Raw genomic sequence first — 57,671 nt, forward strand, 5'->3', positions numbered from 1 at the left:
CGCTATCGCGAGCAGGCTCGCTCCCACAGTTGTTTTAGGATGGCCTCGGGATTTGCATACACCACAGAACCTTGTGGGAGCGGGCTTGCTCGCGAAGGCGTCGGGTCAGTAGCGGTGATGTTGACTGACCCACCGCTATCGCGAGCAAGCCCGCTCCCACAGTTGTTTTTGGGGTGGTCTCAAAATTTCACAGGTGTTTTGGGGCGGTCTCGGGATTTGCATCCCGCGGGAACCCGGTGCAATGCATTACTCCGCCAACAACACCGCCGCATCGAACCCGACCCGCAAGTTGCCCCAATGGCGACCATTGAAGAAGAACGGGACGTCGATCTCGGTCATGATTTCCCCGGTATCGCGCAGGTAGGTCTGGAGCAGGAAGCGCTGGGTGTTGCCCGCTGCGCGCAGGCCGATGGGGTCGTTGAAGATTCGCTTGTTGCGGCATACCGGCAGATCGACGGCGCGGTCACCGGTCGGTGGTTTGGATACCCAGCTGTTGTTCACCGGGCAATAACCCTTGGTGTCGACGATGAATGAGACCTTACCGCCCGGGGTGCTACGGGTGAGTTTGTCGCATTCTTCCTGGCAGACTTGGGCAAAACGCTCGGTGTAGCTGGTCATGTATTGCTTGGGATCGGTGCCGGGAATCAGTTGGTAGTTCTGGTCGAACAGGTTGAGGCCATTCTGCTGCAGCGCCTCCAGCTGGGCCTGCAGGCTGTCGCGGCACTGGCTGGCCCGGGTGATGGCGGCATCCAGCTTGCCATGGCCGAGCACAAACCGGCCCAACAATGCCTGGACCTTTTCAGCGACCCCGGACAGGTCACGGGTCGCTGTTGCCGAATGCTGCATGCGCTGGTCAATCGACTGGCTGTCGGCATGGATCTGCGTGACCCGTTCGTTGATGCCCGTGTTGGACTCGGCGAAAAGCTGGATATGGGACGCGATATCGGCCAACTTGCCATTGGTGGATTCGAAATCGCCGATCATGCTTTCGAAATGGCCCGAGGCACGCTCCACGACTTTCTGGGTTTCCCGGGCGCTGTGGCTGATCTGGTTGGTCTGCTCATGGGTGGAACTGACTTCCTCGAGCATGGCGTCGATGTTGCGCGAGATATCGTCGGTGGCCCGGCTGACATTCTGCGCCAGGGTGCGCACCTCATCGGCCACCACGGCAAAACCTCGGCCGCTTTCACCGGCCCGGGCGGCTTCGATGGCCGCGTTGAGGGCCAGCAGGTTGGTTTGGGCAGAGATCTGCTGGATCAGCCCAACGATGGACTTGATGCTCGAAGATCGTTGATTCAGGGCGCCTACCAGCGTGGCGAATTCACTAAGGCTGCTGGAGATTTCACTGATGTTGCCTGTCACTTCCAGCAGTTCGGCATAGGAGTCGCGGGCCATGCTCAAGTTCTGGGCGGTGGTGCTGGAAATGCCCTGGGTCTGGCGCGAGACTTCTTCGATGCGGCCCACCGCAGTGTTGCTCTGATCCATCACTTCCTTGGCGAAGCGGGCCTGGTGGGTAGCGCTGTCGCTGGAGTCGCTGATGTTTTTCAACGAACGCGCCGATTCGACCGCAATGTGCACGGTCAGCGCCTGGACGTTACTGATGATCTCTCGCTGCTTGGCCAGGAAGCGGTTGCAGGTGTCGGCCAGCACGCGGATTTCGTCGTGGGTCACCAAGGGCAGGTCTTTGGACAGGTCGCCTTCGCCGCTGACGATCTCCTCGAGGGCCTTGGTCATGGCCGTGACAGGGCGCACGATCAGGTGGCGAAAGTACCAGACCATGAAGCTGATCATGCACAGCGTCAGCAGCGCGCCGAAGAGCAGGGCATGGGTGAGACTGTCGAGCCGGCCCTCGACTTGCCCCAGTAGCGCGGGGTCCAGTTGCGCGGTGTGCAACTGCAGCACAATGTCGGCGCGGGCGCTGAGGGCCACCCAGTAAAGCAAGCCACTGACCACGACCAGCAGGAAAAGGCTCGAGAGCTTTTTGGTGAGCGTATCGAAAAACCGCATCTCGATAGACTCGTACAAGGCCTTTAGCGTCTGCATCCGTTGCTCCCGGGTAAAAAATACTTCGATGGCATACATTCGACCGCGAGCGCCAAAGCTTTAGCGCGATAGGGCGATTTGATATCACGGCGGCGCTCACAGCGGTTTTCAACCCGTCCTGCTGATGGCGGAATGGAGAAGTCAATATCCAGGGCGGTAGAGGTAGACGAAAGTCGTACTAGCGCTCTGCCCAGTGACTGCTACGGTTTGAGTGGAAAACAATAAAAACAACGGGAGTTGATTTTCATGTCCACTCAAAAACAACAGGCTGCGCGTGCCTACTGGACGGAAAACCTGCGCTGGATGCTGGCATTGCTGGCAATCTGGTTCTTGGTGTCGTTCGGCTTTGGCATATTGCTGGTTGACCAGCTCAACACCATCAGCTTCTTCGGTACGCCCCTGGGATTCTGGTTCGCCCAGCAGGGGTCCATCTACGTGTTTGTGCTCGAGATTTTCTTCTATGTCTGGAAGATGAATCAGCTCGATCGCAAATATGACGTCCACGAAGACTGAGGCCGACGAGCATGGATACCCAAACCCTGATCTACCTGTTCGTCGGCGCGTCCTTTGCACTCTATATCGGTATCGCCATCTGGACGCGCGCCGGCTCCACCAGTGAATACTACGTTGCCAGTAAAGGCGTGCACCCGGTACTCAATGGCATGGCCACCGGGGCCGACTGGATGTCGGCCGCCTCGTTCATCTCCATGGCCGGGATCATTGCCTTTGCCGGCTATGACGGCTCGGTCTACCTGATGGGCTGGACCGGCGGCTACGTGCTGCTGGCGATGTGTCTGGCGCCGTATCTGCGCAAGTTCGGCAAATTCACCGTGCCGGAGTTCGTCGGCGCGCGTTACTACTCGCAGACAGCGCGAGTGGTGGCGGTGATCTGCGTGATCTTCATTTCCTTCACGTATGTGGCGGGGCAGATGCGCGGCGTGGGCATCGTGTTCTCCCGTTACCTGGAAGTGGATATCAATACTGGCGTGATGATCGGTATGGCCATCGTGTTCTTCTATTCCGTGCTCGGCGGCATGAAGGGCATTACCTACACCCAGGTAGCGCAGTACTGCGTGATGATTTTTGCCTACATGATGCCGGCGATTTACATCTCGATGATGATCACCGGCAACCCGATCCCGCAACTGGGCTTCATCAGCGAAGTCACAGGCACCGGCCAGAGCGTGATCGAACGGCTCAACGGGCTGGGGACGGAGCTAGGCTTTACGGCTTATACCGATGGCACCAAATCGACCACCGACGTGTTTTTCATCACCATGGCGTTGATGGTCGGCACCGCGGGCCTGCCTCATGTGATCGTGCGGTTCTTCACCACGCCGACCGTGCGGGATGCGCGTAAATCGGCAGGTTACGCGTTGCTGTTCATCGCCATCCTCTACACCACCGCACCGGCTGTAGCGGCTTTCGCCCGTACCAACCTGCTGACCTCGATTCCCAATGTCAGCTATGCCACCGCGCCAGCCTGGTTCAAGACCTGGGAAAATTCGGGGCTGATCGCCTGGGCGGACAAGAACAACGACGGCATCATCCAGTATGGCCCGGGGGCAGCCCTGGTCGGCGCGCCGAGCTTCACGGGGGAACGCGGGGCGAACGAGCAGCGGCTGCTGAGCAACCAGGTTTCACCGGTGGCTAACGAGCTGTATGTCGATAACGACATCATGGTTCTGGCCAACCCGGAGATTGCCGGGTTGCCAGGCTGGGTTATCGCTCTGATTGCCGCCGGTGGCCTGGCGGCGGCGCTGTCGACGGCAGCGGGGTTGCTACTGGTGATTTCCACATCGGTCTCCCATGACCTGCTCAAAAGCAACATCATGCCCAGGATCACTGAAAAGCAAGAGTTGCTGGCCGCCCGGATCGCCGCTGGCGTGGCGGTGCTGATCGCCGGATTGTTCGGCATCTACCCGCCGGCATTCGTGGCCCAGGTGGTGGCCTTTGCCTTCGGCCTGGCAGCGTCCTCATTCTTCCCGGTCATCGTCATGGGGATCTTCTCCAAGCGCATGAATCGTGAGGGCGCGATCGCCGGGATGATTGTGGGGCTGACGTTTACATTCACCTACATCGTCTACTTCAAATTCATCAATCCGGCGATGAACACCGCCGATCACTGGTGGCTGGGCGTATCGCCGGAAGGCATCGGCACCCTGGGGATGCTCTTCAACTTTGCGGCCGCAGTGGTGGTGTCACGCTTTACCGCGCCGCCGCCGGAGCACATTCAGCACCTGGTGGAAGATATCCGGGTTCCAAGGGGGGCGGGTGCGGCCATCGATCATTGATGTGCGCTAAGCCCTGAAAAAGGGTGGGCAACGAACAAAGGCGCCGGAGTGATCCGGCGTCTTTTTTTTGGCGAGTCAAGCGGGAAAGCGTTAGAAATATTTACTGGGAATCATTCTCAAAGTATATTCTCTCTCATTAACATCCCTCTGTGAGTGCTGCGTCTTGAATCGTTCCACCCCTCTCGCTACCCGCAACGCCTTTTTCAAACGCGTGTTGCCAACGCTGTCCTGCTGTTTCATCGCAAGCCCTTTGTGGGCGCAGGGCACCCTCGAACTGCCGACCACGGACATCCAGGGCAGTCGCATCACTCAGGACGAAGGCTATACGGCGTCGCAAGCCAGCACGGCGAGCAAAAGCGATGTACCGATCAAGGAAGAGGCGCAGTCGATCAACGTGGTGACCCAGCAAACCCTGGCGGACTATCAGGTGCGTTCGTTGGGCGATGCGATGAAGTTTGTCAGCGGCGTCAGCCAGGGCAACACCCTGGGCGGCTCGCGGGATTCGCTGGTCAAGCGCGGCTTCGGCACCAACGATGACGGCTCGATCCTGCGCGATGGCGTGCGTTCGAACCTGGGGCGCAATTTCAGCGCCACCACCGAGCGGGTCGAAGTGCTCAAGGGCCCAGCCTCGATGTTGTACGGCGCGCTGGAGCCTGGCGGCCTGGTCAACGTCATCAGCAAGAAACCCGAATACACCCAGAGCACAACGCTGAGCGGCTCGGCCTACAGCGAAGGCGGCGGCACCATGGCCCTGGACACCACCGGGCCACTGGGCGATACCGGCCTGGCGTATCGGTTGGTTGCCGAGCGTGGGCATGAGGATTATTGGCGCAACTATGGCGTCAATGAGAGCACGCTGGTGGCGCCGTCCCTGGCCTGGACGGGCGAGCGAGCCTCATTGAACCTCAGTTATGAGTACAACGAATACTCCAATCCGTTTGACCGCGGCACGGTGTTCAGGAACGGGCATCCGGTGGACATCGACTACGACAAGCGTCTTGATGAACCGTGGGCCAAAAGCGTCGGTATTCGCGAGACGGCGACGGCGCGATTCGAGTATGAGCTGAGCGAGGCGTGGAAGACTCGCGTGATCTATGGCTGGAACAATGACCGGTATAGTCTTTCGATTGCGCAGCCCAACTCGTTAACGGGTAATAACCTGCGCCGGGCCGCTAACGGTGCTCACTACGACGATGAAACCCGTTACGCCAGTTGGGATTTCATCGGCAAGCAAGAGCTGTTTGGTCAGCGTCATGACCTGCTGGTTGGAGTCGATAATCAGGTGTCTGACCAGTTTCGTGGCAAGACTTACCGAAATACCGCTCAGGGTGGTTTCGACATCACTTCGCCGGTCTACGGCAACCTGCCAGAGCCTAGCCAGATCAGCGCAGCCCAAAGCGACCTGAGTAACCAGTTAACCTCCAGCTCCGTTTATCTCAAGGACAACTGGCACCTCGACGACCGCTGGATCCTGGTCTTGGGTGGCCGCTACCAGCATTACGATCAATACAGCGATCAAGGCCTGGGCAGCCGATATGTGGTCAACCGCGATGATAACGGCGACGCTTTCGTACCGTTCCTGGGGCTGGTCTACAAAGCCACCGATGCCCTGTCGCTTTACGGTAACTACAGTCGGTCGTTCAAGCCAAATGACGATGTGGACGATGCCGGCAACACCTTCGATCCGGAAGAGGGCCGCAGCTATGAAATCGGCGCCAAATACGACCCGCTACCGGGCCTGAACATCAACCTTGCGCTGTATGACATCGTGAAGAAGAACGTCGTAACGTCCTCCACGGTCAATGGCGTCACGTTGGCAGAAGCCGCCGGTAAGGTCGGCTCCCAGGGCCTGGAGCTCGACGTTACCGGTCGTTTGGCCGAGCGTTGGGATCTGATCGGCACCTATGCCTACACCCACACGGAAATCCTCGACGATCCGGATGACGAAGGCCACCGCCTGGCCAACGCCCCCAAACACACCGCAAGCCTATACCTGACCCACCACCTGAACGTGCCTGCCGAATTCGGCGCCTGGCACGCCGGCGCCGGTGCACGTTACGTCGGCGAGCGCGCCGCCAACAACGCCAACGATTTCTGGCTCAGCAGCTACACCGTGGCCGACGCCTTCCTGCGCTGGGAGTCACCGGTATTGGGGCACAAGACCTCGTTGCAGTTGAACGTGGACAACCTGTTCGATAAACACTACTACCCGTCTTCCACCGGCAGCCAACTGCAGGTCAATGTCGGCGAACCGCGCACCGCCCGCCTGAGTGCCAGCGTGACGTTCTGAGTACGCTGTCCTGAAATCAAAAATGCCCGGAACCTGAGTCCCGGGCATTTTTATTGGCGGCCAGCGGCTATGCCGGTGTGCGGCCAACGGGCACCTGCGCGATGTCACGTTTAGCACCCGCCCTCAACGCGTGGCGCAGCTTCAGCGCCGGTCGCTCAACGCAGTAATACGACAAGCCACTCAATGCCAGCGACAACACCAGCACCAGCGTAATCATCAAGACGCTGTACTCAACCGGCCAGAATGCCCGCAGCACGTACATCACCACAAAATGGTTGAGGAACACGCCATAGCTGATATTCCCCAGAAGCTCATCCATCCAGTGATGCTTGAGCCTGCTGAGCAAATGCACCGCCGGCAAACCCAATGCAATGCCCAGGGTCACTTCTGCGTTGAAGGGGCGGCGGGGAATGAACCCGACAACAATGGCCAGGAACATGAGCGCTGCCACGACCGTGGTGATGGACGCGACCCATAGTCCTTTGGCCTGGGCGTGGTACAGGTAGCTGCCGCACAGGAAGATGAACAACACGCCCGGCAGTAGACGGTAGCCATAGATGTCGGTGTTGACGTAGCCCAGCGAGGCGACCAGGAAAACCGTTACGGACACCGCGAACGCAATGCCTCGCGCCTTATAAAGGATCAGGAACGGGATCAGCAGGTAAAAGCACATCTCCAGCCCCAGAGACCAGCCCGGTGGCAGGATCTCGGGCACAGTGACGCCGAACATGTAGAAACCTAGCGGCACGATGGGCAGGCTGGTGGCGATGTTTTCGATTGTCAGCGCCGCCGCCTGTGGGGAGCCCGGCAGCAGAAAATGAATCACCATGCAGGAGAGAACGAAATACAGAAGGAACTGCGGGTAAAGTCTCAGCAGGCGGTCAAGATAGAACAGACCGATTTTCCCTGGGACGTTGTAGCTCCTGTCGATCAAGGGCGTCATCACAAAACCGCTGATAATCAGAAACGACACCACGGCAACAACGCCGGGGTTGAACCCCATGAACATCACGCCCATGTGCGAAATCGCCACGAGCATGGCCAGCAGCAACCGATAACCCCCCAAGCCTCTCATCCTTAGTCAGAGTTGATTCTTTGCGCGGTAACTTATGTGGCTTTGTGGCCGGTGAACAGAGGATTGCGCGGTGGCGACGGGGGAGTGGGGGAAATTGGCAGATATGACATCGTTGTCTCAGTCAGACCGCCATCGCGAGCAGGCTTGCTCCCCCTTTGGAAGCGAACCTGCTCGCAATGACGGTGGAACTAACCACAGGAATCCAAGGACTTGTACCACCGAAACGGGGAGGCAGCGGTTTGGCGCCTTGAATCATCCAGGCGCCAGGGCAAACTCAACGACGCTTGCCAAATACCGTTTTCGGCGACTTGCCAAAGAACCGGGTGAATGCGGCGCTGAAATTATTCGGGAATTTGTAGCCAACCTTGTAAGCCGCCTGCGCGACTTGGCAACCGCTTTCAAGCAGCGTGTAGGCCTTGCGCATGCGGATCTCGTGAAGCATCCGGTGTGGCGTGGAGTTGAAGCGGTAGTGCAGGCCTTCCTTGAGCTTGAATTCGTTGAGCCCGACTGCGGCGCACAGGTAGGGAATGGTCAGCGGCTGGTCCATTTGCTCGATCATGATGTCCCGTGCCTGGTCGAGTTTTTCGATGTCGCTGGCACTGAATTGCGGGTTCTGAATGCAAGTGGGCGGGCTCAGCAGTTTCAACTGCTCGGACAGCAGGCAGAGGGTGTGGATGTGCATGTCCAGCGCGCCGGTCGCACCCTGGTTGAGATAACGCGCCAAGGCGGTGGCGTGGCTGGCACTGGTGGCTGAGGTTTTCTGAAAGGCCAGTTGGCGCACATTGCCGTTGCCCAGTAACTGGCGGGTGCGCTGCTCACCGATGTATCGGTTGAGCATGCCTTCACCGATCAGCAGCCTGAGCTGGGATACGGTCGTGCCGGCTTCGTAGCAGCGCTCGCCGAGGCTCAGTTGAAACGACGTGATGGTGGTGTAGCCGGCTCGGAACGACACCGCCGAACCGTCGGCGCCCTTGTACCCGGAGTCGCCTTGCATGCCGAACGTGATGACCAGCATATGGCGATTGTGCGGGCTGACGGTTTCTTCGATCAGATTACGCGTGGGGCGGTAGCGCGAGCGCACCACCATCAGGTCGTTATCGACGAAATAGCGCTCGGAATAGCACTCCCCCAGTTCCCCCGGCAGTTGCTGGCGCGTCCAGCCACAGGTGTCGTTGCTGATCAGTCGCGAGTGCGTTGGCGCAACTCGATACGACTGGGAAATCTTCTGTAGGGCCGCCACTTTTATTGTCCTCCTTGGTTGACTCTGGCTTGCATATGGATTGATCCAGATTCCATATGAACTAGATGATAACTATTCGCATTAATCAATACCATGTTTGCATCTCAACTGCCATCGCAAGAACGCGGCAGTCGCTGATTCATTGATGGGGAGTGCGATGGGCAAGCCTGTATTGAAAGCCTGCGGTTACACGTTGTGCGTCGGTTGCTGCCTGGGCGCAGCCGTGAACGTCGCGGCGCAAACCGAGCTGGCTCCGGTCACGGTGACGGCGAACAAAATCGAACAGCTCCAGGAAACGGTTCCAGCCAGTCTGTCGGTGCTGACGGGTGAAGACCTGCGCAAGGGCGGCATCCATGACCTGGAAGACCTGGCGCGAGCCACTCCCGGCATTACCTTCCAGCCCTTTGGTCAGTCGGGCACGAACCTGCCGGTGGTGCGCGGCCTGACTGCCAGCCCCACGGCGTTTTCCTCCTCGATGCTGATGTTGGTCGACGGCGTGCCGACCTTGATGGGGCAGGGCTTTGACCACAACCTGTTGGGGGTGGAACGCATCGAAATCCTGCGTGGACCGCAGTCGACCCTGTATGGCCGCAACGCAGAAGCCGGCGTATTGAGCCTCCATACTCGCCAGCCCGAAGCGCTGCCCTATGCCCGGATCGAAGCCGGTGCTGGCAGTCGCGACGAGCGCACCCTGGGCGTGGATGCCAGTACCGCGCTGCTCCCGGACACTCTGTACGCCGGGGTTTCCGGGCAATGGCTGGAGCGCGATGGCTACGTTGACAACGACTGGCGCGGCGGGCAGGCCGATGATCGCGAACGCCACAGTGCCCGTATGGTGCTGCGCTGGACGCCCACGTTGGCCACAGACGTCAACCTGCGCTACAGCCGCCAGGACTATCGCGACGGCGGTGCCCAGTGGGGAGCGGCGGATTCATCTCGGCGCCAGGTGCGCTCCGGCACCTCGAGCTGGAACCATTCCAGTGGCCGCAGCCTGTCTTTGGACGTGCAGCATGAGTTCGAGTCGGGCCTGAAGCTGCGCTCGATCACTGCACGCAATGACTTCTACGACCGGGTTCGCCAAGACACCGATTTCCAGCCTGCAGACCGCTTCCACGTAGTCCGTGATTACCACTTCAATACCTTGGCCCAGGAGTTTCGCCTGGAAGGCCAGTGGGACGAGAACCCGTGGTTGCTCGGCGTTTATGCGGACCACGATGACCACGACCTGTCCTACCAACAGCAACTGCCCATCAGCCTGTCCCGCACGGATGTGCAACTGAGTGGCAATACCGCGGCGCTGTTCGGCCAGTGGCTGATGCCCCTGGCCGAACGTTGGACCCTGACCCTCGGCGCTCGCGTCGAACAGGACAAGGTGCGCCTAGATCCCCGGGGCGGTAGTGGCCAGAGCCAGGCGTGGCAACGCTTTACCCCCAAGGTATCACTGCAATACGAGTGGCAAACGGATGCCTACCTGTACACCAGCTATGCCGAAGGTTTTCGCGCCGGAGGTTTCAATGCCTTCTCCAGTGCCGCCAATTACCCCGGTTATGACCCGGAAAAGGTCAAGACGTATGAGGTCGGCGCCAAGGGTTGGCTGGATGACAGACGCCTGCGTTACTCGGCGGCGCTGTACTGGATGGACGTGCGCGACATGCAAGTGCAGCAACTGCTCCAACCGGGCGTGGTGTACATCACCAACGCGGCGTCGGCGCACTCCACGGGGTTGGAACTCGAAGCCCAATACCTCCTTGCTGACAACTGGACGTTGGTCAGCTCCGTGGGCCTGAACCGCACCCGTTTCCAGCGTTTCAGCGACGGCAACAGTGACTACCAGGGCAATCGCAATCCCTACGCCCCCGACTTCACCGGCCATCTGAGCCTGCGCTACGACGCCCCCGTCGGTTGGTGGGCCCAGGGTGGCGTGGATGTCGTCGGCAAGACCTACCTGGACTCGGCCAACCAGTACAGCCGTGGCGGCTACGGCTTGATCAACCTCAATGCCGGTTATGACATCGGCCGGTACGGCATCAGTGCCTATGTGAAGAACGCCGCCGACAAGCGCTACGACGCCGTCGGCTATTTGAACGGCACCGCGCGGGTCTACAGCCCGCCAAGGGAAATCGGCCTGCGCGTGAGCTATGAACTGTGAGCTGCGAATGATGAATGGAAGCGACCTGGCAACACCACATCCCCTGCAACCCTACTGGGACCTGACTCTGGCCGGCGTGCGCGCCGACGCCTTGCGCATCGCGCTGGAATGGAAGCTGTTCAACCTGCTGCAAGTGCCTGTCACGGCGCAGACCATTGCCCGCCAGTTGCAACTCGACCCGGTCAACACCGGTTATTGGCTGGAAGCGCTATGGAGCATGGCCTTGCTGGTCCGTGACCAACAGCAACCGCCGCGCTACCAAAACTCTGCTGTGGCCCACGACTACCTGCGCGCCGAGGCCCCGGACTACTGCGGCGATGCGTGGACGTTCCGCCTGCGCGGGCTTCGGCATTTCGGTGGACAGTTGGGCGACCAGGTTCGGGCCGGTCAGCCCAGCGGGCAGGCGCCGAACGTGGCGACCACCATCGAGAACTGGACGGCCGCTGCACGTCTGCAATTAGCCCAGGAGCAACGGGCCGTCACGGTAGAGGTGGCGTTGCGCCTGATGGCAGGGATTCCCGAGTTCGCCCACGCCCGCCGATTCCTGGACTTGGGGGGTGGCCCGGGTCTGGTAGCGATAGCCTTGGTCCGGGATAACCCGCTGTTGAGTGGCGAGGTGTTCGATTTCCCCCAGACCGTCAGCGTGGCGGCGGAAAATATCCATAGGGCCGGCCTCCAGCAGCGCCTCAGCGTCCGCGGCGGGGACCTGGCAAACGATGACATCGGCGAGGGGTATGACCTGATCTGGTGTTCTTCAGTGTTGCACTTTGTCCCGGACCTGGCCGCGAGCCTGGAGAAAATCCATGCCGCATTGCGTCCTGGTGGCGTGCTGGTCAGTGCCCATGCCGAAGTCCCCCTGGACCCGGACCTGGCCCGGCGGGTCATGCCTTACTACCTGTCGATGCAAATGCTCGGTCGCCAGGTCACCCAGGCTGGCGGCCTGGCCGATGCGTTGACGCAGGCCGGTTTCGTCGATATCGACCATTACCCTGAAGTGGCCCTTGCCGTGGCTCCGGTCGCGGTGCAAGTGGCGCGTCGGAGTGGCCCATGAAAGGTCAGGAAAACGCGCGCCTGTGGCGCCTGCAGTTGCTGTTCGGCTGGCTCCATTTTGTCCTAGCAATACCCAGCATTTACCTGCTGCTCGGGCTTCCGCTGGTCATGCGTGAACACGGTTGGTCCGGTACCGATATCGGGTTGTTCCAACTGACGGGGCTGCCGGCGGTGTTCAAGTTCCTCTTGGCCGTGCCCGTGCAGCGCTATCGGGCCCCCCAAGGGCACTATCGCTTTTGGGCACTGGGGCTGTGCCTGCTGCTGGCGCTGTTGCTGGTGCTGGCCAGTCAGCAGGCGATCACCGCCAATCGGCTGGTTCTTTTCGGTCTGGCCTTCGCTGCTGGCGTGCTGGCGACCTGGGCCGACATTCCGGTCAACGCCCTGGCCATCAAGTTATTGCCGCAAGCGCAGCGATTGCGTGCAGGGGGGATCCGTTCGGCGGCGCTGTTCCTCGCCGCCATTGTGGGCGCCGGGGTCATGCTGGTGGTGCAGCAGCGCTGGGGTTGGCAGGCGCCGTTTCTGTTGATGGCGGCCGGGTTGCTACTGGCCCTGCCGTTTCTCGGGCGCTTGCACGAGGCGGATGGCAATGCTGTCGAGCCCCAGGCATGCAGGCCGGCCTTGGTGGATTGGTCCGGTTTTTTCCGGCAGCCCGGCGCACGTCTCTGGATCTGGCTGCTGCTCAGCGGTTTCCCCTTTCTTGGCGCGGCGTGGCTTTACCTCAAACCGCTGTTGCTGGACCAGGGGATGCCTGCGCAGCAGGTGGCCTGGGTTGCCGGCGTCGGCGGCGGGGTGGTCGGCGCCCTGGCGAGCATTCTGGGCGCCAGGCTGGTGCAACGCCTGAGCCCGGCCCGGGTGACCCCGTGGTTCATGGTCGGTGCCTGGTTGGCGTTACTGGCCTTGACGGGCGCGGTATGGCTCCAGGCCTCGAGCTCGTGGTTGGTGGCGGCGGCTTATCTCTTGGCCATGGCGATGGGCGCGGTATCGAGCCTGATGTTCGGCCTGATGATGTTTTTCTCCCGTCGTCACCACCAGGCTGATGACTACGGCCTCCAGGCCAGCCTCTTTGTACTCACGCGCCTGTTGGTACCGATCGGTGCCGGCGTGTTGCTCGATCGCAGTGGTCCGGCGGGAATGCTTGCCGGTCTGTGCCTGGCAATGCTCGGCGTGTGTGCACTGGCGATCGCTGCGCGACGTTCGATAGCCCAGGCCACGGTGGATGCCGGTATCCCCGACGACCGAGCTGACCGAGCTAAAGGCGAATCCGCCCCCCAAGTAAGTTAGACCCAATAGGAATGGAGTCCATGAAGGCAACCTTAGGTATCTGCTTGATTACCCAGACGCAGCCTCTGATCGAGGATGTGGCATTTGTCGTCGATTATTTGCAGGCCTGCTTGCAGCCTCCGGCAAATAATCCCGACTGGCCGCTTTCGATCAGAGGCAACGAGCCGATGCATCGTGCCTTGGGCCCCAGGCCCCACGGCGAAGCTGTCCTGGAGACTTTGATGGTCCAGGCCCAGCAGTATTTGCAGGGCAACCCGTGCGTGGCGGCAGCGCTGCCCGACTTGTGGGTGCTGACCTTCGATTCGCCCCAAGCCGCCCGGCAAAGCTTGCGCCGACAAGCTCCGCCGTTGTCCAACGAACTGTTCATTCTCGATCTTTGTCAGCAAAGCGAGGCGGGGGACGAGGATCCCTTTGATGAATTGATCGCCGCTGCGCCCGTGTCACGCCTGTCGCCTCATTCGGCGCTGCTGTATTGCGCCTTGCCGGCCCTGCCGGGCTGGATGAACCGGGTCGGCGGCAACCGCCATCTGCGTGTGGCGGGGCAGGACCGCGCTGCGCGTCGGGCGGACCTGCTGCGCATCCTCCTCGATCATTTGGAGCACGCACACTTCAACCGTTTGCTGGCGCGTTCGATCAGCGGGCCGTTGCTATCGGTGAGCCTGGCGACGGAAATCACCCGGTTCATGTGCAGTCGCTGGCAGCAGCGTTGGGACTTTCATGCCTACACCGGGTCGATGGTGGCGGGGTTGATCCAGTCGATGCAGCAGAACGTCGCCGGCACCGGCGTGCGTTGCCTGGGCGGCTGCAACGAACACAGCCTGGCGGTCAGTGCCATGGCCGGCTGGCAGTTGTTTGGCCGGGCCTACGTGATTGCCGTGACCTCGGGCATGATCGATGAGTTTCGCGGCACCCTGGCCAATCTCAAGCGGCTGGGGGCTCCGGGGCTGATCGTCTGCGCCGACAGCCCGGAGAACGTCTGGTATGCCTTCCAGGGCACCCACGATCTGGACAACGACGGCTGTCGGGTCATCGAGGCCCGGGGGCTGCGCCAAGTCTTCATCCGCAAGGTCGAGGAAATCGGTCCACGCCTGGAAGAGGCCTTCGCCATGCTTGCCGAACGAGCCGAGCCGGTGTTTATCCTGGCCACCCAGGGGGTGCTGGAATCCCGCCCCCAGGTGCCGCTGGACGTACGCCTGCCCGAGCTCATGTCGACACCGGCCTGGCGCCCCGACACGCGGCAGGCCGGCGCGCTGGACCAAGCCCTGGAGCTGATCAATCGCGAGCCGGTGCACCTGCTATGGCAGTGCGGCAAGCTCAGCGCCGAGCAGCGTCGGCGCGTGCATGCCCTGGCCGAGCGTGGTGCCATCGGCCTGGCGGACAGCATTACCCAACCCGGCAGTGTCGGTCCTTACCACGAGGGGCGGGCGGTGCCCGAATACCTTGGGCCATTGTCTCTGTATGGGTTCAGCCGGCGGGTGTACCAGTTCATGCATTGCGAGCATGAGTTGAACGGGGCCCAGGACCACTGCGTGTTCTTTCTCAAGGGCAAGGTCGACCAGGCTGCCACGCCATTCTCCGAAGGCAAGCTCAAGCGCCAGTTGCGGGTGGTGCAGGTCAATCATGAACCGCGGCATCTTTCACCGTTCACCGATTTGGCGTTGGATGTGCCGCTGGATGCGTTCCTGGACCATATCGAGCGCGGGCTACAGGTCGAACCCCAAGTGCTCGCGTTGCGGCGAGACAAGCTCCGCGAGATGGCGCAACGTAGCGAAGCCGTGGCGGCGGATCACATCGAGACCTTGCCCATGACCGCCAACTACTTTTTCCATCGGCTCGGCCATCTGGTACGCGAGCTGATCGAGCACCAGGGGTATCGCTACATCGGCGTCTACGATGTCGGCCGTTGCGGTATTTCGGCGGTGCGTAACGTGCCACGCACTGACCCGGGATTTTCCGGGTGGTATGGACGGGCGTTGATGGGGGATGCGCTGATGGCCTTGCCCTATATCGCCATGACCGCCGAGGGCAATGTCCTGGCGTTCGTGGGCGATGGCGCTCGGGCCTTGGTGCCGGATATCGAGGCACGCCTGGCGCAAGCGCTGGCCGAGGACCCGTGCGCGAACCAGCGCAACGTCAGTCTTTTCTACCTCACCAATGGCGTGTTGTCGCTGATCCAGACGTATCTCGACAAACGCTATGCCCACAACGGCGCCCAGCAAGTTGCGGTGACCAGCGCCGGGGCAGTGGCTGCGCCAATGGAACGTATCGGCGCCATCAGCGTGCACCGCGAACGCTTGGTCAACTTTGATGAAGCCGCCCTGCGCCAAGCCCTGTCGCAACCCGGACAACTGAACATCTTCGACGTGTTGCTGGCCCATAACTCGGAGGGCGACGGTTTGAGCCTGGTCTCCGAAACCGCCTGGAACCGTCAATGAACCTTCGCCAAGGACATACCCCCATGAAATTCGGCTTCATCGCCCATCCGACCTCCATTGCCCTGCAACGCCAGGTGAAGATCATCGACCTGTTGGACCGCACGCTCGCTGAGCAAGACCGCGGGTATCAGGCTCAGCTCTGGAAGTCACGCAATCTGGTGCCGTTCGCTGACTTCGGGCGCATCGTCAGCGCCAGCGGCGCGGTGTGCGAGGGCATCTTGCATTACCTGCCGCTGACCGCGGAGCAAATGCTCAGCCAGCCGCGAACCATCGCCGCACGGGTGCTCGAAGGCGTGCACAGCCTGCAGGAGCAGGGCGCGCAACTGGTCGGCCTCGGTGGCTTCACGGCGATTGTCGGCAACCGCGGGTTGCAGACCCTCGACCGCAGCGGCGTACCGGTCACCACCGGGAACTCGTTGACCGCCTACGCCGCCTACAAGAACGTGCTGGAGGCCATGGCCCGACTGGAGGTGGCGCCGCAAGACAGTGAAGTGGCGGTGGTCGGTTACCCCGGTTCGATCGCTCTGGTCATCGCCAAGCTACTGGCCGGCGACGGTTGCCGCCTGCGCCTGGTGCATCGCGGTAGCGCGCAGCAGGGCCGTGACAGCCTGGCCTGGCTGCCGGCGCAGTTCCACGGCCAGGTGCAGCTCACGAGCGATATCGACAGTTGCTACAAGCACGTACGTTTTTACGTCGCGGCGACGTCCAGCGGCGGCGTGATCGACCCCTATCGGCTCACGCCTGGGGCCGTGGTGGTGGACGCTGCGTTGCCCCGGGATGTACTGCCGTTTCATCAAGACCGCCAGGACATCCTGATCATCGACGGTGGCCTGGTGTCGGCCAGCGCCGACTTGCGTTTCGGCACTGAAACCCTGGGGTTGGCGCCGAAAAAATTCCTCAATGGCTGCCTGGCGGAAACCTTGGTGCTGGCGCTGGAGGGGCGTGCCGAAGCGTTTTCCATCGGTCGCGAATTACCCGAGGAGCGGGTACTGGAAATTGGCCGCATCGCTGAACTGCATGGTTTCTCGCCGTCGCCCATGGCCTCTTATGGCGAGCGCCTGACAGACGCGGATTTCCAGGCCCTGCGACGCTTCCATCGGACCACGAAAGTCCCCACCACCGTCGAACAACCCACCGATCAACCGGCTGCCCTGCGGGCCGAAGCCTTGCGTTGTTTCGACCAGCACATCAACCCGGTGCTGAGGGAGTTCTACCAGTTCAACCACATCGAACGGGTGTTCACCCACGGCAGTGGTTGCTGGCTGACAGACCTGGACGGTGGCCGTTACCTGGATTTCGTCGCCGGCTACGGCTGCCTCAATACCGGGCACAATCATCCGCGCATCAGCCAGGCGTTACAGGCCTATCTGCAACAGCAATACCCCACGTTCGTCCAGTACGTATCGGTGCCCTTGCAGACCAGCCTGCTGGCCCAGCGCCTGAGTGAGCTGGCGCCGGGAAACCTGGAGCGGGTGTTTTTCAGCAACTCGGGCACCGAGGCGATAGAGGCGGCGTTGAAGCTGGCGATGGCGGCCATGCAGCGACCTCGAATCCTGTATTGCGACAACGGCTATCACGGCAAGACCCTGGGAGCGCTGTCGGTCACCGGGCGAGACAAGCACCGCGACCCTTTCAAGCCGCTGCTGGCGCGCTGCGATTCGATCGCTTTTGGCGATCTGGCGGCGCTGGAAAGTGCCTTGCGCCAAGGGGATGTCGGCGCCTTTATTCTCGAACCGATCCAGGGCGAGGGCGGGGTGATCGTGCCTCCGCAGGGCTACCTGAAGCAGGTTCGCGCACTTTGCAACGCCTACGACTGCCTGTTGATTGTCGATGAGATCCAGACGGGCCTGGGCCGCACAGGCAAGCTGTTCGCCTGTGAGTGGGAGGCGGTGGTGCCGGATATCCTGGTGCTGTCCAAATCGTTGTCTGGCGGTGCGGTGCCCATCGGCGCGACGCTGTCCAGCGCGGCGTTGTGGGACCGTGCCTATGGCAGCATCGACACCTTTGCGTTGCACACCTCGACCTTCGGCGGCGGCAACTTTGCGTCGGCTTCGGCTCTGGCGACGCTTGAGGTGATTGCCGCAGAAGACTTGGCCGGCAACGCCGCCCGGGTCGGTGGGCAGCTCAAGCAGGCCCTGCAAGAGGCGGTCAGTCCGTACCCGTTCATTCGTGAAGTGCGCGGCGTCGGGTTGATGATCGCCATTGAGTTCGAATACAGCTTCAAAGGCGGCGTCGAGGCCTTCGTGCGTGAGTTCGCCAGCCGCATTCCGGGCAATGCGGCGGGCACCTATCGCATGCTCTCCGGTAAAGCCAAGCGGCATATCGAGGAGGCCATCTGTGAGGTGGAGAAAAACTTCGAGGAGATGTTCGTTTTGCGTTTCGTCAGCAAATTGTCCCGGGAGCACGGTGTGTTGACCTTTGTCACCGCCAACAACAACCGGGTCATGCGCATCCAGCCTCCACTGGTGCTCAATGACGCCGAAGCACAGCATTTTGTCGAAGCCTTCAGTGCCGTGTGCGAGGACATGTCGACCTTCCTCGCCTGACGCCCGCACGAGCCCTTGAAAGAGGGCTTTTGTTTATCTGTTGCGATACACCCCGTCGATTCCTGCTGTCGATGAACTGCTTATCGCAGAGTGGCCGTTCTAAATGCATACGAAAACGGACCTTGTGCATATGAAATTCAAAGCCCTTTGAATTGATTAATCAAAGAGCCTGCATGAGAATTACTTACATTCAGTAACAGGTATTAAACATGAAACTTCCTCCGCTTGTCGCTGCTGTTTCGAGCCTAAGTAACGAAGAAATAACCCGTTATAGTCGACACTTGTTGATTCCTGATGTGGGCGTGGAAGGGCAGTGTCGTTTAAAGAGCAGCAAAGTACTGGTCATCGGTGCCGGAGGCCTGGGTTCGCCGGCGTTGCTTTACCTGGCGGCGGCCGGTGTCGGTACCCTGGGTATCATCGATTTCGACCGGGTGGACGAGTCCAACCTGCAGCGCCAGGTGATCCATCGGGTTGCCACGGTGGGCCAGTTGAAGGTCGACAGTGCCGCCGAGGCAATCAACGCGCTGAACCCCTATGTGAAAGTCGAACGCCACACAGAGCGACTGGAGCCGCAAAGCGCGGTGCAACTGTTCAGCCAATATGACCTTATCCTCGATGGCACTGACAATTTCGCCACCCGCTACCTGGTCAACGATGCCTGTGTGCTGGCCGGCAAACCCTACGTCTGGGGGTCGATCTTCCGCTTCGAAGGCCAGGCCTCGGTGTTCTGGGAAAACGCCCCTGGCGGCGTCGGCCTCAACTACCGCGACCTGTATCCCGAGCCGCCTCCGCCCGAGCTGGCACCATCCTGTTCCGAAGGTGGGGTGCTGGGCATTTTGTGTGCGTCCATCGGCGCAATCATGGCCACTGAGGCGATCAAGCTGATCACCGGCATCGGCGATAGCCTGCTGGGGCGCCTGATGGTGTACGACGCGTTGGACATGTCCTACCGACAGATGCCGCTGCGGCGCTCTCCGGGTCGTCAGCCCATCACGGGCCTGAGCGATTACCAGGCCTTTTGCGGCCTGAGCGCGCCCCACGGCGTGCAGGATTCAGACATCCCTTCGATCAGCGCCAGGCAATTGCAGGTATTGCGCGAAAGCGGTCAGGACGTGTTGTTGATCGATGTGCGTGACCGCACCGAATGGGACATCGTGCGGATCCATGGCGCCCAGCACATGCCCAAGGGGCCGAAGACAGCAGAGCTGATCGAAACCCGGTTCGGCAAGCACGCCAACCTGGTCCTGCACTGCAAGACCGGCGTGCGCTCGAAAGCGGTATTGCTTGAGCTTCAACGGCGAGGCTTCAGCAACGTACGCAACCTCGATGGCGGCGTGCTGGCCTGGGTTCGGGATGTCGAGCCAGCGTTGCCGGCCTATTGAGCCTGAAGATGAGGAGCGATAATGCTGAGTATTCGTGCCGGCCTGCTGGAAGCCATGCTGGAGCAGGCGCGGCGGGATCATCCGCTGGAAACCTGCGGGATCGTCGCCGCACCGATAGGCGTTCGTACCGCCGAACGCCTGGTGCCGATGGACAACGCCGCCCGTTCGCCCACGTTCTTCAGTTTCGATCCCAGGCAACAACTGGCGGTCTGGCGAGCGCTGGACGAGCGAGACGAGGAGTGTCGGGTGATCTATCACTCCCATACCGCCAGTGTCGCTTATCCGAGCGCCGAGGATGTGCGTTATGCCGGTGATGCTTCGGTGCATTACGTCATTGTTTCAACACTGGCGGCGGTTGCCGAGTGCGTGCGAAGTTTTCGAATCATCAATAACAAAGTGACCGAAGAGCGTATTTGCGTGGTGCACTGAAAGTTATAAGCGATACCGCTCAACTCAATAATCAATGGTCAAAGGGCTGTTTAAAGCTCAGGGAGTTCTGCATGTCGATTTTTGTCACGGTGCCAACTTTATTGCGCACTTTCACCCAGGATCAAAAGCGTATTGAAGTTCAGGGTCAGACCGTTCTTGACGTTATCGAATACATGGAAAAACAGTATCCGGGGGTCAAGGAGCGGCTGATCGGCGATGGCCAGGTGCATCGTTTCGTGAACATCTACGTCAACGATGACGACATCCGCTTTGTCGACAACCTCGCCACGGTACTCAAGGCCGGCGATAGCCTCACCATTCTCCCGGCCGTGGCCGGCGGTTGAGGCAGGACGCTGACCCGGGGCTGCGCGCGGCACCTCACCAAAGGCCCGCGCGCGGCGGTATGGAAACCTGCTGGTATATGTCTTATGTCCCGTCTTCTACAGGGTTGCAGTCTCTCCGGCTGTGTTGAACAAGTGCCCGTCGGCTTCGCTGCGCTGGCCGCGTCACTGCGCTACCAGGCGACGACGCTGGGCCTGGAACATCGTCCGTCCTACGGCGATCCATTGGCCTGCGGGCTGGGATTCTCCTTTCATCATCCGGACCTTTCGCCGATCGAAGGGATAATTCACGGCTGGCCCGATGGCAGCGCCCACGGCGTCACCGAACATACCGTGCAGGCTGCCTGCGGATTGATGTCGGTGCATGGCCGGGCCAGTGGCAAGGCCCAGGGCTTGGGGCTCGATTATGTATCGACCCTGAGCGCCAGTCTGGCCTTGCAGGGTGCGCTGGCTGCCGCCCTGGGCCAGTTGCGTGGCGGTCGTTTCAATCACGTCAGCAGTTCCCTGGGCGCCGCCGGGGTGCTGGGCATCGGTCAATACCTGGCCGGTGCCACCGCTGCCGACGAGGCCGAGCGCCTGCTCCCCGGCGCGACCTGTTCGAAGAATCGTCCACCGTTCGTTTCCGCCGACGGTGTGCATTTCGAACTGGAAACCCTCGATGCCGAGCCTTGGCGGCGTTTCTGGGCCGCGGTGGGCATCGACGCCGAGCAGGCCGGTCAGGGCTGGAAGGCCTTCCTGTTGCGTTACGCCAAGGCGGTGGCGCCGATGCCGATGGTGTTGCGCCAGGCCTTGGCGCGACTGTCCATGGCCCGTATCAATGCCTTGTGCGCGTTGAGCGGCATGGCTGTTTGCCCGCTGCGCAGCCTCGCCGAGCGGCGTGCCGACGAGGATTTGCCCGGGCAATTGAAACAAGGCCCCTGGGCGTTCGACGGAGGCGTTACCGATGGCCGGACATTGTCCGCGTTGACGTCGGGCGAATTGCCGTTGAACGGTCTGACGGTGATTGAATCCTGTCGCCGGATCCAGGGGCCATTGGCCGGGCACCTATTGGCGATGCTGGGCGCCGAGGTGCTGCGCATCGAGTTGCCCGGTGGCGATCCATTGCGGGCCATGCCGCCCTGCGTTGAAGGCGTATCGGTGCGCTTCGATGCCCTCAATCGACTCAAACAGGTGCGCGAACTCGATATCAAGTCAGTCGCCGGTCGTGAAGAACTCTACGAGCGTGTGCGCCATGCCGACGTGTTCCTGCATAACTGGGCACCGGGCAAGGCCGCGCAACTGGCGCTGGACCGCGCCGACCTGGCACGGATCAACCCGGGCCTGGTGTACGCCTATGCCGGTGGCTGGGGCCACGACCGCCCGGGTGAATCGTTGCCGGGCACCGACTTTGTTGTGCAGGCATGGTCCGGTGTTGGCGAACAGATCGGCCAGGCCTCGGGCACCCCGGGCGGTTCGCTGTTCACCGTGCTGGATGTGCTGGGCGGTGTGGTTGCCGCCCAAGGGGTGACTGCCGCCCTGGTCCATCGCGCCCTCAGCGGTCAGGCGGTGCGGGTCGACAGCTCGTTGCTCGGTGCGGCCAATTTGTTGTGCGCCCAATCACTACAGGACGCAGATCAGCCCCAGGCCAGTCTGCTCAAGGGCGTGTACCCGACCCAGTCCGGCTTGCTGGCGATCGATTGCCAGACTCCGGCCCAGTTTGAACAACTGCGCCGAATCCTCGCCCTGGATTCGCAAACCACTGCGCAGAGGCTGGACGCAGTGCTGGGCAGCGCCCTGTTGTCACAAGCGGCCCAGACCTGGCAACAGCTGCTGGACGCCGCCGCCATACCGGCTTGCGTGGTCGTAGAAGACCTATCGCAGCTGGACCAAGACAGGCGATTGAAGCCGTGCTTAAGCCTGAATGCCTATACCTCGGTCAACGCTCACTGGAGTTTTCGATGAACAACGCAGGCATCATTGATCTGGTTCCCGTTGAGGTTCGCAGTGTCTGGGAACGTGACGGGACTTACCCCAACCGTTCGGTCTACCAACTGTTCCGCGAGCACGCCCAGCGTGAACCGGAAAAATCCGCAGTGCTCTCGCCTGAGGGCACCCTCAGTTATGGCCAGTTACACGGCTATGCCCTACGCATGGCCGCTGGCCTGCGCGCTGCCGGGATCATGCCCGGCGATGTGGTGGCCTATCAGCTCACCAACAGTTGGCGTTGCTGCGCCATCGATCTGGCCGCTGCGGCACTGGGCGCCGTGGTTGCGCCTTTCCCGCCGGGGCGTGGCAGCCTGGACATCCAGGCCCTGGTGCGGCGCTGCGATGCCCGGGCGGTCATCGTTCCGGCCGAGTATGCCGGCATCGATCTATGCCAGGTCGTCGAGGCCCTGCGCCCGACGTTATTGTCGCTCCGGGTGTTGATCGTCGAAGGCAGTTCTCGGGAAGGCTGGTTGAGCCTGCAGGACCTGCTCGAGGCCGAGCCGCTTGTAGAGGCGCAACTGCCCCAGGTTTGCCCCAACTCACCGGTGCGCCTGCTGGTGTCTTCCGGCACCGAGTCGGAACCCAAGCTGGTGGCTTACTCGCACAATGCGCTGGTGGGTGGGCGCGGGCGTTTCCTGCAACGCATTCATCCCGAGGGCGCCACGTTCCGCGGTCTGTACCTGGTGCCGCTGGGCTCATCGTTCGGTTCCACCGCCACCTTTGGCAGCCTGTCGTGGCTCGGCGGGTCGATTGCCGTCTTGCCGCAGTTCGATGTCGCGGCGGCCATCGAGGCGATTGAACAGCTGCGCCCGACGCACATCCTTGGGGTGCCCACGATGCTTCAGCGCATCGCTGCCGATGCACGTCTGGCCGAGGTCGACAAATCCAGCCTGGTGGGGTTGATCTGCGGCGGCTCGCTGATCGACGAAGTCACGGTGCGCCGCTGTGTCGAGGCTTTTGGCTGTGGTTTCATCAGCCTGTACGGCTCGGCGGATGGGGTGAACTGTCACAACACCCTGGACGACGCGTTGGAGGTGGTGTTCTACAGTGTCGGTCGACCGAACCCGGCGGTGTGCGCCATCAAGATTTTCGACGAGCAGGACCAGGAACTGCCCCAGGGCAGCGTCGGCGAAATCCGTGCGCGGGGGCCCTTGAGCCCGATGCAATACGTCAACGCGCCGGAACTCGATGCGCAGTATCGAGACGCCGAGGGCTGGGTCAAGACCGGCGACCTTGGCTACATCGACGCAGACGGTTATCTGATTCTGGCCGGACGCAAGAAGGACATCATTATCCGTGGCGGCGCCAACATCAGCCCGGTGCAGATCGAAACGCTGGCGACCGGTCATCCCGATGTGGTCAGTGTCGCCTGTGTGGCCGTGCCGGACCCGGACCTGGGCCAGCGCGTGTGCATTTGCGTGACCCTGCGCGAGGGCGCGTCGCGCTTCAGCTTGAGTGAGTTGACCGACTACCTGCGCGAGCAAGGATTGGAAGTCAATAAGCTGCCCGAGTACCTGCGTTTCTATAAACAGCTGCCGCTGACGCCGGCGGGCAAGATCGACAAGAAGTCCCTGGCCGCTGAAGTGGCGTTCCTGGAGAGCGGGGCGGGCATCGCATGTTGAGTGCAATAAGAGTCGGTAGCGCTCAGGACGTTGCTGAGCTGGCGTGCCAGGTGCGGCGTTTTGTCGATGAGCGCATTATCCCGGTGGAGGCTGAGCTGGCGGCCGAACCCCGACAAGCCGCCCGGCGCATCGCTGAGCTGAGTGCCCAGGCCCGGGCAGCCGGGTTGTGGGGCAACTTCTACCCCCAGGCCCTGGGTGGTCGGATTGCCAGCCTGCGTGCCTATCTGTTGGTAGCCGAGCAGGAGGGCCGGTCGGAGTACGCGCCGACGATCTTCGGTGACGATGCCACGTTGGATCTGTACATGTTGAGCCGGCATGCCGGCGAGGAGGTCCGCCAGCGCTTTCTCGCTCCGCTGGCGGCGGGGACGCTGGTCTCCAGCTATGGCATGTCCGAGCCGGACAGCATCGGTTCGATTCCGGCGACCCTCAACAGCCACGCCGAGTTCGTTGACGGCCACTGGCGGTTGAGCGGGCGCAAGTGGTTTATCTGTCGTGCCGAGCGGGCGGCATTGGTCACGGTGATTGCCCGCACTGCGCCAGGGCCATTGGAGAGTGGGTTATCGATGCTGTTGGTTCCCACCGACTTGCCAGGCTTTCGCGTGGAGCGACCCTTGTCGATTCTCGGGCGTTTTTCCGGGCAGGGAGAACTTTCGTTCGATCAGGTTCACGTCCCGGCCAGCCATGTGCTGGGCGAGGTGGGGCAGGGCCTGGCGTTGATGCAAGAGCGTCTGGCGTTGGGGCGCGTCCTGCGCTCGGTGCATTGGCTGGGACTGGCCCAGCGCTGCTTCGACCTGATGTGCGCACGGGTCCATTCGGCCCGCGGCGTGCAGGCGCGGCTGGCGGACAAACAATTGGTTCGCCAGCGGGTGTTCCGGGTTTACCAAGGCATTGCCAGCGCCCGCGCACTGCTTCACGACGCCGCCGACAAATACGACGCAGGCGTCGCCAACAGCATCGAGGTGAATATCGCCAAGGTCGCCGCTTCCCAAGCCTTGAGCGAGGCGGCGGACTCGGCGATCCAGATCATGGGCGCCGAAGGCCTGAGCGAACTGTCACCGTTGTCGGGTATTTATCGCACCGCGCGCACCACCCATATCCTCGACGGCACCGACGATGCGCTGGTGAGCGCGGTAGGCCGGCAATTGCTCGACAACTGCGGCGACGCGGGGCTGGACTTCGATTGGCCCTCCGTAATGGGGGGAGCAGGCCGATGAGCGAGCACGCTGCTTCACGGGGCGTATGGCTGCGGCTGGTGCTCACCGCAGCGATGGCCTTGCCGATGCTGATTTTCTACGCGGTCGGCACCCTTGGGCCGCTGATGGTCGCGGACCTCGGTGTGCCGAGCCATTGGTTGGGCTGGCTGATCACCAGCGCGTTCGGTTTTGCCGCCGTGTTGTCGCTGTGGGCCGGGCCGTTGGTCAATCGCCTCGGCACCCGGCGTGCCCTGGCGCTGCTGTTCTGGAGCACGCTGGTGGCGTACGGGTTACTGGCGAGTTTGCCGGGGTTCGGCGGTGTGATACTGGCACTGGCGGCCTGCGGCATTGCCCAGGCGCTGGCCAATCCGGCGACCAATCTGTTGATCGCCGAGCGCGTTGAGCCCCGGCAAAAGGCGGCGGTAGTCGGCTTGAAACAGTCCGGGGTGCAGGTCTCGGCTTTGTTCGCCGGCCTATTGTTGCCCAGCCTGGCCCTGAGCCTGGGCTGGCGGGGTGCTTTGGCCACGTTGCTATTACCGGCGTTGCTCCTGGCGCTGTGGGGACCACGGGTGGCTGCCCGTGAGCATTCGGCTAAACCCCCGGGATTGGCTTTGACTCGACCCAATGCTCGTCTGGCGCTGCTGATGAGCGTGCAACTGTGCGTAGGCATCGTGCTGTCGTCGTTCGTAACGTTTCTTGGAATCTTTGCCGCACAGCAAGGCATGACCGCGCATTGGATCGGCGCATTGATCGCCGGTTTCGGCGTGATGGGCATCGCCGCCCGGGTCGGGCTGACCCCGTTGGGCGCGCGGATGGCCGATGAGTCCTGGTTGCTGCTGTTGCTATTGCTGTTGTCGGGCGTGGCGTTGTGGCTGACCTCGCTGGCCTTGCCCGTGCGCCATTGGCCGCTGTGGGCGGGCGCTTTGGGCATGGGCCTGACGGCCGTGGCGACCAACGCCATCGCCATGAGCATGGTGCTGCGCGATCCAGGGTTTGGTAGCCCGGCGGCGGCAGCCGGGCTGCTGTCGGTGGGCTTTTTTGGCGGGTTCGCCGTGGGGCCTCCGTTGTTCGGTCTATTCCAACGCGGACCTTGGGGGTTCGCCGATGCGTGGCTGCTGTTGATCGGGGTACTCGTGGTGGGCGGTCTGTCGAGCCTGCTGCTGATCCGCCTGCGGCAACGCCATAAAGCGCCTACCGTCACCGGGCTGAGGGCGGTCAAATGAACGTCGCCCAGGCGTGGCAAGAGCCGTTGCGGCTCGACGAGGCCTATCGCGCCATCGCGGCGATCCTCAGACGCATGGATCAGATCCAGGCCTCCTGCGGCGAGGGTTTTCCGTTGTATTGCACGGGGGCTGACAACCAATGGAAAGTCTCGGCTGGTGGTTCCTGGCTGGGCGGTTTCTGGTCCGGACTGTGGTGGTTGCGCGCCCATCGCAGCGCAGTGCGGGGCGATCGTCGGCAGGCCCGCCAGGTTACCGAACGGCTGCGGGATAAGCTCGACAGCGCCACGCACCATCGCAGCCTGATCTTTCATTACGGCGCAGGGCTGGGCGGTGGCTTGCTGGATGACGCCATGGCCAAGGAACTGGCGGAACAGGCGGTGGGGCACCTGGCTCGGGCTTTCGACCCGCTGCTGGGCTGCATTACGCTGGGGCGGGACATGGGTGGCGGCGAGCAGGGGGATCAGCGTCTGAGCATTGACCCGCTGGCTGCCACGCTGCACTTGTTCGCGCGCCGGGCGGAGCCGCGGTGGTTGAGTCTCGGACGTCAGCAATTACAGGCCTCTTTTCGCGCATGTGCCGCTGGCGACGGAGCCTGGAGCAGTCAGGCCCACCATGAAAATGGCGAGTGGCGTGCCGAAGAAAGGCCGGGCGACTGGTCCCGGGGCCAGGCTTGGGCGCTGCTTGGCCTGAGTGTCGGAGCCCGGTTGTACGGCGCACCTTACCGTCAGGACGCCGTGCTGGCCTGTCAGTATTGGCAGCGCAGCCGGGGCTGGGATGTACCGCGCAATCGTCTGTCCGAGAACCAGGGGCCGGACGATCCCTGCTCGGCGGCAATGGTGTCGCTGGCCCTGCAAGGATTGGCGCCACAGATACCGGACGGTGAAATGTTGCTCCAGCACGCCGGTGCGCAACTGGCGGCGATTATTCGCAGTGGCGATTTTCATGAGGGACGTTTTGTCGGCCATTGCTACCGGGTTTCGGCCACTGAAGAGCAGAAAGTGGAGTCGGCCTGTGGCAGTTTTTTCCTGCTGGCGGCATTGCTGGCCTGGACCGGTGAGCTTGATCCAGGCGTCATCTAATCGGCAATCCCTGTAGCCGCCAAGCCTTCGCAGCAAGCAGTGAGTAAAAATTTCCCCCTTTCAGGGCGCTCAATCCCGGTTGCCCGCTTTTTTGCACCTATTCGACCCGTTCCAGGGCTCGCTGGAGAAAGCTGAAATAAACGTTTCAGCTTTTTTTGGGTGTTTTGTCGCTAAAATGAAAATAAATTTCGCTTCCAAATAATTTCACGGCGTTTTTTCTAGCGCAGTCTTGAGGCATTGCGCTTAGGCACAGCCTTTGCTACGGCTCAACAGCGAAGCCACCACAACCGTTGAATTCAATCATAGGAGTCATTTCGCCGCACAGATGTCATCAAGGGGGCGCACGTCATCCAGACGCAAAGGCCAGATCAGAGACCGGTGCAATCGAGGTACTCAGAGAAACAGGGCTCATTAAAACAAAGCAAGGCCGGACCATTGGAATGACGAAGTGATAAAAAATGCCGTGTAGAACGCGGCTGGGAGTTGGCTATGCCCCAAGCTTTTTTTAATGAAATGTATGATGCAAAGGGTGACTGCCGCCCGCACTATCAAGCTTTCTCACGCTGGCTGGCGGACACGCCGCTGGAGTTGCTGGAACAGCGTCGTCGCGAAGCCGATCTGCTGTTTCATCGAGCCGGTATCACCTTCACCCTCTACGGTGACGAGCAGGGCACCGAACGATTGATTCCGTTCGACATCATTCCTCGCAGCATCAAGGCCAGCGAATGGAAGATGGTCGAGCGTGGCTGCATTCAGCGGGTCCAGGCCCTGAACATGTTTCTGGCCGACATTTACCATGGGCAGCGGATCCTCAAGGAAAAAATCATTCCGGCCGAGCAGGTGCTTGCCAATGAGGGTTATCAAATCGCGATGCAAGGCCTGGACTTGCACCGAGGCATTTATGCCCACATCGCCGGTGTCGACCTGGTGCGCGACGGTGACGGCAGTTATTACGTACTTGAGGACAACCTGCGTACGCCCAGCGGCGTGAGCTATATGCTCGAAGACCGCAAGATGATGATGCGCCTGTTCCCCGAGCTCTTCGCCGCCCAGCGCGTGGCGCCCATCGATCACTATCCGAATCTGTTGCTCGACACCCTCAAGAGTTCAAGCCCCCTGGACAACCCGACCGCCGTGGTGCTGACCCCCGGTCGTTTCAACAGTGCCTATTTCGAACATGCGTTCCTGGCCCGTGAAATGGGTGTGGAACTGGTGGAGGGCGCCGATCTGTTCGTGCGCGACGAGCATGTCTATATGCGCACCACTGCAGGCCCCCAGCAGGTGGATGTGATCTATCGCCGCCTTGACGATGATTACCTCGATCCGCTGTCGTTCAACCCCGACTCCATGTTGGGCGTTCCCGGGCTGATCGCCGTTTACCGGTCAGGCAACGTAGTGCTGGCGAATGCGGTTGGCACGGGCGTGGCCGATGACAAGTCGATCTACCCTTACGTCGACGAGATGATCCGCTTCTACCTCACCGAAGAACCGATCCTGAAGAACGTGCCGACCTGGCAGTGCCGCAAGCCCCAGGATCTGTCCCACGTGCTGGCCAACCTGCCTGACCTGGTGGTCAAGGAAACCCAGGGATCCGGCGGTTACGGCATGCTGGTAGGGCCGGCAGCCACAGCGGCGCAGATCGAAGATTTCCGCGCACGCCTCAAGGCCCGTCCTGAAGCCTATATCGCCCAGCCAACGTTGAGCCTTTCCACCTGCCCGACTTTCGTCGAGAGCGGTATCGCCCCGCGCCACATCGATCTGCGTCCGTTCGTGTTGTCGGGCAAGGAAACCCGTCTGGTGCCCGGCGGGCTGACCCGCGTGGCACTTCGCGACGGCTCGCTGGTGGTCAATTCGTCCCAGGGTGGCGGCACTAAAGACACTTGGGTAGTGGAGGACTAAGACATGCTTTCAAGAACCGCTTCGGACCTCTACTGGATGTCCCGCTATCTGGAGCGCGCCGAGAACCTGGCGCGCATGCTCGAAGTCAGTTACTCGCTGTCGCTCATGCCCCAGGCCGGGCGCAGCGATGGGCATGCCGAGCTGGCGATGTCGTTGTTGGCGGCCGGCACGCTGGACGATTACAACGCCCGTTATGACGCGCTCAACACTGAACGCATGTTGCATTTTTTCGCACTGGACGAAACCAACCCCGGAAGCATCTACAGCTGTCTGCGGGCGGCGCGGACCAATGCCCATGCGGTGCGTGGACGCATCACCGCCGACATGTGGGAGAACATCAACGCCACCTGGCTGGAGATGCGCAACATTGCCAGCAATGGTCTGGGCCGCTACGGCATCAGCCACTTCTGTGAATGGGTCAAGGAGCGCTCGCACCTGTTCCGTGGCGCGACGTCGGGAACCATCATGCGCAACGATGCCTATAGATTCATTCGTCTGGGAACCTTTATCGAGCGAGCGGACAACACCCTGCGCCTGCTGGACGCCCGCTACGAAATGTTTGGTGAGGAGTCGGAAGAGGTCAGCGACAACTCGGCACGTGGTTATTACCAATGGAGCGCCTTGCTGCGGGCGTTGTCTTCGTTTGAAGCGTTCAACGAGATCTACCGCAATGCGCCCAACGCCGAGCAGGTCTCGGAAATGTTGCTGCTGCGCGCCGATGTCCCGCGCTCGTTGCATGCCTGTATCGAGGAGCTGGACCAGATCCTCTCCAGCCTGCCGGGCAACAACGGCCGCCCAGCCCAGCGCCTGGCCGCTGAATTGAACGCGCGGCTGCGTTACTCCGGTATCGACGAGATCCTGGCATCGGGCCTGCACCAATGGCTGACCGACCTCATTGGCCAGATTCGCCACCTGGGCCAGACCGTTCACGAGTCTTATCTGGAGGTGGTATGAAACTTTCCATACGCCATGACACGACCTATAGCTATGCCGATGAAGTGTGCACCAGCATCCAGTTCCTGCGTTTGACGCCCAAGGACACTCAGCGTCAGCGCATCCTGCAATGGCACCTGGAGTTGCCGCGCCTGGTGCGCAGCCAGCTCGACCCCTACGGCAATATCCTGCATGTGATGACCATGGACGAGCCCCATGGCGCTCTGGTGCTCACGGCTTATGGCGAGGTGGAAATCCATCAGGCGGTGCAGATGGAGCCGGACAGCCAGTCACCGCTGCCATTTCTGCGCACCAGCCGCCTCACCCAGGCCGATGATGCTCTCGCGGCCTTTGCTGTGGAGCAATGCGCAGCCCGACGTGATCGCTCGGCGCTGACCGATTTGATGAACGGCCTGGCTGCGCGCATGCCCTATAGCCCGGGCACGACCGAGGTCAGCAGTACCGCTGCCGAAGCCTTCGCCGGGGGCGTGGGGGTTTGTCAGGATCATACCCACGCATTTGTGGCCTGCGCGCGCAGCCTGGGGGTTCCGGCGCGCTATGTCTCCGGTTACCTGTGCACCGAAGATGAAAGTCATCTGGCGAGCCACGCCTGGGCTGAAGCCTGGCTGGAAGACGGCTGGTACAGCTTCGACGTGACCAATCGTCTGACCTGTCCGGATCGACATTTGAAACTGGCGGTCGGCCTGGACTACCTCGACGCTTGTCCGGTACGCGGCATGCGCCGCGGTGGCGGGGCAGAGCAGATGCACGCGCGGGTGCAGGTGAACTCAATGGTTCAGGTGCAGCATCAGTAGGCGAGCAAAGTACTGAACCCTGAAGCCCCATCGCGAGCAGGCTCGCTCCCACACTGGATTGGCGGCGGTCATTGGCCTCACCACAACCCGAAATCCCCTGTGGGAGCGAGCCTGCTCGCGATGATGGCAGTACAGTCAACATTGATGCACACGGACTCACCGCAATCGCGAGCAAGCTTTGCTCCCACAGGTGTCGCCCTGGATGCCCTGGCATGGCGCGGCTGCGCTGAAGGATCGCTCTGCTCAGGCAAATGGGCATTTGCGTACGCCGACGTCCTGAACCTGTCATCATCGTGCTTTGCAGTACCCCTTATACAGAGGAACAGCGCATGGACGATGTACAGCAACTAGGCGAGATGCTTCGTCATTACGCAGACAGCGAAGCGCACAAGAAGCAACAGCACGAGGCGCAATCGGCGGTGTGGGCCGCACAGATCGAGGCGTTGTACGGGCAGATCGAGCAATGGCTGGCGCCCGTCATGGCCCCCGGTCTTCTGACACTCACCCGTGAGGCGTATGTGGCCCACGGGCCGAGCGTTCCGGCCGAAACCTCCGACTTCAAGACAGAAAAACTGACCGTGTCCATCACCGGCAAACCGGTGGAGTTCATACCGGATGTAATGGGATCCGGCGGGCAGATCTCCCTGGCGATCATGGGGCTGACTGCAACACGTTACGGCAGTATCTCGCTGGTTTGCCTGCCGCCTTCATTGCAGTGGCAATGGCGCCGCACCAACGGGTTGAAAGATCCGGATACTTTTACCTTCGACGCGGACTTCCTCGCGCAGCAATTACAGAGCCTGATACCCCGCGAGCGCGGCTGAAGGCGGTGGCGAGTAAAGGGCTTGCCCAATGACTTCTTCCTGTCGGAGCAGGCAAAACCGCGCCCATTGGCTATACCTGTAATTCCCGGCCCCGTTTCGTGTGGCTTACAGGAGTGACAGCATGAAGTTTGCGTCAATGATTGGCACCGTGTGCATGGCCTCGCTTGCCCTGGCGGGTTGCTCCAGCAAGATCACCCAACCGGATGAGTACTCCGGTTTTCTGGGTGATTACAGCCGGCTCAAGGAGGAGAAATCGCCGTCGGGGGCCGAAGTGATGCGCTGGGTCGATCCCACGGCAGACCTGAGCAAATACACCAGCCTTTACGTCGAGCCGACACAGCTTTACCCCAAGCCGCAGCCGACCGTGAAGATCCCCCAGGCCACCTTGTCCGGCATTACCGGTTATTACGATCAGGCGCTCAAGCGGGAAGCGGGGAAATCCCTGCCCTTGGCGACCGGGCCAGGACCGGGGGTGTTGGTGATGCGTGCGGCCATCACCGCCGTCAGCAGCAAGACCGAAGGCCTGAAGCCTTATGAAGTGATTCCGATCGCGCTGGTGGCGGCCGCGGTCAGTACCGCCAGCGGCATTCGCGACCAGGAAACCACCTTGGGCACTGAAGCGGTATTCCTCGACGGCGGCAACAATGCAGTGGTCGCCCAGGTGGTGCGTAAGGGCACGGGTAAGCCGTTGTCCAACGAGGCCCAGGTGATGAAGCCCGATGATGTCAAAGGTGTGATCGATGGTTGGGCAGCGGACTTGCATCAGTCGTTTCTAAAACTCAAGGCTAAATAGCGCACAGGCGTCGCTGTAGGCGCTGGCGAAGCCGGCGATCTTTCGCTCTAGACTCAATTGGCAGGGGAAAGATCGCAGCCTCGTTGCACTCGATAGTGCCTACGCCGCCAAGCCATGACTTTTTATGTCCAACCATAGGTCGCAGAACCATTTCATGGTTAACTCCGGCCTCACCATTTTCAAACCTGTCAGAAGGAATCCGTTCATGGCTCAAGTCACCCTCAAAGGCAACCCGGTTCAAGTCAACGGCCAGTTGCCACAAGCCGGTTCCAAGGCGCCAGCCTTTTCCCTGGTAGCCGGCAATCTGTCCGACGTTTCTTTGAAGGATTTCGCCGGCAAGCGCAAAGTGCTGAACATTTTCCCAAGCGTCGACACCCCGACCTGCGCCACCTCCGTGCGCAAGTTCAACGCCCAGGCCAACGAACTGAGCAACACTGTGGTGCTGTGCATCTCGGCTGACCTGCCGTTCGCCCAGGCGCGTTTCTGCGGTGCCGAAGGCCTGGAAAACGTCCAGAACCTGTCCACGCTGCGCGGCGCTGAGTTCATCGAAAATTATGGCGTGGCGATTGCTGATGGCCCGCTCAAAGGCTTGACCGCCCGTGCCGTGGTGGTGCTGGACGAAAACGACAACGTGCTGCACAGCGAACTGGTCAAGGAAATCGCTGAAGAGCCGAACTACGACGCTGCGCTCGCTGCTCTTAAATAACGCTCCTGTAATAACGTTTTTATTACAATTGTTAACGGCCTGGCCACGACCAGGCCGTTTTCATTTGTGCTTCAAGACCTTAGCCAACTACGCGATAGGTAAGCCCAAGGTAAATTGCCGGTAAAGGCGCTTTGCTAAATACCCGCCAGTGCTTATCGTTCAGCCTCCCGTAAAAGAAGCCCACGCGCCCAATGGTTGATCATTCCATGCAATCCTCTGTTTCCCACAAATCCCGTCGCTGGCTGTTTGGCCTGGTCGTCGTATTGATCGTCGCGGCGCTGGCCTGGAAGTTCTGGCCCGCCGGTACGGACCAAAAGCCCGGAGCAGGGCAAAAAGCGCCTGCTGAGCAGACGGGGCGGTCGGGCGGGATGCGACCAGGGTTTGGGGGGGCGACAGGGCCGGTACCGGTTCGGGTAGCGCCGGCAGTCACCGGTGATTTTCCGCTTTACTACAAGGCGTTGGGCACCGTCACGGCCCTCAATACCATCAACGTGCGCAGCCGGGTGGGTGGCGAGCTGGTCAAGATCGCCTTCGAAGAAGGGCAAATGGTCAAGGCCGGAGACCTGCTGGCTGAGATCGACCCGCGTCCCTACCAGAACGCCTTGCTCCAGGCCGAAGGCACGCTGCTGCAGAATCAGGCCCAACTGAAAAATGCCCAGGTAGACCTCGAGCGTTATCGTGGCCTGTATGCCGAGGACAGCATCGCCAAACAGACCCTCGATACCGCCGCCGCCTTGGTGGGCCAGTACCAGGGGACGGTCAAGACCAACCAGGCGGCGGTCAACGACGCCAAGCTCAATCTGGAGTTCACCAGGATCCGGGCGCCGATCTCCGGCCGGGTCGGGTTGCGGCAACTGGATGTTGGCAATCTGGTGGCCGCCAACGACACTACCGCGCTGGCGGTCATCACCCAGACGCAACCCATCAGCGTCGTGTTTACGCTACCGGAAACCAACCTTGATACCGTGCTTGACCGCTATCGCAGCGGGGCGAAGCTGCCAGTGGAAGCCTGGGACCGTAGTGACCTGAAGCTGCAGGCCAGCGGTGTGCTGCAAAGCCTGGACAACCAGATCGACATCACCACCGGCACCCTGAAGTTCAAGGCTCGCTACGATAACCGCGACCAGTCGCTGTTCCCCAACCAGTTCGTCAATGTGCATCTGTTGGCCGACACCCTCAAAAATGTAGTCCTGGCGCCGACCGCTGCGATTCAGTTCGGCACCAACGGCACCTTCGTCTACGCCCTGGATGGCGATAAAAAAGTCACCATCAGAAAGCTGAAGATCGGCGCCAGCGACGGCGAAAACACCGTAGTCACCGAAGGCCTGGCAGCGGGGGATCGGGTGGTGCTTGAGGGCACCGATCGCCTGAAGGAAGGCAGTGAGGTCGATGTAGTCAACGACAGCCAGGACGTGCCCACCACGCCGACCGAACACCTGCAGGGCAAAACGGCGGCGGCCCCGGCTGAACCGGCCGAGGCCGACAAGGCGAAAAAGGGCGGCGCATGAACCTCTCGCGTCTGTTCATCCTTCGCCCGGTCGCCACCACCCTGAGCATGCTGGCCATTGTGTTGGCGGGTCTGATCGCCTATCGGTTGTTGCCGGTGTCGGCATTGCCCCAGGTCGATTACCCGACCATCCGCGTGATGACCCTGTACCCGGGCGCCAGTCCCGACGTGATGACCAGCGCCGTGACCGCCCCCTTGGAGCGACAGTTCGGGCAGATGCCGGGCCTGACGCAAATGGCGTCTACCAGCTCCGGCGGCGCGTCGGTGATTACCCTGCGTTTTAGCCTCGACATCAACATGGATGTCGCCGAGCAACAGGTGCAGGCGGCGATCAACGCAGCCACCAACCTGCTGCCCAATGACCTGCCGGCCCCGCCGGTGTACAACAAGGTCAACCCGGCCGACACCCCGGTGCTGACCCTGGCGATCACCTCCAAGACCATGCTGCTGCCCAAGCTCAATGATTTGGTAGACACCCGCATGGCGCAGAAAATCGCCCAGATCAGCGGCGTCGGCATGGTTTCGATCGCCGGCGGCCAGCGCCAGGCCGTGCGGATCAAGGTCAATCCCGAGGCCCTGGCAGCCGCAGGTCTGAACCTGGCGGATGTGCGCACCCTGGTCGGCGCCTCCAACGTCAACCAGCCCAAGGGCAACTTCGACGGACCGACCCGGGTCTCGATGCTCGATGCCAACGATCAGTTGACCTCGCCCAAGGACTACGCCGAGCTGATCCTCGCCTATGCCAACGGCGCTCCGTTGCGCCTCAAGGATGTCGCGCAGATCGTCGATGGCGCCGAGAATGAACGCCTTGCCGCCTGGGCCAACGAAAACCAGGCCGTGCTGTTGAACATCCAGCGCCAGCCGGGGGCCAACGTCATCGAGGTGGTGGACCGGATCAAGGCCCTGCTGCCAAGCATCACCGACAACCTGCCGGCCGGCCTGGACGTGACAGTGCTGACTGACCGCACCCAGACCATTCGCGCTTCGGTCACCGACGTCCAGCATGAACTGCTGATCGCCATCGCCCTGGTGGTTATGGTGACGTTCCTGTTCCTGCGTCGGGTCAGTGCCACGATCATTCCGTCGGTGGCTGTACCGTTGTCGCTGATCGGCACGTTCGGCGTGATGTACCTGGCCGGTTTTTCCATCAACAACCTGACGCTGATGGCCCTGACCATTGCCACCGGTTTCGTGGTGGACGATGCCATCGTCATGCTGGAAAACATTGCCCGCTACATCGAGGAGGGCGAAAGCCCCATGCAGGCCGCGCTCAAGGGCGCGAAGCAGATTGGCTTTACACTGATCTCACTGACGCTGTCACTGATCGCGGTGCTGATCCCGTTGCTGTTCATGGCCGACGTGGTTGGACGCTTGTTTCGCGAGTTCGCCATCACCCTGGCGGTGGCGATCCTGATTTCCCTGGTGGTGTCCCTGACCCTGACGCCGATGATGTGTGCCCGGTTGCTCAAGCGTGAGCCCAAGGAGCAAGAGCAGGGGCGTTTCTACCGCGCCAGCGGCGCCTGGATCGACTGGATGATCGCCGCCTACGGGCGCAAGTTGCAGTGGGTGCTCAAGCATCAGCCGCTGACCCTGCTGGTCGCTGTCGGCAGCCTGGTGCTGACGGTGGTGTTGTACCTGGCCGTGCCCAAGGGTTTTTTCCCGGTGCAGGATACCGGTGTGATCCAGGGAATTTCCGAGGCACCGCAGTCGATTTCCTTCGCTGCCATGAGCGAGCGTCAACAGCAACTGGCCAAGGTGATCCTGGCCGATCCGGCGGTGCAGAGCCTGTCTTCCTACATCGGCGTGGACGGTGACAACGCCACGCTCAACAGCGGCCGGCTGCTGATCAATCTCAAGCCCCACAGCGAACGGGATGACAGCGCCACCGAAATCATTGCCCGCTTGCAGCCACAACTGGATCGGCTGGTGGGCATCCGTCTGTTCCTGCAACCGGTGCAGGACCTGACCATCGAAGACCGGGTCAGCCGCACCCAGTACCAGTTCAGCCTGTCTTCGCCGGATGCCGAGTTGCTCAGTCTCTGGAGCGATCGTCTGGTCGAAGCGTTGGCCCAGCAGCCAGAGTTGACCGACGTCGCCAGCGACTTGCAGGACAAAGGGTTGCAGGTCTACCTGGTGATTGACCGCGACGCCGCGTCTCGCCTGGGCGTATCGGTGTCCGACATTACCGATGCCCTGTACGACGCCTTTGGCCAGCGGCAGATTTCCACCATCTACACCCAAGCCAGCCAGTATCGGGTGGTGTTGCAGGCCCAGGCCGGGGAGCGCATCGGGCCGCAGGCGCTGGATCAGATTCACGTCAAGACCAACGATGGCGGCCAAGTGCGGTTGTCGAGCCTGGCCCGGGTCGAGGAGCGTCAGGCGCAGTTGGCCATTGCTCACATCGGCCAGTTCCCGGCGGTGATGATGTCGTTCAACCTGGCGCCGGGCGTTGCCCTCGGGCATGCGGTTGACGTGATCGAGAAAGTCCAGCAGGACATTGGCATGCCGGTGGGGGTGCAAACCCAGTTCCAGGGCGCGGCCCAGGCGTTCCAGGCCTCGCTGTCGAGCACCTTGCTGCTGATCCTGGCGGCGGTGGTGACCATGTACATCGTCCTCGGTGTTTTGTACGAGAGCTACATCCACCCGATCACGATTCTCTCCACATTGCCCTCGGCGGCCATCGGGGCCTTGCTGGCGCTGATCATCAGCGGCAATGACCTGGGCATGATCGCGATCATCGGCATCATCCTGCTGATCGGCATCGTCAAGAAAAACGCGATCATGATGATCGACTTCGCCCTCGATGCCGAACGCAACCAGGGCATGGACCCGCAGACGGCCATCTACCAGGCCGCGCTGCTGCGTTTCAGGCCGATCCTGATGACCACCCTGGCGGCCCTGTTCGGTGCGGTGCCACTGATGCTCGCCACCGGTTCCGGCGCCGAACTGCGCCAGCCTTTGGGGCTGGTGATGGTGGGGGGGTTGTTGGTGAGCCAGGTGCTGACGCTCTTCACCACGCCGGTGATTTACCTGTATTTCGACCGCCTGGGACGCCGCTTTGCCAAGCCTGATGGGCAAGAGGTGCGGGTATGACAGCGACGGATTACAGGCAAGAATCAACGCCCGAGGGCTTGAAGCCGGGGGGCTTTTTGTGGCGAGGGGATTTATCCCCGTTGGGCTGCGCAGCGGCCCCTTTGGTGAGCGCTGCGCACTCAAGCGGGGATAAATCCCCTCGCCACAAAAGCCCGGCGATTTCTCTCGGCCTTTGCTCTGAAGCCTGGAGCGGTTGCTGATGAACCTCTCCGGCCCTTTCATCCGCCGCCCCGTAGCGACCATGCTCCTGAGCTTTGCAATCATGCTCCTGGGAGGTGTGAGCTTTGGCCTGCTGCCGGTTGCGCCGCTGCCGCAGATGGATTTTCCGGTGATCGTGGTCCAGGCCAACTTGCCGGGGGCCAGCCCCGAGGTAATGGCGGCGACGGTGGCTACGCCGCTCGAGCGTTCCTTCGGCGCCATCGCCGGGGTCAATACCATGAGCAGCCGATCCAGCCAGGGCTCTACCCGGGTGATCCTGCAATTTGACCTGGACCGCGACATCAACGGCGCGGCGCGGGAAGTGCAGGCGGCCATCAATGCCTCGCGCAACCTGTTGCCCAGTGGCATGCGCAGCATGCCCACGTACAAGAAGGTCAACCCGTCCCAGGCGCCGATCATGGTGCTGTCGCTGACCTCGGATGTGCTGGAGAAGGGCCAGCTCTACGACCTGGCTTCAACCATCCTGTCCCAGAGTCTGTCCCAAGTCTCGGGCGTGGGCGAGGTGCAGATTGGCGGCAGTTCCTTGCCAGCGGTGCGCATCGAACTGGAGCCGCAACTGCTCAACCAGTACGGCGTGGCCCTGGATGATGTGCGCAGCGCCATTGCCGACAGCAATGTGCGCCGGCCCAAGGGGTCGGTCGAGGACGCACAACGCATGTGGCAAATCCAGGCCAACGATCAATTGGAGAAGGCCAAGGATTACGAAACGCTGATCATCCGTTACCAGGACGGCTCAGTGCTGCGGCTCAAGGATGTGGCAAAAGTCACCGACGGCGTCGAAGACCGCTACAACAGCGGGTTCTTCAATGATGACGCAGCCGTGCTGTTGGTGATCAACCGCCAGGCCGGCGCCAACATCATCGAGACGGTCAACGAGATCAAGAACCAGCTGCCGGCGTTGCAGGCCGTGCTGCCGGCCAGCGTCAAGCTGAACCTGGCCATGGATCGCTCGCCAGTGATCAAGGCCACGCTGCACGAGGCGGAAATGACGCTGCTGATTGCCGTGGCCCTGGTGGTGCTGGTGGTGTTCCTGTTTCTGGGTAACTTCCGTGCCTCATTGATCCCGACCCTGGCGGTGCCGGTGTCCCTGGTGGGTACGTTTGCGGTGATGTACCTCTACGGTTTCTCCTTGAACAACCTGTCGTTGATGGCGTTGATCCTCGCCACTGGCCTGGTGGTGGACGACGCCATCGTGGTGCTGGAGAACATTTCCCGGCACATCGACGAAGGCGTACCGCCCATGAAGGCAGCCTACCTGGGCGCCGAAGAGGTGGGCTTTACGCTGCTGTCGATGAACGTCTCACTGGTGGCGGTGTTTCTGTCGATCCTGTTCATGGGCGGGATTATCGAGAGCCTGTTTCGCGAGTTTTCCATCACCCTGGCGGCGGCCATCGTGGTCTCGCTGGTGGTGTCGCTGACCCTCACGCCGATGCTCTGCGCTCGTTGGCTCAAGCCCCACGTGCCGGGGCAGGAGAATGGCTTGCAGCGCTGGAGCCGGCGCCTCAACGAGCGGATGGTCCGTGGTTACGCGCGCAGCCTGGACTGGGTGCTGCGCCACCGGCGCCTGACCTTGCTGAGCCTGCTGGTGACCATAGGGGTGAACATCGCACTCTACGTGGTGGTGCCGAAAACCTTCATGCCTCAGCAGGACACCGGGCAGTTGATCGGCTTTGTGCGTGGGGATGACGGACTGTCCTTCAATGTGATGCAGCCGAAGATGGAAATATTTCGTCGCGCCGTGCTCAAGGACGAAGCGGTAGAAAGCGTGGCGGGCTTCATCGGCGGCAACAACGGCACCAACAATGCCTTCATGCTGGTGCGCCTCAAACCGATCAACGAGCGCGGGATCTCCGCGCAGAAAGTCATCGAGCGCTTGCGCAAGGAGATGCCCCTGGTGCCGGGTGGCCGCTTGATGCTGATGGCCGACCAGGACCTGCAGTTTGGTGGTGGCCGTGAGCAGACCACCTCGCAGTATTCCTACATCCTGCAGAGCGGTGATCTGGCGTCGCTACGCCAGTGGTACCCCAAAGTCGCGGCGGCCTTCAGGGCCTTGCCGGAACTGACCGCCATCGACGCTCGTGACGGCGGCGGCGCCCAGCAGATCACGCTGGTGGTGGACCGCGATCAGGCCAAGCGCCTGGGCATCGACATGGACATGGTCACCTCGGTGTTGAACAACGCCTACAGCCAGCGGCAGATATCCACCATCTATGACAGCCTCAACCAGTATCAGGTGGTGATGGAGGTCAACCCCAAGTACGCCCAGGACCCGAGCACCCTCGAGCAGGTCCAGGTCATTACCGCTGACGGCGCGCGGGTGCCCCTGTCGACCATCGCGCATTATGAGAGCAGCCTGGAGGATGATCGGGTCAGCCATGAGGGGCAGTTCGCCTCCGAGGACATATCGTTCGATTTGGCCGAGGGTGTGACGGTGGAGCAGGGCACGGCTGCCATCGAGAGGGCGATTGCCAGGCTAGGGATGCCCGAAGACATCATCGCAAAAATGGCCGGCACCGCCGATGCGTTCGCGGCAACCCAGAAAAGCCAGCCGTTCATGATTCTGGGGGCATTGCTGGCGGTGTATCTGGTGCTGGGTGTGTTGTACGAGAGCTACATTCATCCGCTGACCATCCTGTCTACATTGCCGTCGGCCGGTGTCGGCGCACTGCTGTCGATTTACTTGTTGGGCGGCGAGTTCAGCCTGATCTCGTTGTTGGGCTTGTTCCTGCTGATTGGCGTGGTGAAGAAAAACGCGATCCTGATGATCGACCTGGCGTTGCAACTGGAGCGCGGCGGGCAGTCGCCGCAGGACTCGATCCGCAACGCCTGCCTGCTGCGCTTGCGGCCGATTCTGATGACTACGCTGGCGGCGATCCTCGGTGCCTTGCCGCTATTGCTTGGCGGTGCCGAAGGCTCGGAGATGCGCCAGCCGCTGGGCCTGACCATCATCGGCGGGCTGGTGTTCAGCCAGATCCTGACCCTCTACACCACGCCTGTGGTTTACCTCTATCTCGACAAACTGCGCCATCGCTTCAACCGCTGGCGCGGCGTGCGCACTGATGCTGCCCTGGAAACTCCGCTATGACCGACCGCTCGCTTTTCAATCTTGTCGCACCGTTGGCGACCGCCCGTGGCTCGCGGCTGCTGAGCCTGACGCTGTGCGTGGCGATGCTCAGCGCCTGCGCCATCGGCCCGGATTACCAGCGCCCAGCAGCCGTGGCGCCCGTGCAGTATAAGGAGGCTGAGGGTTGGCGCCAGGCCAATCCCAGCGACGCATTGGCCCGGGGTGCCTGGTGGGAGTTGTACGGCGATGCCCGGCTCAATGGCCTGGTGGAGCAACTCAACACCTCCAACCAGACCGTGGCCCAGGCCGAAGCCCAGTACCGTCAGGCCCAGGCCTTGGTTCGCAGTGCCCGGGGCGCATTTTTCCCCACCGTGGACCTGACCGTCGGTAAGAATCGCTCCAGCCAGGGCACCGGCAGCAGCAATTCGAGCCTGAGCAGTTCGGCCAGTGGTATCCGCGACACCTACAGCGCCCAGGCCGGTGTCAGTTGGGAGGCGGACGTCTGGGGCAAGTTGCGTCGCTCCCTGCAAGCCAATGAAGCCAGCGCCGAGGCCAGCTTCGCCGATCTGGCCGCCATGCGTTTGAGCCAACAATCTGAGCTGGTGCAGAACTACCTGCAATTGCGGGTGATCGACGAGCAGAAACGCTTGTTGCAGACGACCGTGGACAACTATCAGCGCTCGCTGAAAATGACCGAAAACCAGTACCGCGCCGGCGTATCCGGCAGGGATGCGGTGGCTCAAGCGCAGAACCAGCTCAAGACCACCCAGGCCGACTTGATCGACCTGATCTGGCAACGGGCCCAATTCGAAAACGCCATCGCTGTGCTGATCGGTCTGCCGCCGGCCGAATTCAACCTGGCAGAAACCCAGAACATTCCGGCGCTTCCACAAATCCCCGTGGCGCTGCCCTCGCAGCTGCTTGAGCGCCGGCCGGACATTGCCTCGGCGGAGCGCTCGGTGATGGCCGCCAATGCCAACATCGGCGTGGCCAAGGCCGCCTATTACCCGGACCTGACCCTGAGCTTGAGCGGCGGTTACAGCAGCAGTACCTATGATAACTGGGTGAGTGTGCCGAATCGCTTCTGGTCGGTGGGACCGCAACTGGCGATGACGCTGTTCGATGGCGGTCAGCGTTCGGCGGAAGTCGACCGCACCGTCGCGGCCTACGACCAGACGGTCGCTACCTATCGCCAGACGGTGCTCGACGGTTTTCGCGAAGTGGAAAACTACATGATTCAGCTCAAAGTCCTCGAGGACGAAGCCCGCGTGCGCCAAGAGGCCCTGGACGCCGCCCGCGAATCCTTGCGCCTGACCCAGAACCAGTACCGAGCGGGGCTGATTGCCTATCTGGATGTCGTCACGGTCCAGGCCACCGCGCTGAGTAACGAACGCAGTGTGCTGACCTTACAACAGAGCCGGTTGATCGCAAGTGTGCAACTGATCGCCGCGTTGGGCGGTGGGTGGGATGGGCAGATGCAGGCGAGTGAGAAACCCTGATCGAAGGTGACCCCTGTGGCGAGGGGATTTATCCCCGCTGGGCTGCGCAGCAGCCCCTAAATACTTCTGTCGCTGCTGTGTGCCAGGCACGATGCAGGGGCCGCTTCGCGCCCCAGCGGGGATAAATCCCCTCGCCACAGGGTTGATCTTCATGGCAGGTCGCCAGGTCCCGCTTTTGGCCGATGCACTGTCTACGACCCGGTGCGTGGACTTGTTATAGTTCAGGCCTCTTTTTCAGCCGGTAAAGGATCACTGCCATGTCGCAATACCAAGCGTTCACCGTCGAACTTGCAGACAATATCGCCCATGTGCAGATCAATCGACCGGACAAGATCAATGCAATGAACGCCGCGTTCTGGAGCGAGATCGTCGAAATCTTCCAATGGATCGACGATACCGACGAAGCGCGGGTGGTGGTATTGAGCGGGGCCGGCAAACACTTTTCCTCGGGCATCGACCTGATGATGCTGGCCGCCGTGGCCAATGACCTGGGCAAGGACGTCGGGCGCAACGCACGCCTGTTGCGCCGCAAGATCCAGCAGCTGCAAGCCTCGTTCAATGCCGTGGACAACTGCCGCAAACCGGTGCTGGCAGCGATCCAGGGTTATTGCCTGGGCGGCGCCATCGACCTGATCTCAGCCTGCGACATGCGTTATGCCGCCGAGGACGCGCAGTTCTCCATCAAGGAAATCGATATCGGCATGGCGGCCGATGTTGGCACATTGCAACGCTTGCCCCGGATCATCGGGGACGGCATGCTGCGTGAACTCGCTTATACGGGGCGCACTTTTGGTGCCGACGAGGCGCGCAGCATCGGCCTGGTCAATCGTGTCTACAGTGATACCGCCAGCCTGCTTGACGGTGTGATGGGCATCGCGCGGGAAATCGCCGCCAAGTCGCCGATCGCCGTGACCGGTACCAAGGAAATGATCAGCTACATGCGCGACCACCGCATTGACGACGGGCTGGAATACGTCGCCACCTGGAACGCCGCCATGCTGCAATCGACCGACCTGCGCGTGGCCATGGCCGCCCATATGAGCAAACAGAAACCTGAATTTCTGGATTGATTGATCATGATTTCACGCTGGACCACCGCAGTACTCGATACCGATCTCCCGGGGGGGTGGGCCGTGGCCCGCAGCCCGGAAGGCTTTCTGTTCGATGACAACGGCGCGCTGTTTCCCCGCGACTGGCTCAAGCGCCAAGACCTGTCGATCCTCGCCGAGCATGGCATTGGCCACCTGGATGGCGAGCCGGTCTATCTGCTGGAGCTGCACAGCCCACAGGACGTCCCCGGTTGCAACTGGAAGGGCCTGCGGGCCTTCATGCTCGAGGATGATCACACGCTGTACAAGGTCCTGGGCTATGCCGCGCAGATCGGCACCTGGGCTCGGGAGTGCCGTTTCTGCGGCAGCTGTGGCAAACGCATGAGCCAGATTGCCCGGGAACGGGCGATGTACTGCGATGCCTGTGACTTGCGGCATTACCCGCGGATTTCGCCGAGCATGATCGTGCTGATCACCCGTGGCGATGAAGTCCTGCTGGCCCGTTCGCCTCGCTTCGTCACGGGGGTCTACAGCACGCTGGCCGGGTTCGCCGAGCCAGGTGAGTCGGCCGAGGATTGCCTGATTCGTGAGGTGCGCGAAGAAGTCAGCATCGAGGTGAAGAACATTCAGTACGTCGGCAGTCAGTGCTGGCCGTTTCCCCATTCGATGATGCTGGGCTTCCACGCTGAATATGCCGGTGGCGACATCGTCAGGCAGGAAGATGAGATCGAAGATGCGCAGTGGTTCAACGTGCACAACCTGCCGCCGCTGCCGGCCTCGCGTTCCATCGCCCGCTACCTGATCGACCTCTATGTGGCGCGGCGCTTAGGCCATGCTGAACCAGTGCTGCCAGGCTAGACGCACGGTCAAGCCCAGCACCACGGTGATGAATACTGGTCGGATGAACTTCGCGCCGCCGCTGATGGCGGTGCGAGCGCCGAAGAACGCCCCCACCATCACCGACAGGCCCATACTCAGGCCGATGATCCAGTCCACTTGCCCCGAAAAAATGAACACCGACAGCGCCGCGATGTTGCTGACGAAATTCATGCTGCGGGCCACACCACTGGCCTTGACCAGATCGATGGGATAGAGCAGCAGGCTGCTGACCGTCCAGAACGCACCCGTCCCAGGACCGGCCACGCCGTCGTAAAAGCCCAGGCTGAAACCCTGGGGCGCTTGCCAGGTTTTCTTGATCGGCGCATTGCTGTCTAGCGGCGCCTTGGGCGTGCCACCGAACAACAGGTACAGGCCGCAGGCGAAAACAATCACCGGCAGCATCTTGTTCAGCCACTCGGCGGGCAGGTAATGGGCGACGATCGCGCCAACCAGGGCACCGATCAACGTGCCAACGAGGGCATGGGTCCACTGCCTTGGATGGAACAACTTGCGCTTGTAGAACGTGAAACTGGCTGTGGCCGAACCGAAGGTCGAGCTGAGCTTGTTGGTGCCCAGGACCAGATGGGGAGGCAAGCCGGCGGTCAGCAGGGCCGGGGTGGTCAACAGGCCACCTCCACCGGCAATGGCATCGATGAAACCGGCAATGAAGGCGACGAGGATAAGGATAGCGAGGGTGGTAAGGTCAACGCTGAGTTCGAAGGGCATGAAATGGGCTTATTTGGCAGGGTGCAGGTGGCTGCAGGGAAGGCCGGTATGTTACCCATAAATGGGGCAGGGCTGCGACTCCTCCAGGGTCCCTGAAATCCTCCGTGGCGAGGGAGCTTGCCCGCTGGGGTGCGAAGCAGCCGCCCAGAAGCCTTTGCACACCCATGTGCTCGTCGGGCGGAAGCTGGCCTTTAGACGAATTTTTTTTGAAATCAAGGGGTTGTCAGCCTAGGCAAATGAGTACATAATTGCGCCCATCGAACGCACTGGGACGTAAAAAATCTCAATGTTTTCAAGGAGATAGAGCTTCGTAAGCGTCTTGTTTCCTGATCAGGTTTGTACGCGGTTGATGTGGCTTTCTTGCATCAAACGTCTTGAGGCCGAATAGCAAAATGGTTATGCAGTGGATTGCAAATCCACCTACGCCGGTTCGATTCCGACTTCGGCCTCCACTTTAAAACAGCTCCGTAGATCCATGATTTACGGAGCTTTTTTATTTTTGGAGCGATGACAAGTTTTTGTCTTGAAAAGGACAGAAGCAACCTTGCTTCGCCGGGAAGGGATGTATATATTCCCCCTCTTGCTGCACCAGCCTCGACTGGACATCTGCCCCGCCGATGTCCATAGGCTTGAACGCGCTACCGCCCGAATGGCGAAACTGGTAGACGCATGGGACTTAAAATCCCCCGCTCGTAAGGGCGTGCCGGTTCGATTCCGGCTTCGGGCACCATCTAAAATCAAGGGTTTGCGAGCGAAAGCTGATGCAAACCCTTGTTCGTTTCTGGTCCGCTATTTTGGACCTTTGCTCGCAAATCGCGCATCTGAAAGTCAGCCTTCGCGACTCCGGCCGCCTTCCGGGCTTAAGCCCCGTCGGGGGCGATGGCTGGCGTATTGGCGTTTTATTCGGGAATGGTCTATTTCTTGATAGCTGGCATTAAGCTTGGATAAGGAAACTGATCTATTAATCTAGGTGTCTCGGTCTTTTAAGAGTCAAATCACTCAGTCTGTGCGGGTGGTTCATTTTAGCGTTGGACGCTGCGTGTAACTTAAATGGAGTTTTCTATGAAATTAATAGGGTTTCACGCTACTAGATCTGGGCATAGGGCATCCTTAACAAGCGGTCTAAAAGTCATGCCTGGGGCTTGGGATCATGCATCAGGAGGGGAGTTGGGAAGTGGTTTTTATGTAATAAGATCTTTTAAAAAAACACCGGCTCTTTATACTTATGGGTATGGGATTGCTTCTGCTGTTGTTCCTCCGGAGGGTGTTGATATATGGTCTGTATATTGTGCTCAGGAATTGGTCGATATGGAGAGCTTTGCGGTTCCGGAGGCTCAGCAGTGGCAGAACATACCTGCAGACTATTGCAATAATTATGATTGGCTGTCGAATGCTAGTGAAAACCCAGCTGTGCAGATTAAATTTAACCCTAGAGCTTATAGGTATCTAAAGATTGAGCTCACTCAGGTGTTAACTTTTCAACAGGCTGAGGATTTAGTGTTCGGTCCATGATTGATTTTGATGCGCGAGGCTTCGCGGTTACAGGTGATCTAAAGTTTGCGTGACATGTTTTCTGTTATCACGTATTCGTTTCGCAGCGGCGCGACTAGCGGAAGCGCAGCATCCAGGCCCAGGCCGTTCTGGGGGAGCAATGGCTGCATTTATTTTCATATCTCCCGCAGGCAAGATGAGTTCATGTGATTTCATTGAGTTCTGATAGGGTGGGTGGGGGCGCAACATAGACACGCTTGTAAGTGTAGTAAGGCGCCCTTTGCAATGTATTCTGTAGATCCGTTACGCCTTGGGCGGCTTTATCGAGTTCAATGATTTTCCCCTCTCCGCACGTTAAGGCGAAGTGCTCGCCGGTATCGCCAAACATTATGATTAGCGCCCGTTCCTCAGCCCTGTATCTGTTAGGCATGAACGGAGTGCCGTTACGACTCATATACCAGGCGAGCTTGCTAAAGCCAGAATCTTCATTTCCGGTTCCGGCTGTTTTTGTAATTGCTTTTACTATGTAATTTTTATTCCATAGGCCTGCATAGTATCCTGAAACAAGCAGTGACTCCCAACAGTTCATTGAAGTGGGTGGACGTTGGGTGGGGAGTGTGGGTTCGCTTTCCGATAAGGTCTCAGGCCCCTTTAGCCATGGATACAAAGGGATTCTGTTTTTCATGCCTGTTGGCAGATTAAGTACTAGCTGCACGCCCCATTTGGCATGGGTTGTCAATGTTTTCATTTCCGAAATCCACTTTTCTTTTTGTGCAAGATCCAGTGTCATTGGCATCGTTGAGGTCCCTCGGCGCGATGGGCGAATGAGTTGATTTATTTAAGAGTGCGAAGAAACTGTAGCTAAGAAATTAATCTTTTGTGGTCGTTGAACTAATTATTCTTTCCGAAGTGAGGATGGCAGGGCGTGATTCCCAGTCCGCTTTTGTAGGCGTTGCTCGGTCACCACCAAGCGGCGTTCACAACCTGCGCCGAAATGCCTCGAGAATCTCCCGCGTGCCCTTTTTCATTTGCAGTTGCGCGATGGCGTCCAGCGGATGCCAGAGGCAGTCGCTGATTTCGTTCTGTGGCCGGGCTGTCTTTGAATCGGTGACTGCGGCTTCGAACACGTGGTGTTCGGTTTCACCGTCGCTGATGCGCATCAGATAAAGCAGGTTATGCGCGTCCAGCCCGGTCTCTTCGGTCAACTCGCGCAGGGCCGCCCCGGCATGGGTTTCACCGCGCTCCACGGTCCCACCAGGCAATGTCCAGCGGCTGTTGGCCTTGCGCACGAGCAAGATGTGGCGATCTTCCTCGCAGATGACGGTCGCTCGAATTTTCATGGCCTTGCTCAATCAGTGACTGTCATTAAACTGAAATATAACTGCAATATTTGAGCCCGATGTCATACGGGCTGTCCACTACAGTTTTTACCGGGCGCCTCTCTGTACGACCGCGGCAATCGGCGAAAGACTGAACTTCATTTCATTCCCGCACTCGCTATCTGTCTGGACTGGGCATTAGACCGATCATCGCCTCGACTGAATCAGCTTGGAAAAAACGTATCCATGTTGGGTGGATAGCCAACCTCGGTTAGAGGGGAAGTGAGAAAGACATGACCACCGTTGAAGACTTCAAAATCAAATCCCACGAGCTTCTCGTGGAGCTGGACGCGGCCACGTCAGAAATGATGGCGCTCGTCGACGCACATCAAACGAGCGGGGTGAGTTGGGAGCAAGCCGTCCAGCGCCAGCATGACGCTTATGAACGGTGGGTCGCCTATCTGAATGAGCGGGGTTAGATGAAATTCCGGGTGTGGGGGAGGCGATGGCAGATTCTTTGAACGGACCGTCAGGGGGTATGCCTAAACCATAGACCTTAAGAGGATTGGACCATGTCTGAACTAGCCAGCTATTTCTGGATCGGCGTTGTGGTGCTTTTGCTGCTTGTGGATCTGTGGGCGATCATCAGTGTGTTTCGCAGTGACAAGACGGTCGGGACCAAAGCGGGCTGGGCGCTGCTGCTGATCATCTTGCCTGTGGTGGGCCTGGTCATCTGGGGCGTGGCCGGCCCTCGCGGTGTGAAGGAAGGCCCGTCGTCGCCAGAGCACAGCAAAGGCTAGGGAAGGGCCTTGACCGTTCATTGATTTTTCCAGCGCCCACCGGTGGTTTCGCAGTCTTTCTGTGCTTGCGCCAATAGTTCGGCGTCGTAGTAGTACCAGGTAACTTGCGCGTCGTTGGGAATGTTCGCCGACCCGCCGCTGCGGTCCTTGCTAGTTGAGCGTGGGTTGGCCAGGGCTTCCTGAGTCAGTCGAGCCTGGCATGTCGCCACATACCCCTCGGCGCAGCGTTCGACGGGGTTCTTCTGCGTACTCAGCGCACCTTTGCTTTCGTTGCTGCACGACCAGCCAATCGCCTCGGCTGGCACGCCTTTGTATTCGTAACAACTATGGGTTTCAATCTTCGGTATCGCTTGGCTCTGGGACCGAGTGATTACATCGCAGCCTTGCGCCATGGCGACGGCAGGGCTGGCACAGGCTATCAGCAGCAGGGTTCTGGCGTACATGGTGTTCTCCCTCTAGCGGCTTTGCTCCGATACATATCAATATCGAGGCACAAAGAACGCCCGCGTTCCATCGGTTTTCCAACCGGTAGAGCTTGAGGAAGAACCTGTGCAGCGCAATGCTTTAGCGGAACTTGGGCAATGGTCGCTCGGCGGGCTTGAGGGACGTCAGCGCGCTCTGGATAGAGGGGGCGTCTTTTTCGATGTCATTGAGACGATCCCGGATGCGCACGGCGGTAGGATGCCCGCCCTGATGATCGACCCAGTCAGCGATTTCCTTGCAGGCTGCCGCCAATCGTGCCTGACGCGATTCCAGCAAGGTGAGCACGGTGGTGATGGACTCTTTTTCAGACATGTCGCACCTCCATTGAGTGTGTATAGGGCACCACAAAACCCGCCAGCAGCGGGTTGTACCGATAATTAAGCGTAGTTGAGTTATTTCGGGTCAGGCGAAGAAAACGGCGCCCGGCCGGACGGCCGGTGCGCCGAAGAGGGGTTGCGGACTCAGCCTGACTCCTTTACCCAGGCCGGCGCGACACTGGCTCGCCAGCGCACGTCGGTAATACCGTATTTTTCTGCCAGTGGTTTTGACACCCGCTTGACCTTTTCCCTCCCGAATTTGGGGATGCGCCCGACACCCGCATCGCAACTGGCCCAATGCCAAGCTTCGGAATTGTTCATCACTTCGGCACGAATGATGAATGACTTGGGCTCGCCATGGAGCATGTAGTCGATGATGTAAAGCGATGGCCCGCCCATAAATCCTCCCTAATTAGTTCTATACGGATGGATGCAGAGGCGTGCGGAAAATTCCATCGGATCTCCAAACGGTCAAAAATCAGCGGGGCGGCGAGGCTCGCGGCCGGGAACCAAACCCGGTTAACCTTCTCCAAGCTGGGCTTGGGCATCAAGAGCCATGGATCGTAGGCGAGTCAGTGCGATCACCATAAAAGGCACACAATGAAAATCTTCGCCAGGGTGCTGTCTCTCGTAGCCCTTGCCAGCGTTTTGCTGGGGTGCATTAGCGCTCCCATCGAACTGACTGCGCAGACCGAACAACGCCTTCGCACGCAACCGCCGATCCGCTTTCTGCTGACGTTCGATGACGGGCCCAGCGCATCGTCTTTCTGGAATCCGAGCATGAGCGTGCTCGATGCCTTGGCGCAAAATCCGGTGCAGCCGGGGATCAAAGCAGTATTTTTCGTGCAGACGCGAGCATCGCGGGCCGGTGGCAGTGATATCGGCCGTTCGGTGATGCGTCGTGAACAGCGAGAAGGACATGTGCTGGGCTTTCATACCGCGACCTCCGGGCACAGCAACCACCGGTTCCTCAGCCCTGATGAACTGGAACAGTCGCTGCTCAAGGGGAGCGCCGACATTGCCGCCATCACGGGGGCAGCTCCTGGCCTGGTGAGGCCGCCGTTCTGGAGCTACGACACCCGCACCTTCGCGGCCTACCGACGTCATGGCCTGCACATGTTGCTCACCGATCTGAGCGCCAATGACGGCAAAGTCTGGGGCATCACGGCCAGTCCGAGACGGCGAATCAACCTCATACGTCAGCTCAGCGAAGTGCGCGAACGTATCGCCATCGGACAGATACCTGCCGTTGATGGGGTCATTCCGGTGGTGGTGACCTTTCATGATCTCAATCGCTACACCGCACGACACGCCCGGGAATACCTGCAGATTCTGCTCGACGCTGCCCAGGCAACTGCGGTGAAGATCGACACCAAGCCATTTTATGACGACCGTCAGGCGCTTGAGCGAGCAGCGCTTGCTCGCACCGTCAAAGACGGCACCGAGCCGGTGCAACTGCCTGGGTTATGGAACAGACTGTGGGGTTCGGGCTCACCCTGATGGGCATGTCGCTCCCGGAATTACGACGTCCGGTTGATGCCCTGGTGCCAACTGAGTGTAAGGTAAAGGGCGTATCTCAGGTTTATCTAGCAGGAGGTAACTATGAGTGCTGCGATGCTAACGAAAGTACACATCAACGGTTACGACGTACTCAGTGTGAACAGCGGCCCATGGAGGGTCTGCACCCAGGTGGACCGGCTTGGCTCCTTTGCTTCCCGTGAGGAAGCGCTGGCTTACGCGGCGGCGTTGCCGGTGCGCAGAAACCGAAGCGATCGATCGGTTAACACTAAATAGCCCCGCCCAGACGGTCGTGTTCGCAGGTCAGAGTTGGCTGCACGCGCGCAACCCAGAAGGATGCTGCACGCAGCCAACTCGCTCCAGTGGTTCAGGTATTGGCCAGTTCCAGCGGGATCTCCAGGGTGAACAAGGCCCCTTGACCAGGCCCATCGCTCTGGGCGTAGAGACGGCCATTCATTTCAACTGCGGCCAGAGCACAGCTGTGCAAGCCAAATCCATGGCCGTCCTTGCGGGTCGTGAACCCGTGGTTGAAGATTCGAGCCTGGTTCTGCGGCGCAATACCCTCGCCTCGATCCTTGACGCTGAGGCGTAACGTGCTCTCGGCGACGATCTGGATCCCCAGCGTCATTTCCCGTGGATGCCCGGAAACATTCGACATTGCGAATTTGGCGTTGCTGATCAGGTTAATCAGAATCAGCAGCAACCGGTGCTTGTCTCCCAGGATGGTGGGGATGTCCTGAAAATCCTTGATGACCGTGACATGGTGCCGGCTCAGCGCGCCTGAGTTCATGCGCAACGCATCTTCGAACAGATCCCTGACATTGAGCGGCTCGATCAGTCTCGCGGCGCCAGCGTAGGTTTGTTGGGTGGCGACGATTTCCTTGATGTGGTCAATGCTCTTGGTCAGTTGTGCCAGCTCGTCAATGAGCAGTCCCTGTTCGGCATTGATGGACTCGACCAGCTCATTGAAATAGCGAGGCAACAATTTGCCTTTTTCATCCAGGGTGATGAAACGGCCCAAATCCTCAGCATGTTCATTCATCATTTTTACCGCTTTGCCCAGACCGAGCGTCTTGCTGTTTTTCAACTTGCGGGTCACCAGGTCCGCCGAAATATTCACGCTGTTGAGAACGTTCCCCACGTTATGCAACACGTTTGTCGCGATCTCGGCCATTCCCGCCATTCGCGCCGCCTCCACCAGCTCACGTTCGGCCTGCATCAACTCGCGAGTGCGATCTTCCACCCGTTCTTCCAGCCGTTCGTTGGAGGATTGCAGTTCCTGGTTAATCTGAGTGATGAGCGCGGAACTGCGAACCAACCGCGCGACAAGGTAGATCATCAAAATCGCCATGAGGCCGGCGCTCACAGCCAGATAGATATGATATTGGCGCTCGGTTGCGGCGGTCCTGCGTTGGGTTTCGTTCAACAGCTCGTTAATACTGTCCAGCTCTTGGGCGACCGGGATAACACTGATGCGGTCAATAAGGTCATTGACGATCGGCTGGTCCCGGATAATGGATTCAATATGTTGTGTCAGCGTGGTAAAGGACGGCAGGTAGGATGGGGGCAGTAGGGCGATGTATTGCTCCAGCGCATGAAGTTGGCTCTTTACCTCTTCGGCCTTGTCCGAGGTGACATACAGGGCGTACTCAAGCGTTGTCAGAGTCAGGTCAAGGACACTGGAGGTAACCTCTAAACGGTTTATCGGAGTGCCGGCGTCTATCTCCCTGAGCCGTGTCTGGATGTCGTCCTCGGCAAGTGGCAGCGCATCCAGAGCGGCGCGTAAGTGGGTGTTGTGTTGCTGGAACTGCTCCACCAGCAGGCTTTTGTTCTTTACCGCCTCCACATAGCCTTGGCGCCTGGACGCCCAAAGGGCCGCCAAAGGGCCGGAATTATTGAGCTGCTCCAACTGCTCCCATCGACTGGCCGCTTCAGGTGGCGGGGTCAGCGACAGGTTGTTGTTGATGCCGATCTTCTTTCGCAGGATTTTGACGTTCCAGTTGGCGTCGGCCTGTTTGAGTTGCCGGATGAAGTCCCGGGACTCGAAATAGGTGGAGGCGTCGTAGGTGTAGGATTTGATTAAAAAGAATATCGAGGCCGAGAAAACCACCAGCGCGACGGCCAATAAAGCAGGCCATTTATATTTTTTGATGAGCTGGGTCACGCGGTCCTCCCGTCCAGGCGGTTGATTGGCGAAATGATTGGGGAAACCGGTGAGTGCCCAAAGCAGGGCGGGTTTTCAGGGCGTGGGATGATGGGGGAAATGCTGATGGGGTGGCTTGCAGGTGGCGCGGGTCTGTTTTTGCCTGGGTACACGTTGAGCTCCCTGCTAACGGTGATCTTAAATACCTCGATAGCGTGAGTGTAGCGCTAACGAGTCAGCGCGATGTACGTGGCCATAGGTGGACCGAAGCGCGGGAAAACAACAGGCGATACCTGGGCGGTGCGGGAGGGCACCTGATTTCGAGGAAGGGCTGAGCGTTGCGAGGCTGATTTCCAAGCGTCAGACGCAAAAAAGCCCTGACTGATCAGGGCTTTTTTGTATAAAGATGGCGGAGGCGATGGGATTCGAACTCATGGACCTGTTACAGTCGACGGTTTTCAAGACCGTTGCCTTAAACCACTCGGCCACACCTCCGTATTGCGTTGCGGGCGCCATAATACCCGAATGAAACACACTGTCAAACTCTCTACGTAGCTTGTTACAGAGCGTCTGTTATCATCCTTGCCACTGAATGTTTCAAAACCGGAGGAGTGTCGCCATGCGCGAACAGGATTACGCAGTGAACAACAGCGTGCAGGCTGAGCAGCTAGAGGTTAGCCGCGTCCTGCGCAACACTTATGGCCTGCTGGCTCTCACGCTCGCTTTCAGCGGTGTGATGGCCTTCGTTGCACAACAGATGCGCGTCGGCTACCCGAACATCTTCGTGGTGCTGATCGGTTTCTACGGTCTTTTCTTCCTCACCAACAAGCTCCGCGATTCGGCCTGGGGCCTGGTTTCGGCCTTCGCCCTGACCGGCTTCATGGGCTTTCTGCTCGGCCCGATCCTCAACCGCTACCTGGGCATGCAGGGTGGCGCCGAAGTGGTCAGCTCGGCATTCGCCATGACCGCGCTGGTGTTCGGTGGTCTGTCGGCCTACGTGCTGATCTCGCGCAAGGACATGAGTTTCCTGAGCGGCTTCATCACCGCCGGTTTCTTCGTGTTGCTCGGTGCGGTAGTGGCCAGCTTCTTCTTCCAGATCAGCGGCCTGCAACTGGCAATCAGCGCCGGCTTCGTGCTGTTCTCGTCGGTCTGCATCCTGTATCAGACCAGCGCGATCATCCACGGCGGCGAGCGCAACTACATCATGGCGACCATCAGCCTGTATGTATCGATCTACAACCTGTTCGTCAGCCTGTTGCAACTGTTCGGCCTGATGGGTCGCGACGACTGATAACATGCATGATATGGAAAGCCCGCTTCGGCGGGCTTTTTTTCGTCCCCGATTTTTCGTTATGGCCAATGGCCCGCAAAAAAGCCGCATCGGGATGGCGGCTTTGAATAATTGATCTACAACTATGACAAGGGATTGCATTGCCAGGGGCGGCATGAGGTAAACCGGTCAACCACCGCGCGAAATGTTCGCCACATTCTCCCCCGATATCGTTCGCATTCGGCTACCCGAGCCAGGTCTGACTGCGCCCGTTTTTCAGGTGCCAAGGAGGTGTACGCGCATCACTGAGTGTTAACCGTGAGCCGGCCGGGCACGCGCCCTGGCCCAATAACAAGGAAGCCCTGCGCATCAATCAGGAGATCGATGACTTTGGCAGGCGTTGTCCCTATAAGGAGATACCGATGATTCAGTCCCACGCAAAGATCGTTGCACTCATGGCCTTGGCGGGCGGTTTGCCCATGGCCAATGCCGGCACCTTCCCTGATTTCGGCTTCGCCCCTCCCAAGAGTGAATATTCCGGCCCTGCGTTCCAGCTCAGCCAGAACTATCCCGCCACAGCCCCTGGCGCCGCATCGATGCCGGCGTTCTTCAAGAATCTGCCCACAACGCGCAGCAACGATTTTGAAACCTGGCGAGCCTACATGGAGGGCGTCAAGCAATATTGTCTGGAGGGCAACGCCGAGACCAACTGGAATGTGCAGAAGAACACCGTGCGCCAGTGGTATCACATGCCTTGGCAGCATTACGGGCCGAGCGGGCGTGAAGGCATCCATGGGCTGACCCGAGAGGCGCCCATTCAGCCTAAACAGCTCGCTCACACACAGTTGGAGTCTGGCCAGACTTATGCGGTGGGGATCTATAACGATATCGGTGCCTATACCATCGGCCAGGTCTGGAAAGACCCACAGAACCCTGACCCGAGCTTCACGTCAAAGCCCAAGAGCTTCCCCAACGGCACCGTGGTGTGTAAGGCGTTGTATGCGGACATCGATGTCAATTCGGTGCCGTCGTTGGCCAATCCCTTGCTGCTGGATGCCTACACCGCCGTCACGTTTACATCCACTGATCGCGTCGTGAAAAAAGTCGCACTGATCCAGATGGACATTGCCGTGCGTGACACGCGTGTCAGCGAGACCGGCTGGCTCTTTGGGACCTTTCAGTACAACGGCATCGATAAGAGCAAAGGCGACTGGGAAAACCTGGTGCCGGTCGGAATCATGTGGGGGAACGACCCTGAAGTGACCAGCAGCGAGTTCACCAATCCGACCCCGACAGAAACCAAAATCAACCCAGCGTTGAAGCAGACCGCGATCAATGCCAATGCCAAGGAACTGCCGCCGACCCACCTGGGTTGGAACGGACGCCTCAATGGGCCGGTGGACAACCCCCAGGCTTCGTGCCTGAGCTGCCACATGACCGCTGAATACCAGCAACTGGCGATCATGAACCCGACCTTCCAGGCCGATCCGCCGGCGCCGGGCACTGAAGAGTGGATGCAATGGTTCCAGAACATCCCCGCCGGCCAACCCTTTACGCCAGGGACCCAAAGCACGGACTACAGCCTGCAATTGTCCGCGGCTTTGGCCAACTTCTATGACTGGAAATGCAACCACAGTGGCGTCTATGCCGACGGCAAGAATGCTTGCGAAAAAATCGTGCCGCTAAAACTGATGAAAGCGAGCAATGCGCCTCAGGATGAGGTGAAAAAAGTGCAGCGCAGTCCTGAGCTGGAAGACCTCGAGTAGTCTGGATCCCGGCCTCGGATGACACCGAGGCCGGGGCAGGCTCATGCCATGGGCGGCAGTCGCCGTTTGACCGGGGTCTTCTTGACGATGGCGGTGTTGGTTTCTGCCAGAACATTGAGCTTGTCCAGCAAGGTGTCCAGTTGCTCCATCGAGCGCACATGCAGGCGGGCGATGAAGCAGTCATCGCCAGTGACCTTGTCACATTCGGTAAATTCAGCGATGGCCTGGATCTGCCGTTCCACTTCCTGCAACTGCCCCGGTAGCGGGCGAATACGCACAATCGCCTGGAGTTGGTAGCCGAAGCACTTGGGGTCCACTTCAACGGTGTATGCCCTGAGCACGCCGCGCTCTTCGAGCCGGCGAAGGCGTTCGGCGACGCTGGGGGAGGACAGGCCGCTCAAGTTTGCCAGGGCCTTGAGGGAACGTCGGGAGTCCTCCATCAGGGCGCTGATGAGGATCTGGTCGATGTCGTCAGTCATTTTCCGCTCCGTTAGGCCAATGCCCGAAGTTGCCTTGATAAAAAAGGTCAAAAGCCAGTTTAGCCTTTTTCCTGCCATGGAGAATCGCCCCTTCGGCTCGGCATACTGTGCCCACTTGCTGAAGGAGCCTGAAGATGGACAAGACCTTACGTCGCGGTTCGCTGGAAATGACCACCGCCATGTTGATTTCCGGAACCATAGGCTGGTTCGTGCTGATTTCCGGTGTGCCGGTGCTGGACGTGGTGTTCTGGCGCTGCGTGTTCGGTGCTGCGACCTTGCTGCTGATTTGCGCCGGTTTCGGCTTCTTGCGTCCGGGTATCCTGACGCGCTCCACCTTCCTGCTGGCGGTGCTCAGTGGCGTGGCGATCGTGGGCAACTGGGTGCTGCTGTTTGCTTCGTACTCCCGCGCCTCGATTGCCATAGGTACGGCGGTGTACAACGT

The 57,671-nt window shown here is 60.3% G+C and carries 46 protein-coding genes and 3 tRNA genes (1 of these 49 running past the window's edge); 37 read left to right on the forward strand and 12 right to left on the reverse strand.

Translation table 11 applies throughout. From position 1 onward, the window contains the following. Positions 1-246: 246 nt before the first annotated feature. Positions 247-2,043 carry a methyl-accepting chemotaxis protein gene (locus BM132_RS02935; protein WP_092453108.1) on the reverse strand — a complete coding sequence of 599 codons (1,797 nt, stop codon included), beginning with the start codon at positions 2,041-2,043 and terminating at the stop codon, positions 247-249. A 246-nt stretch (positions 2,044-2,289) separates the two neighbouring features. On the opposite strand from BM132_RS02935, the gene BM132_RS02940 reads away from it, so the two are divergent. From BM132_RS02940 to BM132_RS02950, 3 genes are all read left to right on the forward strand, one after another. After that, positions 2,290-2,556 (forward strand): DUF4212 domain-containing protein, encoded by a 267-nt coding sequence (locus BM132_RS02940; RefSeq protein WP_092397776.1) that lies wholly within the window; start codon positions 2,290-2,292, stop codon positions 2,554-2,556. 11 nt (positions 2,557-2,567) lie between these two features. Then, on the forward strand, positions 2,568-4,337 hold the full coding sequence (locus BM132_RS02945; RefSeq protein WP_092453111.1) for a sodium:solute symporter family protein: 1,770 nt from the start codon (positions 2,568-2,570) through the stop codon (positions 4,335-4,337). A gap of 211 nt (positions 4,338-4,548) precedes the next feature. Beyond that, on the forward strand, positions 4,549-6,627 hold the full coding sequence (locus BM132_RS02950) for a TonB-dependent siderophore receptor (RefSeq protein ID WP_371264102.1): 2,079 nt from the start codon (positions 4,549-4,551) through the stop codon (positions 6,625-6,627). Positions 6,628-6,694: 67 nt separating this feature from the next. Here BM132_RS02950 and BM132_RS02955 read toward each other — a convergent pair whose 3' ends face one another. Both BM132_RS02955 and BM132_RS02960 read right to left on the reverse strand, forming a co-directional pair. After that, positions 6,695-7,693: an acyltransferase family protein gene (locus tag BM132_RS02955; RefSeq protein ID WP_371264091.1), complete on the reverse strand. Its 999-nt coding sequence runs from the start codon at positions 7,691-7,693 to the stop codon at positions 6,695-6,697. 283 nt (positions 7,694-7,976) lie between these two features. Continuing rightward, on the reverse strand, positions 7,977-8,942 hold the full coding sequence (locus BM132_RS02960) for a helix-turn-helix domain-containing protein (protein WP_092397782.1): 966 nt from the start codon (positions 8,940-8,942) through the stop codon (positions 7,977-7,979). A 157-nt stretch (positions 8,943-9,099) separates the two neighbouring features. Here BM132_RS02960 and BM132_RS02965 point away from each other — a divergent pair, with 157 nt between their 5' ends. The 25 genes from BM132_RS02965 to nudC all read left to right on the forward strand — a co-directional run bounded on the left by BM132_RS02965 (position 9,100) and on the right by nudC (position 44,896). Next, positions 9,100-11,091 (forward strand): TonB-dependent receptor, encoded by a 1,992-nt coding sequence (locus BM132_RS02965; RefSeq protein ID WP_092453120.1) that lies wholly within the window; start codon positions 9,100-9,102, stop codon positions 11,089-11,091. A 10-nt stretch (positions 11,092-11,101) separates the two neighbouring features. Beyond that, positions 11,102-12,142: a methyltransferase gene (locus BM132_RS02970; protein WP_092398566.1), complete on the forward strand. Its 1,041-nt coding sequence runs from the start codon at positions 11,102-11,104 to the stop codon at positions 12,140-12,142. Beyond that, a complete protein-coding gene (locus BM132_RS02975; protein ID WP_092453123.1) occupies positions 12,139-13,422 on the forward strand; it encodes an MFS transporter in 1,284 nt (427 codons plus the stop codon). The genes BM132_RS02970 and BM132_RS02975 overlap by 4 nt, the downstream gene beginning before the upstream one ends. 20 nt (positions 13,423-13,442) lie before the next feature. Beyond that, on the forward strand, positions 13,443-15,857 hold the full coding sequence (locus tag BM132_RS02980) for a decarboxylase (protein ID WP_092453126.1): 2,415 nt from the start codon (positions 13,443-13,445) through the stop codon (positions 15,855-15,857). Continuing rightward, positions 15,854-18,403, forward strand: coding sequence for a prodigiosin MAP biosynthesis aminotransferase PigE (locus BM132_RS02985; RefSeq protein WP_256244103.1), 2,550 nt, complete (start codon positions 15,854-15,856; stop codon positions 18,401-18,403). Before BM132_RS02980 ends, BM132_RS02985 begins: the two co-directional genes overlap by 4 nt. A gap of 209 nt (positions 18,404-18,612) precedes the next feature. Next, the gene (gene moeB / locus BM132_RS02990; protein WP_092397792.1) at positions 18,613-19,785 is read left to right on the forward strand and encodes a molybdopterin-synthase adenylyltransferase MoeB; all 1,173 of its coding nucleotides are present in this window, start codon (positions 18,613-18,615) and stop codon (positions 19,783-19,785) included. A 21-nt stretch (positions 19,786-19,806) separates the two neighbouring features. Then, on the forward strand, positions 19,807-20,214 hold the full coding sequence (locus BM132_RS02995) for a M67 family metallopeptidase (protein WP_092397794.1): 408 nt from the start codon (positions 19,807-19,809) through the stop codon (positions 20,212-20,214). 71 nt (positions 20,215-20,285) lie between these two features. After that, positions 20,286-20,558, forward strand: coding sequence for a MoaD family protein (locus tag BM132_RS03000; protein ID WP_092397796.1), 273 nt, complete (start codon positions 20,286-20,288; stop codon positions 20,556-20,558). An 84-nt stretch (positions 20,559-20,642) separates the two neighbouring features. Next, positions 20,643-22,496, forward strand: coding sequence for a CoA transferase (locus BM132_RS03005; RefSeq protein WP_092453132.1), 1,854 nt, complete (start codon positions 20,643-20,645; stop codon positions 22,494-22,496). After that, a complete protein-coding gene (locus tag BM132_RS03010; protein WP_092453135.1) occupies positions 22,493-24,142 on the forward strand; it encodes a class I adenylate-forming enzyme family protein in 1,650 nt (549 codons plus the stop codon). The genes BM132_RS03005 and BM132_RS03010 overlap by 4 nt, the downstream gene beginning before the upstream one ends. Then, positions 24,136-25,356, forward strand: a complete 1,221-nt coding sequence (locus BM132_RS03015) for an acyl-CoA dehydrogenase family protein (RefSeq protein WP_092453138.1) — start codon at positions 24,136-24,138, stop codon at positions 25,354-25,356. Before BM132_RS03010 ends, BM132_RS03015 begins: the two co-directional genes overlap by 7 nt. Next, a complete protein-coding gene (locus BM132_RS03020; RefSeq protein ID WP_092453141.1) occupies positions 25,353-26,558 on the forward strand; it encodes an MFS transporter in 1,206 nt (401 codons plus the stop codon). The genes BM132_RS03015 and BM132_RS03020 overlap by 4 nt, the downstream gene beginning before the upstream one ends. Beyond that, complete coding sequence (locus BM132_RS03025; protein ID WP_092453144.1) at positions 26,555-27,637, forward strand: glucuronyl hydrolase; 1,083 nt, start codon at positions 26,555-26,557, stop codon at positions 27,635-27,637. The genes BM132_RS03020 and BM132_RS03025 overlap by 4 nt, the downstream gene beginning before the upstream one ends. A gap of 489 nt (positions 27,638-28,126) precedes the next feature. Then, a complete protein-coding gene (locus BM132_RS03030) occupies positions 28,127-29,536 on the forward strand; it encodes a circularly permuted type 2 ATP-grasp protein (protein WP_092397808.1) in 1,410 nt (469 codons plus the stop codon). Between the two features lie 3 nt (positions 29,537-29,539). Then, positions 29,540-30,490, forward strand: coding sequence for an alpha-E domain-containing protein (locus tag BM132_RS03035; RefSeq protein WP_047226611.1), 951 nt, complete (start codon positions 29,540-29,542; stop codon positions 30,488-30,490). Beyond that, positions 30,487-31,284 (forward strand): transglutaminase family protein, encoded by a 798-nt coding sequence (locus BM132_RS03040; RefSeq protein ID WP_092453147.1) that lies wholly within the window; start codon positions 30,487-30,489, stop codon positions 31,282-31,284. Before BM132_RS03035 ends, BM132_RS03040 begins: the two co-directional genes overlap by 4 nt. 329 nt (positions 31,285-31,613) lie before the next feature. Further along, complete coding sequence (locus tag BM132_RS03045) at positions 31,614-32,108, forward strand: hypothetical protein (RefSeq protein ID WP_092453151.1); 495 nt, start codon at positions 31,614-31,616, stop codon at positions 32,106-32,108. 121 nt (positions 32,109-32,229) lie between these two features. After that, positions 32,230-32,901, forward strand: a complete 672-nt coding sequence (locus BM132_RS03050) for a DUF3313 domain-containing protein (protein ID WP_047226606.1) — start codon at positions 32,230-32,232, stop codon at positions 32,899-32,901. A 205-nt stretch (positions 32,902-33,106) separates the two neighbouring features. After that, entirely contained in the window at positions 33,107-33,607 is a 501-nt protein-coding gene (gene tpx / locus BM132_RS03055; RefSeq protein WP_092453154.1) for a thiol peroxidase, read from the forward strand. A gap of 191 nt (positions 33,608-33,798) precedes the next feature. After that, positions 33,799-35,115 (forward strand): MdtA/MuxA family multidrug efflux RND transporter periplasmic adaptor subunit, encoded by a 1,317-nt coding sequence (locus tag BM132_RS03060; protein WP_092397818.1) that lies wholly within the window; start codon positions 33,799-33,801, stop codon positions 35,113-35,115. Then, a complete protein-coding gene (locus BM132_RS03065) occupies positions 35,112-38,207 on the forward strand; it encodes an MdtB/MuxB family multidrug efflux RND transporter permease subunit (RefSeq protein ID WP_092453157.1) in 3,096 nt (1,031 codons plus the stop codon). The genes BM132_RS03060 and BM132_RS03065 overlap by 4 nt, the downstream gene beginning before the upstream one ends. A 199-nt stretch (positions 38,208-38,406) precedes the next feature. Continuing rightward, on the forward strand, positions 38,407-41,511 hold the full coding sequence (locus BM132_RS03070; RefSeq protein ID WP_092453160.1) for an efflux RND transporter permease subunit: 3,105 nt from the start codon (positions 38,407-38,409) through the stop codon (positions 41,509-41,511). After that, positions 41,508-42,989, forward strand: coding sequence for an efflux transporter outer membrane subunit (locus BM132_RS03075; RefSeq protein WP_092453163.1), 1,482 nt, complete (start codon positions 41,508-41,510; stop codon positions 42,987-42,989). Before BM132_RS03070 ends, BM132_RS03075 begins: the two co-directional genes overlap by 4 nt. 257 nt (positions 42,990-43,246) lie before the next feature. Beyond that, positions 43,247-44,059 carry a crotonase/enoyl-CoA hydratase family protein gene (locus tag BM132_RS03080; protein ID WP_092453166.1) on the forward strand — a complete coding sequence of 271 codons (813 nt, stop codon included), beginning with the start codon at positions 43,247-43,249 and terminating at the stop codon, positions 44,057-44,059. A gap of 6 nt (positions 44,060-44,065) precedes the next feature. Then, positions 44,066-44,896 (forward strand): NAD(+) diphosphatase, encoded by an 831-nt coding sequence (gene nudC / locus BM132_RS03085; protein WP_092453168.1) that lies wholly within the window; start codon positions 44,066-44,068, stop codon positions 44,894-44,896. Here nudC and BM132_RS03090 read toward each other — a convergent pair. Continuing rightward, positions 44,864-45,643: a TSUP family transporter gene (locus BM132_RS03090; protein WP_092453171.1), complete on the reverse strand. Its 780-nt coding sequence runs from the start codon at positions 45,641-45,643 to the stop codon at positions 44,864-44,866. The two genes, nudC and BM132_RS03090, sit on opposite strands and share 33 nt — an antisense overlap. A gap of 378 nt (positions 45,644-46,021) precedes the next feature. Here BM132_RS03090 and BM132_RS03095 point away from each other — a divergent pair. The 3 genes from BM132_RS03095 to BM132_RS27765 all read left to right on the forward strand — a co-directional run bounded on the left by BM132_RS03095 (position 46,022) and on the right by BM132_RS27765 (position 47,155). Then, positions 46,022-46,095, forward strand: a tRNA-Cys gene (locus BM132_RS03095). A 191-nt stretch (positions 46,096-46,286) separates the two neighbouring features. Beyond that, positions 46,287-46,373: transfer RNA gene (locus tag BM132_RS03100), tRNA-Leu, on the forward strand. A gap of 332 nt (positions 46,374-46,705) precedes the next feature. Next, positions 46,706-47,155 (forward strand): hypothetical protein, encoded by a 450-nt coding sequence (locus BM132_RS27765; RefSeq protein ID WP_143071636.1) that lies wholly within the window; start codon positions 46,706-46,708, stop codon positions 47,153-47,155. Positions 47,156-47,336: 181 nt separating this feature from the next. Here BM132_RS27765 and BM132_RS27770 read toward each other — a convergent pair whose 3' ends face one another. After that, the gene (locus tag BM132_RS27770; RefSeq protein ID WP_143092313.1) at positions 47,337-47,930 is read right to left on the reverse strand and encodes a hypothetical protein; all 594 of its coding nucleotides are present in this window, start codon (positions 47,928-47,930) and stop codon (positions 47,337-47,339) included. A gap of 181 nt (positions 47,931-48,111) precedes the next feature. Further along, positions 48,112-48,474 (reverse strand): NUDIX hydrolase, encoded by a 363-nt coding sequence (locus BM132_RS03115; RefSeq protein ID WP_092397836.1) that lies wholly within the window; start codon positions 48,472-48,474, stop codon positions 48,112-48,114. A gap of 272 nt (positions 48,475-48,746) precedes the next feature. On the opposite strand from BM132_RS03115, the gene BM132_RS03120 reads away from it, so the two are divergent. Further along, complete coding sequence (locus BM132_RS03120) at positions 48,747-48,932, forward strand: hypothetical protein (RefSeq protein WP_092397838.1); 186 nt, start codon at positions 48,747-48,749, stop codon at positions 48,930-48,932. 93 nt (positions 48,933-49,025) lie between these two features. After that, complete coding sequence (locus tag BM132_RS03125) at positions 49,026-49,253, forward strand: PLD nuclease N-terminal domain-containing protein (protein WP_092397840.1); 228 nt, start codon at positions 49,026-49,028, stop codon at positions 49,251-49,253. Between the two features lie 17 nt (positions 49,254-49,270). Here BM132_RS03125 and BM132_RS03130 read toward each other — a convergent pair whose 3' ends face one another. From BM132_RS03130 to BM132_RS03140, 3 genes are all read right to left on the reverse strand, one after another. Next, on the reverse strand, positions 49,271-49,696 hold the full coding sequence (locus tag BM132_RS03130; protein WP_092453177.1) for a hypothetical protein: 426 nt from the start codon (positions 49,694-49,696) through the stop codon (positions 49,271-49,273). Between the two features lie 121 nt (positions 49,697-49,817). Continuing rightward, positions 49,818-50,048: a hypothetical protein gene (locus BM132_RS03135; RefSeq protein WP_047226593.1), complete on the reverse strand. Its 231-nt coding sequence runs from the start codon at positions 50,046-50,048 to the stop codon at positions 49,818-49,820. Between the two features lie 149 nt (positions 50,049-50,197). Further along, the gene (locus BM132_RS03140) at positions 50,198-50,452 is read right to left on the reverse strand and encodes a DUF6555 family protein (RefSeq protein WP_047226592.1); all 255 of its coding nucleotides are present in this window, start codon (positions 50,450-50,452) and stop codon (positions 50,198-50,200) included. Positions 50,453-50,653: 201 nt separating this feature from the next. Between BM132_RS03140 and BM132_RS03145 the strand changes: the two genes are divergently transcribed. Then, positions 50,654-51,553, forward strand: coding sequence for a polysaccharide deacetylase family protein (locus BM132_RS03145; protein WP_092453180.1), 900 nt, complete (start codon positions 50,654-50,656; stop codon positions 51,551-51,553). Positions 51,554-51,938: 385 nt separating this feature from the next. Here the strand turns inward: BM132_RS03145 and BM132_RS03155 are convergent, their stop codons facing one another. Both BM132_RS03155 and BM132_RS03160 read right to left on the reverse strand, forming a co-directional pair. Continuing rightward, complete coding sequence (locus BM132_RS03155) at positions 51,939-53,735, reverse strand: DAHL domain-containing protein (RefSeq protein WP_092453186.1); 1,797 nt, start codon at positions 53,733-53,735, stop codon at positions 51,939-51,941. A gap of 386 nt (positions 53,736-54,121) precedes the next feature. Next, positions 54,122-54,209: transfer RNA gene (locus BM132_RS03160), tRNA-Ser, on the reverse strand. 124 nt (positions 54,210-54,333) lie between these two features. On the opposite strand from BM132_RS03160, the gene BM132_RS03165 reads away from it, so the two are divergent. Together BM132_RS03165 and BM132_RS03170 are read left to right on the forward strand one after the other, a co-directional pair. Further along, entirely contained in the window at positions 54,334-55,005 is a 672-nt protein-coding gene (locus BM132_RS03165) for a Bax inhibitor-1/YccA family protein (RefSeq protein WP_039588756.1), read from the forward strand. 401 nt (positions 55,006-55,406) lie between these two features. Then, a complete protein-coding gene (locus tag BM132_RS03170; protein ID WP_092453190.1) occupies positions 55,407-56,750 on the forward strand; it encodes a hypothetical protein in 1,344 nt (447 codons plus the stop codon). Positions 56,751-56,791: 41 nt separating this feature from the next. Here BM132_RS03170 and BM132_RS03175 read toward each other — a convergent pair whose 3' ends face one another. Beyond that, entirely contained in the window at positions 56,792-57,229 is a 438-nt protein-coding gene (locus tag BM132_RS03175; protein WP_047226583.1) for an Lrp/AsnC family transcriptional regulator, read from the reverse strand. Between the two features lie 134 nt (positions 57,230-57,363). On the opposite strand from BM132_RS03175, the gene BM132_RS03180 reads away from it, so the two are divergent. Further along, positions 57,364-57,671: the beginning of a DMT family transporter gene (locus tag BM132_RS03180; protein WP_092453194.1), read on the forward strand. The gene runs 586 nt beyond the window's last position; 308 of the gene's 894 nt are visible here — the first part of the coding sequence; its start codon is at positions 57,364-57,366; its stop codon lies off the right edge, out of view.

The organism is Pseudomonas sp. NFACC45 (genome assembly GCF_900113505.1).
GTDB classification, from domain to species: Bacteria; Pseudomonadota; Gammaproteobacteria; order Pseudomonadales; family Pseudomonadaceae; genus Aquipseudomonas; species Aquipseudomonas tehranensis.

What these genes read in the sequence shown, in the direction of transcription:
- BM132_RS02935 (WP_092453108.1), bottom strand. Translation starts at nt 2,043, where the DNA reads ATGCAGACGCTAAAGGCCTTGTACGAGTCTATCGAGATGCGGTTTTTC.
- BM132_RS02940 (WP_092397776.1), top strand. Translation starts at nt 2,290, where the DNA reads ATGTCCACTCAAAAACAACAGGCTGCGCGTGCCTACTGGACGGAAAAC.
- BM132_RS02945 (WP_092453111.1), top strand. Translation starts at nt 2,568, where the DNA reads ATGGATACCCAAACCCTGATCTACCTGTTCGTCGGCGCGTCCTTTGCA.
- BM132_RS02965 (WP_092453120.1), top strand. Translation starts at nt 9,100, where the DNA reads ATGGGCAAGCCTGTATTGAAAGCCTGCGGTTACACGTTGTGCGTCGGT.
- BM132_RS02970 (WP_092398566.1), top strand. Translation starts at nt 11,102, where the DNA reads ATGAATGGAAGCGACCTGGCAACACCACATCCCCTGCAACCCTACTGG.
- BM132_RS02975 (WP_092453123.1), top strand. Translation starts at nt 12,139, where the DNA reads ATGAAAGGTCAGGAAAACGCGCGCCTGTGGCGCCTGCAGTTGCTGTTC.
- BM132_RS02980 (WP_092453126.1), top strand. Translation starts at nt 13,443, where the DNA reads ATGAAGGCAACCTTAGGTATCTGCTTGATTACCCAGACGCAGCCTCTG.
- BM132_RS02985 (WP_256244103.1), top strand. Translation starts at nt 15,854, where the DNA reads ATGAACCTTCGCCAAGGACATACCCCCATGAAATTCGGCTTCATCGCC.
- moeB (WP_092397792.1), top strand. Translation starts at nt 18,613, where the DNA reads ATGAAACTTCCTCCGCTTGTCGCTGCTGTTTCGAGCCTAAGTAACGAA.
- BM132_RS02995 (WP_092397794.1), top strand. Translation starts at nt 19,807, where the DNA reads ATGCTGAGTATTCGTGCCGGCCTGCTGGAAGCCATGCTGGAGCAGGCG.
- BM132_RS03000 (WP_092397796.1), top strand. Translation starts at nt 20,286, where the DNA reads ATGTCGATTTTTGTCACGGTGCCAACTTTATTGCGCACTTTCACCCAG.
- BM132_RS03005 (WP_092453132.1), top strand. Translation starts at nt 20,643, where the DNA reads ATGTCCCGTCTTCTACAGGGTTGCAGTCTCTCCGGCTGTGTTGAACAA.
- BM132_RS03010 (WP_092453135.1), top strand. Translation starts at nt 22,493, where the DNA reads ATGAACAACGCAGGCATCATTGATCTGGTTCCCGTTGAGGTTCGCAGT.
- BM132_RS03015 (WP_092453138.1), top strand. Translation starts at nt 24,136, where the DNA reads ATGTTGAGTGCAATAAGAGTCGGTAGCGCTCAGGACGTTGCTGAGCTG.
- BM132_RS03020 (WP_092453141.1), top strand. Translation starts at nt 25,353, where the DNA reads ATGAGCGAGCACGCTGCTTCACGGGGCGTATGGCTGCGGCTGGTGCTC.
- BM132_RS03025 (WP_092453144.1), top strand. Translation starts at nt 26,555, where the DNA reads ATGAACGTCGCCCAGGCGTGGCAAGAGCCGTTGCGGCTCGACGAGGCC.
- BM132_RS03030 (WP_092397808.1), top strand. Translation starts at nt 28,127, where the DNA reads ATGCCCCAAGCTTTTTTTAATGAAATGTATGATGCAAAGGGTGACTGC.
- BM132_RS03035 (WP_047226611.1), top strand. Translation starts at nt 29,540, where the DNA reads ATGCTTTCAAGAACCGCTTCGGACCTCTACTGGATGTCCCGCTATCTG.
- BM132_RS03040 (WP_092453147.1), top strand. Translation starts at nt 30,487, where the DNA reads ATGAAACTTTCCATACGCCATGACACGACCTATAGCTATGCCGATGAA.
- BM132_RS03045 (WP_092453151.1), top strand. Translation starts at nt 31,614, where the DNA reads ATGGACGATGTACAGCAACTAGGCGAGATGCTTCGTCATTACGCAGAC.
- BM132_RS03050 (WP_047226606.1), top strand. Translation starts at nt 32,230, where the DNA reads ATGAAGTTTGCGTCAATGATTGGCACCGTGTGCATGGCCTCGCTTGCC.
- tpx (WP_092453154.1), top strand. Translation starts at nt 33,107, where the DNA reads ATGGCTCAAGTCACCCTCAAAGGCAACCCGGTTCAAGTCAACGGCCAG.
- BM132_RS03060 (WP_092397818.1), top strand. Translation starts at nt 33,799, where the DNA reads ATGGTTGATCATTCCATGCAATCCTCTGTTTCCCACAAATCCCGTCGC.
- BM132_RS03065 (WP_092453157.1), top strand. Translation starts at nt 35,112, where the DNA reads ATGAACCTCTCGCGTCTGTTCATCCTTCGCCCGGTCGCCACCACCCTG.
- BM132_RS03070 (WP_092453160.1), top strand. Translation starts at nt 38,407, where the DNA reads ATGAACCTCTCCGGCCCTTTCATCCGCCGCCCCGTAGCGACCATGCTC.
- BM132_RS03075 (WP_092453163.1), top strand. Translation starts at nt 41,508, where the DNA reads ATGACCGACCGCTCGCTTTTCAATCTTGTCGCACCGTTGGCGACCGCC.
- BM132_RS03080 (WP_092453166.1), top strand. Translation starts at nt 43,247, where the DNA reads ATGTCGCAATACCAAGCGTTCACCGTCGAACTTGCAGACAATATCGCC.
- nudC (WP_092453168.1), top strand. Translation starts at nt 44,066, where the DNA reads ATGATTTCACGCTGGACCACCGCAGTACTCGATACCGATCTCCCGGGG.
- BM132_RS03090 (WP_092453171.1), bottom strand. Translation starts at nt 45,643, where the DNA reads ATGCCCTTCGAACTCAGCGTTGACCTTACCACCCTCGCTATCCTTATC.
- BM132_RS27765 (WP_143071636.1), top strand. Translation starts at nt 46,706, where the DNA reads ATGAAATTAATAGGGTTTCACGCTACTAGATCTGGGCATAGGGCATCC.
- BM132_RS27770 (WP_143092313.1), bottom strand. Translation starts at nt 47,930, where the DNA reads ATGCCAATGACACTGGATCTTGCACAAAAAGAAAAGTGGATTTCGGAA.
- BM132_RS03115 (WP_092397836.1), bottom strand. Translation starts at nt 48,474, where the DNA reads ATGAAAATTCGAGCGACCGTCATCTGCGAGGAAGATCGCCACATCTTG.
- BM132_RS03120 (WP_092397838.1), top strand. Translation starts at nt 48,747, where the DNA reads ATGACCACCGTTGAAGACTTCAAAATCAAATCCCACGAGCTTCTCGTG.
- BM132_RS03125 (WP_092397840.1), top strand. Translation starts at nt 49,026, where the DNA reads ATGTCTGAACTAGCCAGCTATTTCTGGATCGGCGTTGTGGTGCTTTTG.
- BM132_RS03130 (WP_092453177.1), bottom strand. Translation starts at nt 49,696, where the DNA reads ATGTACGCCAGAACCCTGCTGCTGATAGCCTGTGCCAGCCCTGCCGTC.
- BM132_RS03135 (WP_047226593.1), bottom strand. Translation starts at nt 50,048, where the DNA reads ATGTCTGAAAAAGAGTCCATCACCACCGTGCTCACCTTGCTGGAATCG.
- BM132_RS03140 (WP_047226592.1), bottom strand. Translation starts at nt 50,452, where the DNA reads ATGGGCGGGCCATCGCTTTACATCATCGACTACATGCTCCATGGCGAG.
- BM132_RS03145 (WP_092453180.1), top strand. Translation starts at nt 50,654, where the DNA reads ATGAAAATCTTCGCCAGGGTGCTGTCTCTCGTAGCCCTTGCCAGCGTT.
- BM132_RS03165 (WP_039588756.1), top strand. Translation starts at nt 54,334, where the DNA reads ATGCGCGAACAGGATTACGCAGTGAACAACAGCGTGCAGGCTGAGCAG.
- BM132_RS03170 (WP_092453190.1), top strand. Translation starts at nt 55,407, where the DNA reads ATGATTCAGTCCCACGCAAAGATCGTTGCACTCATGGCCTTGGCGGGC.
- BM132_RS03175 (WP_047226583.1), bottom strand. Translation starts at nt 57,229, where the DNA reads ATGACTGACGACATCGACCAGATCCTCATCAGCGCCCTGATGGAGGAC.